The sequence below is a fragment of the Pseudomonas arabinosi genome (genome assembly GCF_047758675.1).
GTDB lineage: Bacteria > Pseudomonadota > Gammaproteobacteria > Pseudomonadales > Pseudomonadaceae > Aquipseudomonas > Aquipseudomonas arabinosi.
In genome coordinates, this window is sequence record NZ_CP180480.1 from 2,899,925 (window position 1) to 2,955,350 (window position 55,426).

Genomic DNA, 55,426 nt, shown 5'->3' on the forward strand with positions numbered 1-55,426 from the left:
TCGGCTCACAGACGGCTACGTTCGAGGTGATTGCCGACTACATCGCGGGCCACCTCAAACAAGACATCGACAGCGAAGAACTGGCACGCCAGGCGCGGATGAGTCTGCGCTCGTTGTACGGATTGTTTGAACGCAACGCCGGCACCACGCCGAAAAACTACATCCGGCAAAAACGCCTTGAACGCATCAACGCCTGCCTGAGCGACCCGACCTGCAACGTGCGCAACGTCACGGAAGTGGCGATGGATTACGGCTTCCTGCACTTGGGCCGGTTCTCCGACAGCTACCGCAAACAGTTTGGCGAGTTGCCGTCCGACACCCTCAAGCGCCGCCACTGAAACACCGCAAATCACCTGTTTGATCGTTCCCACGCTCCCGCGTGGGAATGCAGCCCGGGACGCTCTGCGTCCCAAAAGCGGACGCGGAGCGTCCGTTGAGGCATTCCCACGCAGAGCGTGGGAACGATCATAAAAAATCCCATTGCACAAAACGGATACAGGTCTGCACCCAGCGGATAGTCCGCCACTTCCCCCCGTCCTAGCATGGCCCTGCCTGAATAAAAACAATGGAGGCGGCGGCCATGTCCCTGCGACCCGAATACCTTCACTCCCTGCTCGAAGATGACAAAGAACAGGGCATCTATCGCTGCAAGCGCGAGATGTTCACCGACCCGCGGCTGTTCGATCTCGAGATGCAGCACATCTTCGAAGGGAACTGGCTGTACCTGGCCCACGAAAGCCAGATCCCCAACAAAAACGACTTCTACACCACCACCATGGGGCGCCAGTCGATCTTCATCGCGCGCAACAAGGACGGTGAGCTCAATGCGTTCCTCAACGCCTGCAGCCACCGTGGTGCGACGCTGTGCCGGCACAAGTCCGGCAACAAAAGTTCGTACACCTGCCCATTCCACGGCTGGACCTTCAACAACTCCGGCAAACTGCTCAAGGTCAAGGATCCGGCCGAAGCGGGCTACCCGGCGAGCTTCAACTGCGAAGGCTCCCACGACCTGACCAAAGTCGCGCGTTTCGAGTCTTATCGCGGCTTCCTGTTTGGCAGCCTCAAGGCCGATGTCGTGCCGCTGGTTGAACACCTGGGCGAGTCGGCAAAGATCATCGACATGATCGTCGACCAGTCCGCCGATGGCCTGGAAGTGCTGCGCGGTTCCTCCAGCTACATCTACGAAGGCAACTGGAAACTCACCGCCGAAAACGGCGCCGATGGCTATCACGTCAGCTCCGTGCACTGGAACTACGCCGCCACTCAGAACCAGCGCAAGCAGCGCGAGGCCGGCGATTGCAATCCGACCATGAGTGCCGGCAGCTGGGCCAAGCAGGGCGGCGGCTTCTATTCCTTCGACAAGGGCCACATGCTGCTCTGGACCCGTTGGTCCAACCCCGAAGACCGTCCGCTGTACGAGCGTCGCGATGAGCTGGCCCAGGACTTCGGCAAGGCTCGCGCCGACTGGATGATCGAGAACTCGCGCAACCTGTGCCTGTACCCGAACGTGTACCTGATGGACCAGTTCAGCTCGCAGATCCGTATCGCCCGGCCGATTTCGGTCGATCGCACGGAAATCACCATTTACTGCATCGCCCCCAAAGGCGAAAGCGACCACGCCCGTTCGAGCCGGATTCGTCAGTACGAAGACTTCTTCAACGTCAGCGGCATGGCCACCCCGGATGATCTGGAAGAGTTTCGTTCCTGCCAGACCAGTTATCAGGGCAGCGTGACCGCCTGGAACGACATGTCCCGTGGCGCCGAACACTGGATCGAAGGCGCCGATGACGCGGCCAAGGAAATCGACCTGCATCCGCTGCTCAGCGGCGTGCGCACCGAAGACGAAGGCCTGTTCGTGCTGCAACACAAGTATTGGCAGCAGACCATGCTCAAGGCCCTGGCCGCCGAGCAGTCCGACCTGATTCCTGTGGAGGCCGTGCAATGACCATCACCTATGACGCCGTGCGTGATTTTCTCTACCGCGAAGCGCGCTACCTCGACGACCGGCAGTGGGACGAATGGCTCGAGTTGTACGCCCCGGACTCGACGTTCTGGATGCCGTCCTGGGACGACAACGACGAGTTGACCGAAGACCCGCAGCGGGAAATCTCGCTGATCTGGTACGGCAACCGCACCGGTCTGGAAGACCGCGTTTTCCGCATCAAGACCGAGCGTTCCAGCGCCACCATGCCGGACACCCGCACCTCGCACAACATCAGCAACATCGAGCTGCTCGAACAGGCCGACGGGTTCTGCAAAGTGCGCTTCAATTGGCACACCCTGAGCTTTCGCTACAAGACCGTCGACAGCTATTTCGGCAGCAGTTTCTACACCCTCGATGTGCGCGGTAAAAACCCGCTGATCAAGGCCAAGAAAGTGATCCTGAAGAACGATTACGTTCGTCAGGTCATCGATGTCTACCACCTGTGAGGCAGCGGTCATGACTCATTCCATCGCATTCAATTTTGAAGACGGCGTCACCCGATTCATCGACGCCAATGTCGGCGAAACCGTGGCCGATGCCGCGTATCGCCAGGGCATCAATATTCCGCTGGATTGCCGCGACGGCGCCTGCGGTACCTGTAAATGCTTCGCCGAGGCCGGCCGTTATGATTTGGGCGAGGAGTACATCGAAGACGCACTCAGCGCTGAAGAAGCGGAGCAAGGTTTCGTCCTGACCTGCCAGATGCGCGCCCAGAGCGATTGCGTGGTGCGCGTGCCGACCTCTTCCGAGGTGTGCCGCACCCGTCAGGCCAGTTACGACGCGACCATCAGCGCCGTGCGCCAGTTGTCCGACAGCACCATCGCGCTGTCGATCAAGGGCGAAGCCCTGAGCAAACTGGCGTTCCTGCCGGGGCAATACGTGAACCTGGGGATTCCCGGCAGCGAGCAGACCCGCGCCTATTCGTTCAGCTCGTTGCAGCGCGACGGCGAAGTCAGTTTCCTGATCCGCAACGTGCCCGGCGGCTTGATGAGCAGCTTCCTCACTGGCATGGCCAAGGCGGGCGATAGCATGAGCCTGGCCGGACCGTTGGGCAGCTTCTATCTGCGCGACATTCGCCGTCCGTTGTTGCTGCTGGCCGGCGGTACGGGGCTGGCACCGTTCACGGCGATGCTGGAAAAAATCGCCGAACAGGGCAGTGAGCATCCGCTGCATTTGATCTACGGCGTGACCAACGATTTTGATCTGGTGGAAATGGATCGACTCGAAGCTCTCGCCGCACGAATCCCGAACTTCAGCTTCAGTGCTTGCGTGGCCAACCCGGACAGCCAGCACCCGCTCAAGGGCTACGTGACCCAACACATCGAGCCGCAGCATTTGAACGAAGGCGACGTCGATGTCTACCTGTGCGGCCCGCCGCCGATGGTCGAGGCGGTCAGCCAGTTCATCCGTGAAAAAGGCATCGCACCGACAAACTTTTACTACGAGAAATTTGCCGCTAGCGCGGCGTAAGTATTCTCTGCGGCATTGTCCCTGTAGGAGCTGTCGAGTGAAACGAGGCTGCGATCTTTTGATGTTGCCCTTATAAAGATCGCAGCCTCGTTTCACTCGACAGCTCCCACGGAGGGGTTGGCGCAAACACGAGGTATGTATGAACAGATTCCACGAGAAAGTCGCGCTGATCACCGGCGCTGCCCAAGGCATCGGTCGGCGTGTTGCCGAGCGCATGGCGGCGGAAGGGGCGCGGTTGATTCTGGTCGATCGCTCCGAGCTGGTGTTCGAGGTTCAGCAGCAATTGGGGCAGGGCAGCCAGGTGCTGGCGCTGACCGCCGATCTTGAGCAATACAGCGAATGCAGCCGTGTCATGCAAACCGCAGTCGAGCGTTTCGGGCGTCTGGATGTGCTGGTCAATAATGTGGGCGGGACGATCTGGACCAAGCCTTTTGAGCATTACGAAGCGTCGCAGATCGAGGCCGAAGTGCGCCGCTCGCTGTTCCCGACGCTGTGGTGCTGTCATGCCGCGCTGCCGTTCATGCTTGAGCAGGGGAGCGGCGCCATCGTCAACGTTTCGTCCATCGCCACGCGCAGTGTCAATCGCGTGCCGTACGGTGCGGCGAAGGGTGGGGTCAACACGCTGACCGCTTGCCTGGCCTTCGAAACCGCCGGTCGCGGGATTCGGGTCAATGCCACCGCGCCCGGTGGCACCGAAGCGCCGCCGCGGGTGATTCCGCGCAACAGCGCCGATCAGAGCGAGCAAGAGAAGGTCTGGTATCAGCAGATTGTCGACCAGACGCTCGACAGCAGTTTGATGAAGCGCTATGGCACGCTGGATGAACAGGCAAGCGCTATTCTGTTTCTGGCCAGCGACGAAGCGTCCTATATCACCGGCATGATCATGCCGGTCGGTGGCGGCGACCAGGGCTGACGCGACTCGCCAACACCCCATCCTCAATCGGAGTCATCGTGATGAGCGACAAACCCACGATCGTGCTGGTCCATGGTTTTTGGGGCGGTGCTGCCCACTGGAACAAGGTCATCGCCGAGCTGATTCACAAGGGCATTACGAACATCCGCGCGGTGGAGATGCCGCTGACTTCATTGGCAGACGATGCAGAGCGCACGCGCAAGATGGTCGCCCAAGTGTCGGGACCCGTGTTGTTGGTGGGGCATTCTTATGGCGGCGCGGTGATTACCGAGGCCGGCGATCAACCGAACGTGGTGGGGCTGGTGTACATCGCTGCCTTCGCGCCGGACGCCGGTGAAAGTCCCGGCGGCATCACGCAACGGCATCTACCCGCTGCGGCGGCCAACCTGGCGCCCGACAGCGACGGTTATCTGTGGGTCAAACCTGAGCTCTATCACGAAAGCTTCTGCCAGGACCTGCCCGAGACCGAAGGGTTGGTGATGGGCATCACCCAGAAAGCACCGCTGGCCAGCACCTTCGGCGACACCATTACCACGGTGGCGTGGAAGAAGAAGCCGTCGTGGTATCAGGTTTCTACGGATGACAGGATGATCTCGCCAGACAATCAGCAATGGATGGCAGAGCGGCTGAACGCCAGGGAGATCCTGACCCTGAACGCCAGTCATGCGTCCCTGGCGTCGATGCCGGTCGAGATTGCAGCGTTCATCGATAAGGCCGCGACGGCGTTGGCCGCAGGATAGAGAGCCTTACAGGCGACGCTGAAACGCTTTGATGATTCTGAGCGTGGCGTCGCTTGTATCGAGGTTCTGGACCGCGTCCAGCGGATACCACATACAGTCGAAAATTTCGTTTTGCGGGCGGGCCTCATCCGCATTCGCCACTGAGGCCTCGTACACATGGTGTCGGGTGCTGGCCGTTTGCAACTCCATCAGGTACAGCATCCCGTCGACCCCAAGCCCAGTCTCTTCCTGAAGCTCTCGCGCGGCGGCGTCGGCAATGGCTTCACCACGCTCAACCTTTCCGCCGGGCAGCATCCAGCGACTCCTTGGCTTGCGCACCAGGAGAATGTGCCGGTCCTGCTCGCAAATGACGGTCGCGCGTACTTTCATGTGTTACCTGGTTGCCGTTTGTCATAAATCAGTCATAAAAATGCAATATTCGAGCCGAGGTGTCTGTCTCAATGGTTGGAGTGATGGACGCGGTTGAAAGTGCAACCGGATGTCGGAATCCTGGCGCGACGTCTGGTCGGCACTTCATGGAAGGTCGGGTGTAAGGTATTCAAGTGAATCCAGGATCATCACTGCCGAAATGGAGGTGACTATGAGCGTTCCGATGCTGACCAAAATGCACATGAATGGTTATGACGTACTCAGCGTGAACAACGGCCCATGGCGGGTGTGCACCAAAGGTGACCGGCTTGGAGCCTTTGGCAGTAGAGAGGAAGCACTGGCCTTTGCGGCCGCTCTTCCCGGCTACAAGGCCAAAGCGAATCGGCCTGCACGCAGCCAGAAATCAGATAAATAGTGTGCTTGCAGCCCCGGTTCGCCGGGGCTTTTCTTTGCCAGGCGCTGAGGTCTTGGGCTAATAACCGCCACCGCCGGTGCTGCGGGAAGGTTCTCGGGCTTTTTGCTGCGCGTGACTCCATTCCGCGCAGGTCATGAAACTTTTATGGTCGACCTTGCCCCTGCCATCGAAACTGACGTTGTACGTTTGCTGATGGCCGGCCTGCGTCAGCTTGTAGTCAAAGCAAGTGCCAGGCTCAACGGTGCGATCCGTTATGGATAAAGGCTGGCCGCCAATCTGCTGGACTTGATCCTTGCTCATGCCGGTCTCGACCTTTGCGACCAGCGGTTGATCCCGGTAGACACGCGACTCGGTGCTGCAGCCACCCGACGCGGCCAGTACAACGACCAGCGCGCATAGAGGCTTGTGCATGGCAGTGCTCCTGCTATTGCGCTTTCGTTCGAGTAATAATCTTGGCTTTCACTTCCTCGGCATAACCCTTCAGTCGTTCTTCATCGCCCTGAAACAACTCGCACAGCTTCAGGGTTGCTTGTGCATCCACATCATTGCCGGCCAGGCGTAGCTGCTCTGCGATGCGCAAAAGCTCTACCGCTGACCATCTCAAATCCGACGCAACACCTTGCAGGTCACGCCGAAGTTCGTTTTCAGATTCGTTAAGCCACATGATGACCTCCTGCCAATCTCCGCTACGAAATTTTAGTCCCATTTCCCGGGTCAGGGCGTTTTGTTCGTCCGAGCCGCGGGTGCAGCCTTCTGTCGGGAAAATGAACGAGATCCCGCAGATCTGATGTCGTAGGGAGGTAGTGAATCTTTGCTAGGGCGAGGCAACTTCAAATGACGGCAACTGATGACTTTAGATTTCATGCCCATGAGCTGATCGTTGATCTGGACGCGGCCACCACGGAAATGATGAAACTGATTTCTGCACATCAGCTGAGTGGTCCGGAATGGGAGCGAGTCACTCAATGGCAGCATGAAGCGTATGAAAGATGGATGACTTATCTGAACGAGAGGTCGTATCCGGATCCCGGCGATCACACCGCCCCTTGCTGAGTTCAGTGCAACGGATGGATGTCTGGACAGCGACGCGCTACATTCCCTTTTTTCGGGATAAGGACGCGTCATGCGCAAATTGATTGGGGGAGTAGGGTTGGCGTTGCTGGCGGGCTGTACGTTGCCCGCGTCCCTGGTGCCAGGTGAGCCCAATGTCAGCAAGTACAGCGACAAGGCGCCGAAAGATTATGCCGCGTGCGTGTTGCCGGCGTGGCAGCGGGAGATACCCAACACGACCCAATCGGCGATTTCCAATGGCTACAGGGTCACGGCACCGAGCATCATCACGGCCGACGAGATTGTGGATATCGTGAAATCGAAGGATGGCAGTCACGTATCGCTTTATCAGGGGCCCCCCTGGGCGAAATCCGGGGCGTTACGTCAGGCCGTGCGTGATTGTCTGTAAGGTTTAGTCGGTGATATCGGTCACCTGGATGATCGGGTCGTCGCTTGCCGGAGTGCTCGCACTGGTTTTCTTTTCCCGACGATCGTTCATCCAGTTGTCCACCTGAGCATTGAATTGTGCCGGCGCTTTTCGTCCGACCTTCCTGGCGAGATCAAGAATGGTCTGCTGGGCGAGGGCGTCTTCCATGCGTTTCTGCGCGGTCATCATGGCGGCATTAACTGCGCAGGGACCTGCCAGCGCCCAGGCCGGCGCTGAACCTTCGAACAAGGCGCAACGCCCGCGAATCTCCCGGCAATCGAAGATGAGCTTCTGGCCGTCGATGGCATTGACGATATCCAGAATGCTGATTTCGTCAGAAGGCCGGGCCAGCTTGAACCCGCCGCGCACGCCTTCAGTGGCGACCACCAGTTTTGCCTTGGCCAGTTTGGTGAAAATTTTTGCCAGATAGTCCTGTGGTACGCCTTGCAGCTCAGCAAGGTCACGCACGCTCGCCTCACGGGTGTCGCCGCCATTACCCACCAAAAAAATCAGGCAATGAATGCCGTACTCAACGCCTGCGCTGTAAAGAGACATGTCGATCTCCGACTAAAGTTGTCGTAAATGTTAACAGCGGAAAGCGAGCAGAGCAACGCATCCGGTCGCGTATTTACTGCTAGTTGTGCGGCGTGAATGGTTGTTTATAAGCCTTTTTGGACTAATCAAAACTTTCGATACTAACCATCAGTAATTTCGTTTTGTGCCAAGTAACTAGGATCAATATAGTCGCCGTTGTCCGGTCAGCAGTGGTAAGCAGTCGCTACCGAAGAGCGTGACCTTTAACGAACTCATCACTTGGTCTTCTCCCCGGAGTTAAAAATGAAACAGCACATTCTGGTTATCGGCGCAGGTTTTGGTGGCATGTGGACGGCTTTGAGCGCCACACGTCTGTTCGACATTCATGGCCACAACGACGTTGAAGTGACCGTTCTGGCCCCTCAGGCCGAGCTGCGAGTCCGTCCGCGCTTCTACGAACCGAATGCTCACCAACTGGCCGCACCGATCGGCGAACTGTTCGATGCGGTTGGCGTCCATTTCATCAAAGGCTCTGCCGAAACCATCGACGTTGAGCAAAAACGTGTCGGCTACGTCGATGCATCCGGCAACCAGCAAGTGTGCAGCTACGACAAACTCGTTCTGGCGACCGGTAGCCGCCTGGCACTGCCGAACACGCCAGGCGTGGCGGAACACGCCTTCGACGTGGATCAGATCGAGCAGGCCGTACGCCTGGAAAATCACCTCAAGTCCCTGGTCAACCTGCCAGAAAGCCACGCTCGCAACACCGTAGTGGTGGCCGGCGGTGGCTTCACCGGGATTGAAACCGCGACTGAAATGCCTGCGCGTCTGCGTGCCATCCTGGGTGATCGTGCTGACATAGAAGTGATCATCGTTGATCGTGGCGAGAAAGTTGGCGGGTCCATGGGCGCCGAGATCGCCAAGTCGATCGCTGAAGCCAGTATTGAAACGGGCGTGAAATGGCGCTTGAAGTCGTCGGTCGTCGCCGTCGATGAAAATGGCGTGACACTGACCGATGGTCAGCGCATCGATGCCAAAACCGTGGTCTGGACCACCGGTGTACGCGCCAGCTCGTTGACCGAGCAGATTCCGGCCGAACGCGATCACCTGGGCCGTCTGCACGTCGACGCTCACCTGAAAGTCATTGGTCAGGAAGACATCTTCGCCACCGGCGACGTGGCCTACGCCGCCAGCGATGAGATCGGCAACTTCGCATTGATGACCTGTCAGCACGCTATCTCGCTGGGTCGTCATGCCGGCAACAACGTTGCCGCGCAGATCCTGGGCGTGGACCCGACTCCGTACAGCCAACCTAAATACGTGACCTGTCTGGATCTGGGCGCCTGGGGCGCGGTCTACACCGAGGGTTGGGACCGGCAAGTGAAGTTGGTCAAAGAGGAAGCCAAAGCGCTGAAAACCCAGATCAACACGATGTGGATCTACCCACCTGCGGCTGACCGTGTCACCGCGCTGGCTTCAGCGGATCCGATGATTCCTGTCGCCTGAAACGTCGGCAACGTTGCTTCGATAACGCTGCCTGCTTAGAAAAATCCCGCCCGGGTTCTCTTGGGCGGGATTTTTTTTGCGCCTTGAGCGGTTGCGGTCGTGAAATTTAGCGTGTACTTTTTCATGAAAATATAAGTATAAAAATTCACGAGGCCTGCATGTTTCAGCAATCTACCCGGCACGTCGCCAGCTATTACGCCCACACTTGCGCCGATCGTCTATTCGATCGAGCCGCGTTGGAGGGCGAGCAGGACACCGAGGTGTTGATCATCGGGGCCGGCTTCAGTGGGTTGCATACGGCGTTGCGCCTGGCCCTGGCCGGCAAGCGCGTGACGTTGCTGGAAGCCAGTCGGGTGGCCTGGGCTGCTTCGGGTCGCAATGGCGGTCAGGCCATTCTCGGTTGGTCGTGTGACATGCCGCCGTTGGAGGCTGCGCTGGGTTATGAGCGAGCGCGCCGGTTATGGGACAGCATGCGCTGGGCGGCACGGGAGTTGCGAGATTTGCCCGCGCGCCATGGTTTTGATTGTGACTATCGGCCCGGCCACCTCTGGACGTCGGTGATGCCGCGTCGGGTGAGTCTGCTGACAGAATGGCAACAGGAGGCCAGCCACAAGTGGGGCCACGATGGTTTGCAGTTCATTTCGCACGAGGCGTTGCCTGATTGGGTCGCCAGTGAGCGCTATCAGGCGGGCCTGTTCGATCCTGAAGGCGGGCATTTGAATCCGCTGAAACTGGCGCTCGGCCTGGCCACTGCGATTGAACAGGCCGGTGGACGCATTCATGAACAGAGCAAGGCGTTGAGTTATCGCGAAGATGGCGATCGTTACATGGTCACCACTGAACGCGGTCGCATTCGCGCCGACGTGCTGGTGCTGGCGTGCAACGCCTACCTTGATCGGCTTGATCCGCAACTGTCGAGTTGCGTGTTACCGGTCGGTACTTATCAGGTGGCCACCGCGCCACTTACAGAGCAACAGGCGACCGCGTTGCTACCCAGCAATGTGTGCGTCACTGACAACCAGTTTGTCCTCGATTATTTCCGCCGTACGCCGGACAACCGCTTGCTGTTCGGTGGTGGTTGCACTTACCTGGGCGGCATGCCGACGGACATCGCCGCTGCGACACGGCCCTATCTGGAGCGCGTGTTCCCCCAGCTCAAGGGCGTCGAACTGGACTTTGCCTGGGGAGGACACATTGATCTGACCCTCAAGCGCACGCCTGACATCGGCCGACGTGGCGATCTCTACTGGCTGCAGGGTTACTCCGGACATGGCGTGTTGCCGACATTGGCCGGGGCGCGTGCCGTGTCCGAGGCGATACTTGGCCAGCCGGATGAGCTGGCGTTGTACCAGGGTTTGATCAACGGCAGTTTTCCCGGTGGAAAGTATTTGGCCGCACCGCTGGAAGCCATCGGCAAGGCCTGGTATCGGCTGCGCGACAGTATTTGAAGCATCAATTTCTGGAAGCCTTTAGATGGACATGCAAGAAGAAATCTCGGCGCTGGCAATCCTGATCCAGGACCTGCGCAAACACAAAAAATACACGCTGAAGGAGCTGGCGGACAAAATCGGTCGTTCGGTCGGCTTTCTCTCGCAAGTCGAGCGGGGATTGTCACGTCCCACGGTGGCGGACTTGACCGCCATCAGCGAAACCCTCGGTGTGCCGACCACCTATTTCTACAGTTTGCCCAAGCCCATGGCATTGCCTTGGGTGACCCGTCCGGATGAGCGACGCACGCTGTATTACGCCGACGGGATTACCGACATCCTCGTCTCTCCGAAGATGAGGGCGTCCTTTTCAATGCTTGAAAGCCAACTGGAGCCCGGCGCCAGCAGTGGTGATCGGCACATGAACGACAGCTCGGAGCAGGGTGGCTATGTCCTCGAGGGTGAGCTGACGCTGTGGCTGGATGACGATAAGCCGGTGACATTGCGCACCGGCGACAGTTTTCAACTGGCCAGTCATACGCATTGTCGCTACGGCAACCTCTCGGATCAGCTCGCCCGGGTGCTTTGGGTTTACACCTGATAAAAACAACAAGGAACACTAACGATGGATGCTGTCTGCTCTGATCTGGTTGCTGAGGTTCGCGCGTTTCGCCAACGCTTCCCGCAGGTGCGTTACGTTGACCTGATTTCCCTGGATATCCCGGGGCATTTTTACGGCAAACGCTACCCGATAGAAATGCTCGAGAAGGTCGCTGCAGGCAGCGCGCTCAAGCTGCCGCAAAACTGTGTGTTGCTGGGTGCGCAGGGCGGCCTGTTCAAAATCGGCGACTACTGTTTCAACGACGGCGACCCGGATGCTCCCCGCCGCCTGGTGCCCGGTACGCTCAAGCTCGTGAGCTGGGAAAACCAACTGCTGGGGCAGATGCTGATTACCTCAAGCGGCACTGAAAAGCCTATCGTCTTCGAGCCACGCGAAGTGTTGGCGCAGGTGCTCGAGCGCCTCGGCCGAAAAGGGATTTTCCCCGTGGTCGCGTTCGAACTGGAGTTCTATCTGTTCGATCGTCAGCTACGTGACGGCTTGCCACAGTTCCCTCGCGATCAGCTGACCGACGATGCCGATGATCAGCCGAATATGCACATCGAACGGCTGTCGAGATTTTCACCGGTACTCGATGACATGGTCGAGACGGCGCGAGCGCAAGGCATCGATGCCACGGTGATCACTGCGGAGTTGGGCCCGGGCCAGTTCGAGATCAATTTCGGTCACCTTGACGATGGTCTGCGTGCGGCCGACTGGGCAGCCCTGTTCTGCCGCAGCACACGGGGCGTGGCACTCAAGCACAACCACCGCGCCAGCTTCATGTCAAAACCCTACTTGCAGCACCCCGGTAGCGGCATGCATGTGCATGTGAGCCTTTACGACGAGGCGGGAACCAACCTGTTGGCGGCTAACGATCAGCAGGCGCTGCGCCATGCAGTGGCCGGTTGCCTTGAAGTGTTGCCGCATTGCATGCCGATCTTTGCACCGAATCACAACGCAATGCGTCGTTTGAGCGGCACGGTGAATGTCGCGACGCGCGCCAGTTGGGGCTTTGAAGATCGTGACGCCTGCCTGCGGGTGCCTGAGTCGGACGCTAAAAATTTGCGCATCGAACATCGCCTGGCGGGCGCGGATGCCAATCCTTATCTCGTGTTGGCAGCGATTCTGGTAGGGCTGGAGCAAGGGCTGGAAGTGGGTCGTGAACCGATTGCATCCCTCAACGAAGATCGTGGCAGCGGAATCGACTTCCCGTTGGAGATGCTGGAGGCCGTGCGTTCGATGCAAAACAACGCGCAGCTGCGCGAGGGTTTGGGGGCGGAGTTTGTGGATGTCTACTGCGAAAACAAGCGCCAGGACCATTTGGCATTCCTGCAGGACATCAGTGCGCGGGAGTATCGCTGGTACCTCTAAATCGGCCCTTGTCGGTGCTCGCCAATAAAAAATGTGTGGATATTTAATGGGTTAGAAGATTTAGTAACTGGATGGTGAATCAAAATATATTGTTACAGACAGAAATATTAAGTAATATTCGCCCCGCGTTCACCACCACGGTTTATGCATTTTGAGTCCCAGGCGTCCATCAGCTGCCTGGGATTTTTTTTGCCTGAAATTCGGCTTTATTGATTCGAGCGACACAACACCGACCGTGGCCGGCGTTGTGCTCAGCGATTTACTGCGACGCTTGACCCACCAACGGAGCACGCTTGGCGAGTTTCATCAGCCAGTAGTAGCTCAGAGCGGGCACCAGCAACCCGACGATCCAGGCCAGGTCTACGCCATCCAGAGCGTTGGCCACCGGGCCGACATACAACGTGGTGTTCATGAAGGGAATTTCCAGGGCGATTGCCAGCACGAAACTGCCACAGGCGATCCAGTTGACGCGCCCGTAGATCCCGTCCTTGTCGAAGATGTCATCTATCCGGTACTGGCCTTTGCGCAGGCAGTAGTAGTCCACCAGATTGATCGCCGTCCAAGGGATCAGGAAATAGCTCATGAAGAAAATGAAGTTGAGGAAGAAGGTGATGAAGTCGTCCTGACTGATGGTGCACAAGGCCGTGGCCACCAAGCTGATCACCAGCATGAACAGGCCGCGTACCCGAGGCGTCACCTTGAGCCGGGCAAAGGGTTCGATCACGGTAATGGTCGACATGAAGGCACCGTACAGGTTAAACACATTGATCGACACCTGGCCATAGACGATGAAGGCGAACAGCAGCAGCGCGCCGCTCCCAAACAGCCCGGCGACATGGCTGCCGACGTTGCTTGAAAAGTCGCTGATGCCGACGCTGAGGATCGCCCCGAGAATCATCATCCAGGCACCGCCGCTGACCGTGCCGGCGTAGCTGTACCAGAACACTTTTGCGGTTGGCGTGCTGCTCGGCAGGTAACGCGAGTAGTCGGCTACATGCGGCGCGTAGGACAGTTGCCAGGTCACGGCAATGCTCACCGCCACCAGAAACTTCGACAACGAGAAACCCGTCGGCAGCCATTGTTCTGCCGGGATCGGCAGCTGCAAGGCGAGCACCGTAGCGGCGATGAACACCAACAACGAAAGCAGCGACAGCACTTTCTGCAAGCGATGGATCAGGCGATAACCATAGAGCGCGACGACAAAGCACAGCGCCCCGATTAGGTAGATGTTGCCGGTGGCCGGCAACGGGCTGACGGACTCCAATGCCTGGGCGGCGAGCAAGGTGTTGCTGACGAAAAACCCCAGGTAGATCAGCATCACGAACAGCAGCGGCAAGACCGCCCCCAGCACACCGAATTGCGCCCGGCTCTGGATCATTTGCGGGATGCCGAGTTTTGGGCCCTGGGCAGAATGGGAGGCCATGAAAATCGCCCCCAGCAGCGAACCGATGATGATCGCCAATGCGCTCCAGAACAGATTAAGCCCCATCACCACCGGCAACACGCCGGACGCGATGGTGGTGATGTTCATGTTGGCGCCGAACCAGATGAAGAACAGCGAGCCGGGTTGGCCATGACGTTCGGTTTCAGGGATGAAATCGATGCTTCTTTTTTCGACTTGCATGGCGATTACTCCTGAGTCCGGGCGAGGTGGGTTTGCAAACGGACGATGGTGCTTTCCAGCTCATGCGGTTGGTGGGCGAACAGGTCCGGGTGCTCGGGGATCAGGCTTAGATAATCGCGGTTCTCCAGGGCTCGCAGGCATTCGGCGCAGGTCAGGATCTCAAGGGCGTAGACCCAGTTGGCCATGATCAGCAGCGCCGAGTAGTGTCCCGCTAGCGTGGTCGTGGTGCAGGCGTCGCTGACCAGCCGAATGTGATAACCCAGGGCGAAAGCATCGAACACCGTGCAGAGTACGCAGACATCGGTCAGCACGCCGCAGACGATCAGGGTATCGACCTCGAGTGCCTTGAGTCGGGCATCCAGGTCGGTGCGGTGGAAGGCGCTGTAACGGCCCTTGTCGATAATGAGTTCATCAGGCTGCGGCGCCAGACGTTCGATGATTTCCACTTGCCGGGTTCCGGCACGGTAACTGCTGGGGCCGCCGTCGGCCGCTCGTGGTTCGCCGCGCGGCAAATCACTGCCGTCGGCCTGATTGATGTGGCGGGTATAGATGACAGGCACCCGCTGACGGCGGGCGGTGTCGAGCAGGGCGGCGATATGGGTTACCACCGTGTCGACGTTTTCGAGGACGAAACCGTCCTCCTGCTGCATGTCGATGATCAACAGCGCGTTTTTATTGTTCATTGAGCAAACCTGATCATGGGCCGAAGCACAAAGCACCGGGCACGCCTCGCGATGACGAGACGTGGGTGCGTGAATTCAGTTCGGGTGGGCTCAGTGACCGAGTTGCCAGAAGCCGTTCTGCTTGGCAGTAACGCTGGCGCGCAGGCGCTTGAAATGCAGGTGCGAAGCGGTCCATTCGCCGCGCAGGTAAACCTGCTCGGCGCCGGAGGGAAGGGCGAGTGATGGGCGGCGATCATTGATCATTGGAATCGACCCTACACGTCAGTCAGCCCCCCGGCTTCGCGTCCGAGGGGCAGGGTGGTGGACTCAGCGGAACGCTGGGACCACGTGTTTGATGAACAGCTCCAGGGATTTTTTCTTCTCCGCGTGGGGCAGGCTGTTATCGCACCAGAAGCTGAATTCGTCGACCCCCAGTTCCTGGTAGTACTTGATGCGCGGGATGATTTCTTCCGCTGTGCCGATCATGGCGGTCTTGTGCAGGCTCTCCAGCTTGAACTCCGGGCGCTCGGCGAACTTCTCTTCCGGGCTCGGCGCCAGGAAGCCGTTGACCGGCACTTCCTTGTTGCCGAACCAGGCATCGAAGGTGCGATAGAACCTGGAGATCGCCTTGGCCCCGACTTTCCAGCCTTCGGGATCATCTGTCGCGTGGACGTGGGTGTGACGCAGCACCATCAGTTGCGGACGTGGTACGTCCGGGTTGTTGTCCAGGGCCGCCTGGAATTTGTTCTTCAGGTCGAGGACTTCTTCGTCACCCTTCATCAGCGGCGTGACCATGACGTTGCAGCCGTTGGCCACGGCGAAGTTGTGCGAGTCCGGGTCGCGAGCGGCGATCCACATTGGCGGATTAGGCTTCTGGATCGGCTTCGGCACGCTGGTGGACGTCGGGAATTTCCAGATATCGCCATCGTGAGCGTAATCGCCTTGCCACAGGGCGCGCACCACCGGAACCATCTCGCGCAGCGCTTGACCGCCGGAGGAGGCGGGCATGCCGCCGGCCATGCGGTCGAACTCCACCTGATAGGCGCCACGGGCCAGACCGACTTCCATGCGGCCGTTACTGATCACGTCCAGCAGCGCGCATTCGCCGGCGACCCGCAACGGGTGCCAGAACGGCGCAATGATGGTGCCGGCGCCGAGGTGAATCGTGGTGGTCTTGGCGGCGAGGTAGGCCAACAGCGGCATCGGGCTCGGCGAGATGGTGTATTCCATGGCGTGGTGTTCGCCGATCCAGACGGTGCTGAAACCGCCGGCTTCGGCCATCAGGGTCAGTTCGGTCAAGTCTTCGAATAGCTGACGGTGGCTGACGCTCTCGTCCCAACGTTCCATGTGCACGAACAGGGAAAACTTCATGACGCTTACCTCGGATCTTTTGTTGTTGGCCGGTCGATCGAGAGTCGACCGGGCTGATTATTGGAGTCTGGATATTTGCAATGTACGCAAGCTATCTCTGAGTATTGTCGAATCAGGCGAGCACGGGCAGGGCGCCCATTTTGCCGTGGCAATACACCAGTGGCCCGGCGTTTTGCTGGGGCACGATCAGGTTCTTCACCGCGCCGACCATGATCGCGTGGTCGCCCCCTTCGTATTCGCGCCACAGCTCACATTCGATCACCGCCGTGGCGTTGGCCAGAATCGGGTTGCCCAGCTCGCTCAAGGTCCATTCGATGCCTTGCGCCTTGTCCTTGCCTTTGCGCGCGAAGGCATAGGCTTCGCTCTGCTGGCCGCCGGACAGGACGTGAATGGCAAAGCGTTTATTCTTGATCAGTACCGGATAGGAATCAGAGCTGTAGTTGGGGCAGAACAGCACCAGGGCCGGGTCCATGGACAGCGAGCTGAAGGCGCTGGCGGTCAGGCCGACGATTTGGCCATCGTCATCCAGCGTGGTGATCACAGTCACCCCGGAAGGAAACGAACCCATCACTTGTTTGTAGATGGCGGCATCGATCATGGGACGGTCCTCTGGCGGTGTAATGCGGGTTTTTATGTGTTTGTAGGTCTGATGGTATACCGTAATACATAGTTTGCAAGGGCTTTTTTTTTGACCCGATAAACGTAGGTCTTTGGTCTTGCAGCCAATGTTTACGGGGCCTGTAGCCCGTTTGAACGGACGCTGATGCTTGAGGATTGCGGCTAAGATGGGCGCTAATAGACCGGATCAGTCTTGTTAAAAAGATGGAATACCATAATATGACCGGCATCTGAGGGGCGGCCAAAGAGCTCCCCCGGTTTGGCTTCGTACAACTATAAGATCAGACAAACTAGAGTTCATGCACATGTCCCAGATGTCCCGGCAAGACCCCCTGATCGAGAATCACACGGTCGATTACGTCCCACTCGCGGAACGCCACGGGAAGGCCCGCGACCTTTTCACTTTATGGTTCAGTACCAACATCGCGCCGTTGCCCATCGTGACCGGCGCCATGGTGGTCCAAGTGTTCCACCTCGACCTGTTTTGGGGGCTGCTGGCGATTGCGCTCGGGCATATGGTCGGCGGTCTGGTGATTGCCCTGGCGTCGGCTCAAGGGCCGCGCATGGGAATTCCGCAGATGGTGCAGAGCCGGGGCCAGTTCGGCCGTTACGGTGCGCTGCTGATCGTGTTCTTTGCGGCGATCATCTACATCGGCTTTTTCATCTCCAATATCGTGCTGGCCGGAAAGTCCATTGTCGGCATCGCGCCTTCGGTTCCGGTGCCAGCGAGCATCCTCATCGGCGCCTTGAGCGCCACCGCGATCGGGGTGATCGGTTACCGCTTCATTCACACCCTCAATCGCATCGGGACCTGGGTCATGGGCAGTGCCTTGCTCGCCGGTTTCCTTTACATCTTCGCCCATGACCTGCCGGCGGACTTCTTCACCCGCGGCGGTTTCAACCTGTCGGGCTGGCTGGCAACGGTGTCGTTGGGGATCATCTGGCAGATCAGCTTCTCGCCTTATGTGTCGGACTACTCGCGTTACCTGCCGGCGGATATCGGGATTGCCCGGCCGTTTTTCGCCACATATCTGGGCGCGACGCTGGGCACCATTCTGTCGTTCACTTTCGGCGCAGTGGCGGTGTTGGCCACTCCGGAAGGCACCGAAGCGATGGTTGCAGTGAAGCAGTCCACCGGCTGGCTGGGACCGATTTTGATGGTGCTGTTCCTGCTCAACATCATCAGCCACAACGCCTTGAATCTGTATGGCGCGGTGCTGTCGATCATCACCTCGATCCAGACCTTTGCCAGTCAGTGGACGCCGAGCATCAAAGTACGCGTGGTGTTGTCGAGTGTCGTGCTGGCGGGTTGCTGTTTTGTCGCATTGGGCGCTTCGGCGGATTTCATCTCGCAGTTCATCGGGTTGATTTTGGCGCTGTTGCTGGTGCTGGTGCCTTGGGCGTCGATCAACCTGATTGATTTCTATCTGATCAAGCGTGGCAGCTATGACATTGCCTCGATCTTCCGTGCGGATGGCGGGATTTACGGGCGTTTCAACCTGCATGCGATCGTTGCGTATTTCATCGGGATTATCGTGCAGCTGCCATTTGCCAATACGTCGTTGTATGTCGGGCCGTATGCCAATCTGGTGGAAGGGGCTGATCTGTCGTGGCTGGTGGGGTTGGTGGTGACTTGTCCGTTGTATTACTGCCTGGCTACGCGTGGGCAGGGGCAAGAGAGCAAGGCAGCGAAACTGGGTTACACAAGCTAGCGCCCGACTTGAGTTCGTCTGGAATGCCCGGCCTTTGCCGGGCATTTTTATTTGCGCTAGGTTGTGTGTATATCCGTTTCTTCGGTAACGGCTGATTACGGTTTCGCTCTTACAGCGACTCCCTTTTGCAGACGCCCAAAAGGAAGCAAAACGCTTTGCCCCTCCATTCGGTGCCTCGCTTAGGCTCGGCATGCCGTAACGAAGGCATTGCTCCGGGGGCCCGCCGCCATCGGCCATCCATGGCCGGGGGCGGCTACCGCGGCATCCTTGCCGCGGTGCCCCCTGCGCAACGCCTGCGTTCGGCCTCTGGGAAAGGGGCAAGCAGATCAAGATCAAAAGCCACAGCCACAGCAAGATCAAAAGATCGCAGCCTCGTTCCACTCGACAGCTCCTACCGGGGAGAGGGGATGCACGCACGCTCCTCACCACTCAACAGGCCGAGCGTTAGCTCGCCTGCAGCTTTTGATCTTGATGCACCGCCCCCTCGAGAGGCCGAGTGGAGGTTCTGCGCAGTGGGCAACCCGGCATGGATGCCGGGTTAGCCGCCCCCGGCCATGGATGGCCGATGGCGGCGGGCCCACGGAGCAGGACCGGAGCGAGGGCATGCCGAGCCTAGGCGAGGCACCGAACGACAGGGGCATGAGCGCTTTGGTTACTTTCGCGCTTTTCGAAAGTGACTCGCTGTAAAAGCGAAACCGCTAGCCGCCGTGACCGCAAAAACGGATATGTACCCCAACCAAAAAGCAAAAAAAAGGCCGCCACAACCCGACGTTGCGGCGACCCGAGGGTGACAGATAAATCACGGCCCACTGGCATGGGCCGGCGCCAAATCAATGAGCCCCGGCAGCCTTGTTCAGATCACTCTCAGCCCATTCGGTATAAACACAAGCATCCGCAGTCGCCCAACGCACCCGAACCGGATCGCCAGTCTTCATCGGCATGCCAGCGGCAGAGAGCGCCTTGACGGTCATCGAGGTACCGCCGGAAGTCATCACCGTGCAAGTCTGGCTTTCACCAAGAAACAGCACCTCACCTACAATCGCCGACACTTCATTCCAGCCTGCCGCCAGCGGTTCCTGAGCCGCTTGCTCAACGCTCAGTGCCAAGGCTTTTTCGGGGCGCACCATCAGCAGCACATCCTGATTGGTTTGCAATCCTGCGGTCAGTCGAATCGACAACGATTGCCCTTCAAACGTAGCGACCGCATTGCCCTGAGCCTTGAGCTTGAGGAAGTTCGAGTTACCAAGGAACGAAGCAACAAAGGCATTCGGCGGATTCTGGTACAGGTCGTAACCGCTGCCCAACCCGACGATCTTGCCGTGGCTGAAAATCGCGATGCGCTGGGACAGGCGCATGGCTTCTTCCTGATCGTGGGTCACGTAAACGATGGTGATGCCCAGACGCCGATGCAGCTGGCGCAGTTCATCCTGCAAGTCTTCACGCAGTTTCTTGTCGAGGGCGCCGAGCGGTTCGTCCATCAGCAGGATGCGTGGTTCATAAACCAGCGCCCGAGCAATCGCCACACGTTGCTGCTGGCCGCCGGACAGTTGCGATGGGCGACGATGAGCGAATTGTTCCAGTTGTACCAGTTTGAGCATCGCATCGACCCGGCGCTCGCGCTCGGCGGTGGCCAGTTTGCGAATGGCCAATGGGAACGCGATGTTGTCGCGCACCGACAGGTGCGGGAACAGCGAATAACGCTGAAACACCATGCCGATGTCGCGCTTGTGTGGCGGCACGTTGACCAGCGATTGGCCATTGACCAGGATCTCGCCGCTGCTCGGGGTTTCGAAGCCGGCGAGCATCGACAGCGTTGTACTTTTGCCCGAGCCGCTGGAGCCGAGGAACGTGAGGAATTCACCGTCCTTGATGTCCAGCGAGATGTCGTCCACGGCGGCAAAGTCACCGTAGTACTTGTTCAGGTTGCGCAGGCTTACCAACGGTTGGTCGCCCTGTTGCGCGGAATCTTTGATCACTGCACTCATGTCGTACTCCTGGGCGCTCAGGCGCTGATTTGATTGCGCCGGCGAAGGGCGGCGGCGATCACCATGACCAATACCGAGAGGCCGATCAGCAGCGTCGAGGCGACGGCGATCACGGGCGTCAGGTCCTGGCGCAGGGTGGTCCACATTTTCACGGGAAGGGTTTGCAGGGTCGGGCTGGCCATCATCACGCTCAGCACCACTTCATCCCATGACACCAGGAACGCAAACAGGGCGCCGGCCACCATGCCCGGACGAATCGCCGGAAAGGTCACCTTGAACACCGCTTGCAGACGCGAGGCGCCGCAGATCACCGCGGCATCCTCGATCGACTGATCGAACAGCTTCAGCGAGTTGATGATCGAGATGATGGTGAACGGCAACGCAACAATCACGTGGCTGACCACGAAAGCGAACATCGTCCCGGTGTATCCGAGTTTGAGGAACAGTGCGTACACCGCCACCGCAATGATCACCAGCGGCACGATCATCGGCAGGGTGAACAGACCGTAGAGCATTTCACGGCCCGGGAAGCGCCCGCGCACCAGTGCAAAAGCGGTTGGCAGGCCCAGCGCCACGGCGAAGAACGTGGTCAGTACCGCGACCTTGAGGCTGGCCACGGCCGCGTTCATCCAGTCGGCGTTGGAGAAGAACTGGCCGTACCATTTCAGCGTCCAGCCCGGCGGCGGGAACACCAGCCACTGGGAGGAACCGAAGGACAGCAGCACGATGAATACGATCGGCAGCAACAGGAACAACGCGATCAATCCGGTCGTGAAGTACAGGCCGAAGCGCATGCGCCGGCTCATGGCATTGGGGGTCAGGAGCATGACGGCTTACCTCGCGTTGCTGGCGCCAACCGGGGATTCCGGCTGGAGCTTCAGGTAGAAGTAGAACAACACCAGCGTAATGACGATCAGCAACGCGGCGCCGGCGCTGGCCAGGCCCCAGTTGAGGAACGACTGCACCTGCTGAATGATGAACTCGGGCAGCATCATGTTCTGCGCTCCACCCAGCAGCGCCGGGGTGACGTAGTACCCAAGCGACATCACGAACACCATCAGGCCACCGGAGAACAATCCCGGCCGGCACAGCGGCAGGAACACCCGGAAGAAGTTGGTCCAGGGGCTCGCGCCGCAGATCGAACCGGCCTGCAGGATCATCGGGTCGATGGCCTGCATGGTCGCCTGCAACGGCAGCACGATGAACGGGATCATGATGTAGCTCATGCCGATCACCACGCCGGTGAGGTTATGCACCATCTCCAGCGGCTGATCGATGATGCCCATCGCCATCAACGCCTTGTTGATCACCCCGGACGCTTGCAACAGCACGAGCCAGGAGTAGGTCCGGGCGAGGAGGCTGGTCCACATCGACAACAGCACGATGTTGAGGATCCAGCGCCCCCAGCCACGGGGCACCAAGGTGATGGCCCAGGCCAATGGAAAGCCGAGCAGCAGGCTGAACAGGGTCACCAGTCCGGCCACCGAAAAGGTGTTGAGCAAGACCCGTGCATACGCCGAGTTGGCAAACAACTGCTCGTAGTTGCCCAGCCCCGGTACCGGCTCCAGCACGCCACGCAGTAGTAGCCCGATCAGCGGCGCCAGAAAAAACAGGCCGAGGAACAGCAGGGCGGGGATCAGGTTGCTTGCGCCGCGCCAGCGCTGTGCCAGGGAAGGGGATTGGTTCATCGCAGCCGCCTTGCCGAGTGCCGAGCCGGCAGCGCCAGTGGCGCTCCCGACCTGCGTGGGTTGACGGGACGCGGTTACCGTCATTTTCATTTGACCAGCCATTCGTTCCACCGTGTCGCGATGGCCGGACCGTTTTTGGCCCAGTACGCGAAATCAAGAGTGATCTGATCCTTAGCGTAGGCAGTCGGCAGGTTAGGGGCCAGCACCGAGTCCAGGCGCGCCACGCTGTCGACGTTGACCGGCGCATAGGCGGTCAGGTTGGAGAAGTCAGCTTGTCCTTTGGCGCTGCTGGCATTGGCCAGGAACTTCATGGCCGCGGCCTTGTTTTTTGTCCCTTTGGGCACGACCAGAATGTCGGCCATGACCAGGTTCTGTTTCCAGCTCACGCCCACCGGTGCGCCATCTTCTTGCAGGGCGTGGATCCGGCCGTTCCAGAACTGCCCCATGCTGGCTTCGCCAGAGGCCAGCAACTGTTGCGACTGGGCACCGCCGCCCCACCAGACGATATCTTTCTTGATGGTGTCGAGTTTTTTGAAGGCGCGATCCAGGTCCAGCGGGTAGAGCTTGTCGGCGGCTACGCCATCGGCCAGCAGCGCCAGTTCAAGCACGCCTGGGCTTGGCCATTTGTAGAGGGCGCGTTTGCCGGGATAGGTCTTGGTGTCGAACAGCGCGGACCAGTCCTGAGGTTTGCTGGCGCCGAGCTTTCCTTCGTTGTAGCCGAGGACGAAGGAGAAGAAGAACGAGCCAACGCCGTGATCGGAGACAAACCGCGGGTCGATTTTATCGCGCTGAATGACCGTGAAATCGAGGGGCTCGAGCAGGCCTTCGGCGGCGGCGCGCAGGGCGAAATCGGCTTCGACATCAACTACGTCCCACTGCACATTGCCGCTTTCGACCATGGCTTTGAGTTTGCCGTAGTCGGTCGGGCCATCCTGAACCACGGTGATGCCACTGGCTTTGCTGAACGGATCGGCCCAGGCCTGCTTCTGCGCATCCTGGGTGCTACCGCCCCAGCTGACGAAGTTGACGCTTTCGGCTGCCATCAATGCCTGGCTGGTTACGCTCAGCAGTCCCGCAAAAAGTATTGCGGTTGCACGTTTGTTCAACACCATTTTCACGCCCTCATTGTTGTGTTTATGAGCGGGGCTTTTAGTGCCCGCCTATCGGGAGCAGTAGGTCCATCTGGCCTGTTACGGTCGTCCGGTCTATGGAATATCATATTATGGTATTCCAAACTTTGTGCAAGCACTTTGCCTTACCGGCTATCAGCCAAAACGAGTTTTTTGTGGTGAAGCATTTGCCTTGATGAGCGCTTTCCGTAGGAGCAAGGCTTGCCCGCGATGGCGGTCTCGAAGGCGCCATCGCGGGCAAGCCTTGCTCCTACGAATCGGGTTTGTCCTTGAGGCCTTGGGATCACTGGGTGAACGGGATGCTTTCCACCACTTCCAGGTTGTAACCGGTCAAGCCCGCGTATTTCAGCGGAGGGCCAAGATGACGCAGCTTGCCCACGCCAAGGTCCTGCAGAATCTGCGCCCCGGTACCGACTTCAGAATAGATGCGCGACTGCGAACGGCTGAACTGCCGCGGCGGCTGGGTCAGCTGCGGCACACGCTCAAGCAGCGCTTGCGACGACTCATGATTGGCCAGAACCACCACCACGCCACGACCTTCCTCGGCGACTCGCTGCAGCGCTGCCCACAACGTCCAGTTGGACGGGCCGCTGTATTCAGCGCCGACCAGGTCGCGCAGCGGATCGATCACATGCACGCGGACCAGCGTTGGTTCGTCCCGGTGCAACTTGCCCATGACCATTGCCATGTGGACGCCGCCTTCGATACGGTCTTCAAAGGTAATCAGCCGGAAAGTGCCGTGCACCGTGGGCAGTTCACGTTCACCGATACGCACCACGGTGTGTTCAGTGCTGAGGCGATAGTGGATCAGGTCGGCGATGGTGCCGATCTTGATCCCGTGCTTGCGCGCGAACACTTCCAGGTCCGGGCGGCGGGCCATGGTGCCGTCATCGTTCATCACTTCGACGATCACCGAGGCCGGGGTGAAGCCGGCCAGGCGTGCCAGGTCGCAACCGGCCTCGGTATGACCGGCGCGAGTCAGTACGGCGCCTTCCTTGGCGCGCAGCGGGAAAATATGACCGGGTTGCACGAGGTCGGCGGGCCCGGCATTAACGGCGACGGCGGCTGCCACGGTACGCGCCCGGTCGGCGGCGGAGATGCCGGTGGTCACGCCCACGGCGGCCTCGATGGAAACGGTAAACGCCGTGCTGAACACACTGCCGTTGCTCGGCACCATCTGCTCCAGCCCGAGGCGCTGGCAGTGGTCGTCGGTCAGCGTCAGGCAGATCAGACCGCGCGCTTCCCGGGCCATGAAGCTGATCGCTTCGGCCGTGCAGCAATCGGCGGCCAGCAGCAGGTCGCCTTCGTTTTCCCGATCCTCGTCATCGACCAGGAGCACCATCTTGCCTTGTCGATAGTCTTCGATGATTTCTTCGATGCTGTTGAAGGCCATGCTGGGATTCTCAGTGTTTGATGGAATTATTTATTGGTATACCATAATACAAAATAAACCGAGAGGTCACTATGAAGGCGTACTGGATTGCTCATGTAGATGTCACCGACCCCGATCAATACAGCCAATACACCCAGCGGGCGCCGGCGGCCTTCGCGTTGTATGGCGGACGGATGTTGGCCCGGGGCGGGCGCAGCCAAGCACTGGAAGGCGGGCCCACGCCGCAACGCAACGTGGTGATTGAATTCGACTCGTACGAACAGGCGCTGGCCTGCTACCAGTCGGAGGAATATCAGGAGGCGAAACGGCACCGCGAGGGCGTGGCCCGGGCTCAGATAATCATTGTCGAGGGCGTGGCGCCCTAAGGGCTGTCAGCGAATAAAGTGGATCTTGCCGGTATCGTCGTTGCCGATGTAGATGCCGTAAACCCCGGCCTGGCGTTCCTCGATATAGCGTTCGAGGATTTGTCGGATTGCCGGGTAGTAGATGCTGTCCCAAGGGATGTCCTCGGGTGCGAAGAATTTGTAGTCGAGGGTTTCCGGCCCGTACTGGCCGGTGATCTCCAGGGCGATGGCGCGGAAGATGATGTACACCTCGCTGATCTTCGGCACGCTGAAGATCGAGTAGGGCGAGAGAATTTCCGCGCGCACGCCGCTCTCTTCCCAGACTTCGCGCAGCGCTGCTTGTTCGGTGGTCTCGCCGCCTTCCATGAAGCCGGCCGGTAGCGTCCAGGTACCAGGACGCGGCGGAATGGCGCGCTGACACAGCAAATATTTGCCGTCCTGCTCGATGATGCAGCCGGCAATGATTTTCGGATTGACGTAATGGATGTAGCCGCAACCGCGGCACATCAGGCGCTCGTGCGTATCGCCCGGCGGTAGCTGGTGACCGAGGTCACTGCCGCCGCACTTTGGACAAAAGCTCGGGCTGAACATCTTTAGCGACCTATGCGCGGTTCTTTAAGCGCGATCGGCAGGGTGATCTCAGGAATTTTCCCGGTCTCTTCCTGTTTGCGCTTGAGGTAATCGAGGGCAACCGTTGCGGCGGCGCGCACGTGGTCGACGCAAGCCTGGTGGGCGGCGAGGGGATCGCCACTCTTGATCGCCTCGACCATACGTTCCATTTCCTGATTGCTCGCGCCGCGACGGTTTTCCTGGGACACCGACGTCGCCCGCAGGTAGCTGATTCGTGCCTGCAACTGACGCAGCTGAGTGGCCGCGACATGGTTGCCGGAGCCTTCGAGCAGCACATCGTAGAAGCCCTGAACCGAGTCGATGACCTGTTGCAGCTCGCCGTCCTTGAGGGCCTTGCGGTTTTCCTCGAGGGCTTTTTCCAGGGCCTTGATGTCCTTGGCCTTGGCGCGCAGGGTGAACAGCTGGACGATCAGGCCTTCGAGCACGCAACGCAGCTCGTAGATATCACCGGCGTCAGAGAGGGTAATGATGGCGACCCGTGGGCCCTTGGCGTCGGCGAATTCCACCAGGCCTTCGGATTCCAGGTGACGCAAGGCTTCGCGTACGGACGTGCGGCTGACGCCCAGGCGATCGCACAGATCGCGCTCGACCAGACGGTCTCCCGGCAGGAGCTGGAAGTTCATGATGGCGCTTCGCAGTTTATCCAGCACGATTTCGCGCAGGGTAACGGGGTTGCGATTGACCTTGAAGCTGTCGTCGAGTGGCAGGCGTTTCATGGGGTCCGCTCTGGGTGTGGCTGTCCATGCAAAAAGAGCACTTCGATCGCAAGAATCTCCGTGCTCGGTCAGATCAAACAGCCAAGGGTTAACTGGAGGCCTCGGCATCGGCTTCGGCGAACGCTTCACGGGCGAGCCGGAAACTGTCTACGGCAGCGGGGACACCGCAATAAATACCGACCTGAAGCAGAATTTCGCGTATTTGTTCACGAGTCAGTCCGTTACGCAAGGCGCCGCGTACATGAAGCTTGAGTTCGTGAGGCCGGTTGAGGGCCGAAATCATCGCCAAGTTTATCATGCTGCGCTCTTTAAGCGACAAACCCTCACGACCCCAGACGTGGCCCCAGCAGTACTCGGTGACCATTTCCTGCAGCGGCCGAGTGAAGTCGTCGGCGTTCTCGATGGAGCGTTTCACGTAGGCTTCGCCCAGCACCTGGGTGCGGATTTTCAGGCCCTGTTTATATTTCTCGTTGCTCATCATTGTTCTCCAACGCAATCCCTATGAGAGCGAGTAAACCCGTCAGGCCAGAGCGGGCAAAGGGCCCAGCTTGCCTTTGTGATAGATCATCGGCGTCATTGGTTGCTCGGGCAGAATCAGGTTCTTCACCGCACCGACGATGATCGCGTGGTCACCGCCGTCGTATTCGCGCCACAGTTCGCACTCGATGATCGCCGTGGCATTACCCAGCAGCGGATTGCCCAGCGCGCTCAAGTGCCAGTCGATGCCATTGGCCTTGTCCTTGCCTTTACCGGCAAACGCATAGGCTTCGGCGGTCTGGTCGGCGGACAGCAAGTGAATCGCGAACTGCTTGCTGTCGCGCAGGATCGGGTACGTGTCAGAGGCATAGTTGGGGCAAAACAGCACCAGTGCCGGATCGATCGACAGCGCACTGAAGGCGCTGGCGGTAATGCCGACAATGCCGCCGTCCGGGTCCAGGGTGGTGACCACCGTGACCCCGGATGGGAACGAGCTCATGACGTCTTTGTAAATGCCGGGTTCGATCATTTCGTCAATCTCCTAGCGCATCACGAAGGGGTCAGGCATCGGTGCCTGGGAGAGGTTGATCCACACCGTTTTCAGCTCGGTGTAGGCCAGCACCGAATCGATGCCGCTCTCGCGTCCATAGCCGCTGTTCTTGAAACCGCCGATCGGCGCCATGGCCGAGACAGCACGGTAGGTGTTGACCCAGATAATCCCCGAGCGAACGTCCCGGGCCAGGCGATGGGCTCGCCCCAGGTCGCGGGTCCAGATGCCGGCGGCGAGGCCGAACTGCGAGTCGTTGGCAATCGCCAAAGCTTCGGCTTCATCCTTGAAACGAATCACCGAGGCCACCGGACCGAACACTTCTTCCTGCATGATCTTCATCGAGTTGCGGTCGCATTCGAACAAGGTCGGCTCGTAGAACCAGCCATCGCCCAGATTCTGCGGACGCTTGCCGCCCAGGCGCAGGCGCGCCCCTTCGGCGATGGCATCGGCGACCAGGCCTTCGACCACGGCCAGTTGCTGCGCGGTGGCCATGGGGCCCATTTCGCTGCTGTCTTCCTGCGGGTTACCGATGCGGATGCGTTTGGCGCGTTCGACCAAACGATCGACAAACTCATCGTAGATTTCGTCCTGCACCAACAATCGCGAACCGGAGACGCAACTCTGACCGGAGGCCGCGTAGATCCCGGCAATCGCGCCGTTGATCGCGCTGTCGAGGTCGGCGTCGGCGAAGATAATGTTCGGCGATTTGCCGCCCAGTTCCAGCGACAGCTTGGCGAAGTTCTCGGCGCTGCTGCGCACCACATGCCGCGCCGTCGCAGCGCCACCGGTGAAGGCGATTTTGCGGATCAGCGGATGGCGGGTCAGGGCCGCGCCAGTGCTTGGGCCGTAGCCGGTGACTACGTTGACCACACCCGGCGGGATGCCGGCTTCCAGCGCCAGACGCGCCAGTTCGAGAATGGTTGCGGAGGCGTGCTCCGACGGTTTGATCACGATGGTGTTGCCCGCCGCCAGGGCCGGGGCGAGTTTGATCGCGGTCAGGTACAGCGGACTGTTCCAGGGAATGATCGCCGCGACCACGCCCATGGCTTCGTGCACGGTGTAAGCAAACAGGTCCGGCTTGTCGAGGGGCAGGGTGCCACCTTCGAGTTTGTCGGCCAGGCCCGCGGTGTAGTGGAAGAACTCCGGCAAGTAGCTGACCTGTCCGCGGGTTTCGCGGATCAGCTTGCCGTTGTCACGGCTTTCCAGCTGCGCCAGGTGTTCCTTGTTTTCGGCGATCAGATCGCCCAGGCGCCGCAGCAGTTTGCCGCGGGCGGTGGCGGTCAGACCGCGCCAGGCCGGGCTGTCGAAAGCCGTTTGCGCCGCTTGTACGGCGCGCTCGACGTCGGCTTCGTCGGCATCGGGCAGTTCAGCCCAGGCTTGGGCCAGGGCCGGGTTCAGGCTTTCAAAGGTCTTGCCGGACAGGGCATCGACCCATTCACCGCCGATGCACATCTGGAAGCGTGCGAGTGTCATGCAACGATCCCCTTTATTTGGTTTTGTCGGGAGTGCGCGGTGTCGAGAAACTCCAGCAGCAGCTGGTTGACCAGGCGCGGTGATTCTACGGGCATCATATGCCGCTGCTCGGCGAGCACGGCAACTGTCGCGCCGGGAATACGTGCGGCCAATTGCTCGGCCATTTCCGGTGTCGAGCCCGGGTCCAGTTCACCGGTGGCGATCAGTGTCGGCACCTGAATACTGCCCAAGTCGTCAGCGCGGTACATGTCCTGGGTCGCGAACAGTTCATAGGTGGTCAGGTAACCCTGCGGGTCATTGTCTGCCAGGGTTTGGCGCAAGGCCGCAATCTGCGCCGGATTGGCCGCCTGATATTCGCGGCTGAACCAGCGCGACAGGGCGGCTTCGGCGTTGGCATCCGGTCCGTGCTCGGCCGCTTGAGCGGTGCGGGCGATGACGCCGGCACGCTGTTCGGGGCTGCGATTGAACACGCTGTTGAGCACCACCAGGCCTTGCAGGCATTGCGGGTAATGCAAGGCAAAAGCCCGCGCCACCAGCCCACCCATGGAAAAACCGATCACTGTCGCCTGGGGCAATTGCAGGTGATCGAGCAGCTCCAGCAACTGGTCGGCATAGCCGAGCAGGGGGGTGCCGCTTTCCGGACGCGGGCTGGCGCCATGGCCCAGCATGTCGTAGGCAATCACGCGGTACTTCGTGGCCAGGCCAACGACCTGGCCGCCCCACATTTCTTTGTTCAGGCCCACGCCGTGGATCAAAACCACGGGCTGGCCTTGGCCGGTCGCCAGGTAACTGGTGCCAGCCGGGGTGAGTTCAGCGGTGAGCCGAATCATGGAGCGCTCCTGCATGCCTTTTTGTTGTTCTTGCCGACCTTGATTACTGGGCGTTTTCAGCGGCCAGCTCTTCCAGATCGATGTAACGGTTGCCGATGCGTGGGTGCAGGCGGCCGCCATCGGCGCAACCCAGTACCACCACGATTTCGTCGGCACGCGGTGCATCTTCAATTTTCATTTCAAGGGTGATGTAGTGCGAACGCAGGCCTTCGTCGTCCTTGTGCATCATCGGAATCTGGATCGAAGTACCTGGGCCGCCGCGCTTGTTGGTGAAGCTCAGGTAGCTCTTGGCTTTCACCGCTTCGCGGTAATGGTTACCGAAGCGCAGGGTGTGGATGACAGCGGAGGCGTGTTCGATTTCACCGTCGGCGCCCACGACAGCGGCTTTGCCGTAAGCCTCGATCTTCTCGGCGCCGCCGATGATGCCGACCAGTCGCTCGACCATTAGCGCACCGAGGTCGGAGCAGTTGGCACGAATTTCCGGTTTCAGGTCTTCGACAAAGCCGCGACCCAGCCAAGGGTTTTTCATCACGACGGCCAAGCCGACCATGGTCACTGGCTTATCAGTGGCCTTGCCGCCTTCGATAAAGGTTTCTTCGACATAGCTGACGATCTTGCGGATTTCGAAACTCATGAGCTGCTCCGTGTAGGGTGAAAGTGTCTGTGCGTCTGATGGTATACCATAATACCGGCAGCGCAAGTCCCTGAAATGAGTTTCTGGTCGGACGGTGGTGAAAAGGGAGGAGGGAATGGCTGTTGCCAATAAAAAGCCAAAAAAAACCCGGCTGATGAGGCCGGGTTTTCCATTGAGTATTAATGTCTGCTACCGCGAGATGATCCCGTGATCGATCGCGTATTTGACCAGGGCCGCCGGTTTGTCGATGTTGAGTTTGCGGCGGATGCTCAAGCGATGGGTTTCTACCGTGCGAACGCTGATGTCCAGTTCGCGGGCCATCTCCTTGTTGTTCAGCCCTTGGGCCATCTTGTACAACACCTGGCTCTCGCGCGGTGTCAGCTCGTTGTCGGTGTTTTTATCGGCGATGAGCCGCTGGGCGATCTCGGCACTGTAGAACGTGCCGCCACTGGCGATGGCTTCGATCGCCGCGATGATTTCCCGCGACGGTGAGTTTTTCAGTACATAGCCGCTGGCCCCCGCGCGAACGGACTCACTCACGTATTCATTATTGTCGTACATGCTGAGCACCAGCACCTTGAGCGACGGATACTGGCTGCGCAACACCCGGGTCAGCTCGAGCCCGTTCATGTCCCGCAGGCTGATGTCGACCAGCAACAGGTCCGGCTGGCAGCGTCCGACCATTTCAATGGCATCTGCGCCACTCTCGGCTTCGCCCACCACTTCCAGGGGGGGCATGACTGCCAGCAGCGCTTTGATCCCGTCGCGGACCAGGGCGTGATCGTCGACCAGGGCGACGCGGATCGGGTAGGGCAGGTTCATCGCGGGTATTCACTCTTGTTGTCAGGGGGGCGAGTCAGCGTGTTGTACCGGGTATTTTCATTGGCAGCCAAACGTCCAGCTCACTTCGTCCCGGCATCGAGATCAGGTCGAATCGTCCACCAAAATGCTCGACACGCTCACGGATATTACGCAGGCCAATGCCCGCGTGACGACGTTCGACCTGGGCGACATTGAAACCGATACCGTCATCGACCACCGTCAACCGTATGGAATCTTCGGACCCGTGCAGGGTAATGGAGACGTTTTTTGCCTGGGCGTGTCGTTCAATATTAGTCAGGCCTTCTTGCACGATGCGAAACAGCGAGACCGCTGCGCCATCGACCAAGTGACAGTCGAATTCGTTGTCGTTAAAAGTCACCACCAGGCCGCTGCGTTGCTCGAATTCTGCGGCGAGTTGACCGATCGCCGCCGGCAGGCCCAGGGTGTCGAGCAGCGAGGAACGCAGGTCATGGGAGAGGCTGCGAACCTCGCCAATCGCTTCCCCCAGGCGTTCCGTGGCGTCTCTCAGCGTACTCAAACCCTTGTCGTGTGCTTGCCCATTCTCGAGCAGATGGCTGGCCAGTTCGAACTGAAACTTGATGGAGACCAGTAGTTGGCTGATGCCGTCGTGCAGTTCACGGGAAACCCGTGAGCGCTCTTCCTCTTGCAAGCTGACGATACGCTGAGTCAGGCGCTGAAGTTTTTTGTCGGCCAGACGATGCTCGCTGACGTTCAGTGTCATGCCGCTGGCGAAGACAAACAGCACCGCCACGAGGGCCACCGCGGCAATCGCCAGCATGGTTTTACGAATGCCCTGGGCCACTTCGTCACGCGCTTGCTGGGTCGCGCGCTCCACGTCTTCAAGGTAGATGCCGGTGCCGAGCATCCAGCCCCAACGATCCAGCATCACCACATAGGCGAGCTTGTCGGTTACTTGGCCGGAAGAGGGTTTGTTCCAGGCGTAGCGTTGAAAGCCTTCGCCCGATTGCGCACTTTTGAGCAACGCCTGGATGACAGGCAAACCGTGAGGGTCCTTCATGTCCCACAGGTATTTGCCCACCAGCTCGGACTGGCGCGCGTGCATCAGGCTGCGACCTTCGTGGTCGTAGACGAAGAAGTAGCCATTGATGCCAAAGCTGAGTTTGCGCAGTTCTTCCAGCACTTTTTGCTGTGCGTGTTCGTCACCGTGGCCGTCGTCGTACAGCGGCTCGATCAGGCTTTGCGCCATTTCGACGTAGTTCTTAAGTTCGGCGCGCTTGCTGGCCAGAATGCTGTCTTCGATCAGTTGCGCCTGTTGCTCACCCAGTTGCCGGTTCATGGAAATCACCAGCGCGCAGATGACCGCGATGGCCAATACCAGCGGCAGAATCCCGAGCGCGACGATTTTGTGTTTGAGCTGCATCTTGGCTCCTGACCGGGCTGAGGGGAGGCTAAGGCCCGGCATCATATGCCAAAGATACGCGCGTCCAGTAGCGGTGCTGGACGGAATGACCTGTGGCCGGGATGTCAGTTAGTTGAAACACAAGATCCTGTGGGAGCGAGCAAGCTCGTTCCCACAGGATCTTGCGTTTCGAATGATGGAGCGGCGTCATCTACGTAGAACTACGTAGACACCACGTACGTAGTAACGCGGATTTATTTGTAGACGGCATGCGGGGATATTGGGCCAGCTCCGCACAGCGGACACAATTATAAAAATTACCGCCGCAGTCCACTGGCTGTCGGCAGGAGACACGCTATGCCCCGTCTGGCTAAACACCTCGCCTGGTTTGCCGTGGCTGTCCTGGGAGCGTTTGCGCTAAGTGTCGTGGCCCTGCGCCGCGGCGAAGCGATCAACGCACTCTGGATCGTAGTCGCAGCAGTCGCTATCTATCTCGTCGCTTATCGTTACTACAGCCTGTTCATCGCTACCAAAGTGATGCAACTCGACCCCAATCGTGCCACGCCGGCTGTCGTTAATAACGATGGCCTGGACTACGTGCCGACCAACAAACACGTACTCTTCGGTCACCACTTCGCCGCCATCGCTGGCGCGGGGCCGCTGGTCGGTCCGGTCCTGGCGGCGCAAATGGGCTATTTGCCGGGTACGCTGTGGCTGATTGCCGGCGTGGTGCTGGCCGGTGCCGTTCAGGACTTCATGGTCCTGTTCATGTCCACCCGCCGCAACGGCCGTTCCCTCGGCGACATGGTTCGTGAGGAAATGGGCCGCATCCCCGGCACCATCGCGCTGTTTGGCTGTTTCCTGATCATGATCATCATCCTCGCGGTGCTGGCGCTGATCGTGGTCAAAGCCCTGGCCGAAAGCCCGTGGGGTATGTTCACGGTGATGGCGACCATCCCGATCGCGATGTTCATGGGCATTTACATGCGCTACATCCGCCCGGGTCGCATCGGTGAAATCTCGGTGATCGGCGTGGCGTTGCTGCTGGGTTCGATCTGGCTGGGCGGGCAGATTGCTGCTGATCCAGTCTGGGCCAAGGCCTTTACCTTCACCGGGATCCAGATCACCTGGATGTTGATCGGCTACGGTTTTGTCGCCGCAGTATTGCCGGTGTGGCTGATTCTGGCGCCGCGCGACTACCTCTCTACGTTCCTGAAAATCGGCACCATCGTGGCCTTGGCGATCGGCATTCTGATCACCATGCCCGACCTGAAAATGCCGGCACTCACCCAGTTCATCGATGGCACCGGCCCGGTGTGGAAGGGCGGTCTGTTCCCGTTCCTGTTCATCACCATCGCCTGTGGCGCGGTCTCCGGTTTCCACGCGCTGATTGCTTCCGGCACTACGCCGAAGTTGTTGGCCAGCGAAGGCCATGCCCGTTACATCGGTTACGGCGGCATGCTGATGGAATCCTTCGTCGCCATCATGGCGATGGTGGCGGCTTCGGTGATCGAACCGGGTGTGTATTTCGCCATGAACAGCCCGGCGGCGCTTGTCGGCTCTGACGCAGTTACGGTTGCTCAGACCGTCAGCAGTTGGGGCTTTGCAATTACCCCGGAAGCGCTGCAAGCAGTGGCCAAGGACATCGGTGAAACCACCATCCTGGCCCGTGCCGGCGGTGCGCCTACCCTGGCAGTCGGTATCGCGCAGATCCTGCACCAGCTTCTGCCGGGTGAAAACACCATGGCGTTCTGGTACCACTTCGCGATCCTGTTCGAAGCGCTGTTCATCCTGACGGCAGTGGATGCCGGTACCCGTGCCGGACGCTTCATGCTGCAGGATTTGCTGGGTTCCTTCGTACCGGCGCTGAAACGCACCGAATCCTGGACCGCCAACCTGATCGCAACCGCCGGTTGTGTGGCGATGTGGGGTTACTTGTTGTACCAGGGCGTGATCGATCCGCTGGGTGGCATCAACACCTTGTGGCCGTTGTTCGGTATCTCCAACCAGATGCTGGCCGGTATCGCGCTGATGCTGGCGACCGTTGTGCTGATCAAAATGAAACGCCAGCGCTACGTCTGGGTGACCATGCTGCCCGCTGTGTGGCTGCTGATCTGCACCACCACCGCCGGCTTCATCAAGCTGTTCGATGCCAACCCGGCGATCGGTTTCCTGGCCTTGGCCAAGAAGTACAGCGATGCCCTGGCCAACGGGCAGATCCTCGCCCCGGCGAAGAGCATCGACCAGATGCAGCACGTGATCTACAACGCTTACACCAACGCAACGCTGACCGCGCTGTTCTTGCTGGTGGTCTTCAGCATCCTGTTCTTTGCACTCAAGGTCGGTATCGCCGCCTGGGGCACCAAAGAACGTACGGATAAAGAAGCGCCATTCCAGGCACTGCCGGACGCTTGATCGAGGAGTGCAGCATGTTCAATGACCTGAGTCGCCTCGGTAAATACCTCGGTCAGGCCGCGCGCCTGATGGTCGGGATGCCCGACTACGACACCTACGTCGAGCACATGCAAACCAAGCACCCGGACAAACCGGTGATGAGTTATGAGGTGTTCTTTCGGGAACGCCAGGAAGCTCGTTACGGAAGCAAGGCTGGGCCGAAGTGCTGTTGATGGTGGGGGGCAGTGATGCCACCTGAGTAGCTAATAAAGAACCCGGCTGATGAGGCCGGGTTTTTTTTGCGTGAATGGTGTGGGTCGATCCGTGTTGAGTCAGCTTGCGGGAATGGTTTCGAGCGTTTCGAGATCCAGCAGGGTGAAATAACCACGGTCCGGCCTCCAGCCACCCGTATCGATGTGAATCACGTTGCCCAGGCTGACGGGCATATAAAGCGGCGTATGCCCTACGACCAGTGCGCGCAGGCCTTCAACGCCATGCGTCTCCTGCTGATCGAGCCGCCTTCGTGACCACATGCAGAAGTGCTGCACCTCCTGCAGACGCCTGTGGCTTTCCGGCGACTCCAGTTCCTTTCGCAGTTGCTGCCATGATGGAAATGGACAATCGGCGTGCACGATGCCGATCAGGCCGAAGGCTGTTTCGACTTCGATCGCGATAGGGAGCCTGGCGAACTGCGCCGCGAATGCTTGCTTCTCAAACAGCGGCAGGTCCACGAACCATGAACCACCGTTATCGATCCAGCTGTCGACATCGCAGGTATCGAAGCACACCACGTAGTCGTCATGGTTGCCTCGCACCGGGTGGAACCATGCCTTGTCCAGCCAATCGAGCGCATCAAGGCACTCGGGCCCACGGTCAATCAGGTCGCCAACACTGAACAGGCGATCTACCAATTGGTTGAACCCGGCTGCATTCAGGGCGTCCTGCAACCGAGTGAAATGGCCATGAATGTCACCGACCGCGAAATCTCGACCGGCAACGTTTGCGGCGAAGCGCTTGACGCGCGGCATCTCTAAAGTTTCGAGCATGGGAATGCCACTCCGGCAGCTCCCCAACGGGCTAGTCAGTTGAGTTTAGGCCAAGAAGTGGTACTCGACCTTACCGCACCGGCAGGCAGACCTTTACCGCCTGCCCAACGGCTGCCCGGATCAAACACCGTCAGAGCAAGTAGGCCGGTGCTTGCCCGAAATGGTTGTCCTGCACTCCGGCGATAAGGTGCAGAGGCATGCGTTGCGCATCCATGGATGGAACTTCGAAACTATCCACAATCTGGGGGTGGCGCTCACTCAGCCTGGTCGACTCTTCGACAAGAGCCTTAGCCATTCTCGCGTGGTTCGCTGCGATTTCGTTGAGAGTTGACACGTTACATCTCCCGGTGACTGACCAAGCGCATCGCTGGCGTCCTAAGCGTTAATTAAAGTGCTGCCGCGTCAGAATTACGTCGTTCTGGGGCAGCTACGAGCGTCTTCTGCAAACCTTAAGCCAGGAATAGTCAAAAAATTTGCGCAGTGTTTTTGATGCGACGAATGGTGGTGCCGATATTTCCGGAGCGTATAAGGCCAGGGAAAAAGGTGATTAGACGGGCCGAAGTTGTTTTGTTAAAAAAATAGTGCATGGCCGGTAATGACGCGCCAATGCATCTCCATTCGGTTAGATGGAAATCGCCCAACATTGAGCTGGGCAACGATCAATGAGTCTGATGCCGATACAGGGATAAGTAACTGCGACTTTGGCCAACTGCTCGCGCACAGAGGCATTGGGCTCATTGATCCCCTTTCTCTTCCACAGGTTGATCCTTTCGAACGAACCACATTGCACAGCGTTCTGCTGGTTGCTCGGGTGACGTCGCGCTACAGTTACCCCTTTTTGGACAAGGAAGAACCATGTGGATTTTGAAAGTAGCGGTGACTCGGCCGATTTTCCGCCAATGGCTGGTCGCTGCTTCTATTGGCCTTTTTGCAGTGGCGGGCGGTGCACAGGCTCAAACCTCGCCACAGGCTAACCAGGAGATAAAGGGCTTGCTGGATTTTGTGGAGCGCAGTGAGTGCAAGTTCGTGCGCAACGGCAGTGAATACCCTGGACCCCAGGCTCGGGCACATCTTGAAAAGAAGCTGAATTATCTCGAAGGCAAGAACCTGGTGAGCAGCGCAGAAGACTTCATCGATCTCGCTGCCACTAAAAGCAGCATGAATGACAAAGCCTATGAAGTGCGTTGCTCAACAGGCGTCCAGCCGACGAGCACCTGGCTGAAGACAGAGCTACAGAGACAGCGTCAGCACCATTGAGCCTACCCCGGAAACCAGGGTACATATCCGTTTCTGCGGTGATGGCTGCTGGCGGTTTCGCTTTTACAGCGAGTCCCTTTTTCAAACGCCAAAAAGGAACCAAAAGGCTTTGCCCCTCCATTCGGTGCCTCGCCTAGGCTCGGCATGTCCTCACTCCGGCATTGCTCCGGGGGCCCGCCGCCATCGGCCATCCATGGCCGGGGGCGGCTACCGCGGCATCCTTGCCGCGGTGCCCCCTGCGCAATGCCTGCGTTCGGCCTCTGGGAAAGGGGCAACAGATCAAAATCAAAAGCAACGGCAACGGCAAGATCAAACGCTTCGCGAGCAAGTCGAATCGTCGCACCGCCGCTCCCACATAAAGCAGATCGGCGTATAGCTTTTGCTTCTCACCACTCAACAGGCCGAGCGTTAGCTCGCCTGCAGCTTTTGATCTCGATGCACCGCGCCCACGGAGCAGGACCGGAGCGAGGGCATGCCGAGCCTAAGCGAGGCACCGAACGACAGGGGCAAGAGCCCTTGGTTACTTGGGGCTTTTCCAAGTGACTCGCTGTAAAAGCGAAACCGCCAGCAGCCGTGGCCGCAAAAACGGATATGTACCCCAACCTCAAGTGAACAGCATCAGGCCCGCCTGCCGGGCTTCTTCGTTTCCGGGATTTGTACAGGCACGCAGTTGTCATGAAATGAAAAGCCATTGTCGTCTGATGAGAAGCGACTCGCCAGACGGCGTCCTACAGTCCAATCAGCGCAATTCGACGCAGCACGCCCAACTTGCAGACTGGAGAATAAGAAAAAATGGCCAAAGCCGTACGCTTCTACGAAACCGGTGGTCCCGAAGTCCTCCGTTATGAGGAGGTCGAAGTGGGCGATCCCGGTCCAGGCCAGGTTCGTCTTCGCCATGTGGCGGTCGGCCTGAACTATGCCGACACCTACTTTCGCAATGGCACTTACCCGATCCCGATGCCCAATGGCATGGGGGTTGAAGCCTCCGGTGTGGTCCAGGCCATCGGCGAGGGGGTAACCAATGTTCGCGTAGGTGATCGCGTCACCTACACCGGTTTTCTCAATACATTGGGCGCCTACAGCACCGAGCGTCTGATCCCGGCCGCGCCGCTGATCAAACTGCCGGAAACCATCAGTTTCGAGACCGCCGCGGCCATGACCATGCGCGGCCTGACGTCGTCGTACCTGATGCGGCGCATTTACGATTTCAAGGCCGGCGACAGCATTCTGCTGCACGCCGCCGCCGGTGGTGTAGGCCTGATCGTTTCGCAGTGGGCCAAGCTGCTCGGCCTGAACGTCATCGGCACCGTGTCCACTGAGGCCAAGGGTGAAATCGCTCGGGCCCATGGCTGCGACCATGTCATCAATTACAGCCATGAAGACGTCGCCCAGCGCGTTCGCGAGCTGACTGATGGCGTGGGGGTCAACGTGGTGTTCGACAGCGTCGGCAAGAACACCTTCATGGGTTCGCTGGATTCGCTCAAGCGTCGCGGCCTGATGGTGTGCGTCGGCACGGCATCCGGTCCGATCCCGGCCTTCGACCCGGTGATGCTGGCGATGAAAGGCTCGCTGTTCATGACCCGGCCGGCCCTGGCCGACTACATCGCCGACCCGGCGGAAAAAGCCGCCCTGGCCGGCGAATTGTTCGACCACGTTGGCAGCGGTCGGATCAAGATCGAGATCAACCAGCACTACGCTTTGCAGGATGCCGTGCAGGCCCATCGCGACCTGGAATCACGCAAGACCACGGGCTCGTCGATTTTCGTCATTTAAGGGAGTCGTCTGCCATGAAAGTCGAACAATTGACCTGCAACATTGGCGCCGAACTGATTGGCGTCAACCTTGCCGACGCGGTGCATGACGATGGCCTGTTTGCCGAGATTCGTGCGCAATTGCTCAAGCATCGGGTGGTGTTCCTGCGCGACCAGGACATCACCCGCGCCGAGCACGTGGCCTTCGCCCGTCGCTTCGGCGAGCTGGAAGATCACCCGGTGGCGGGCAGCGACCCGGATCATCCGGGGCTGGTGCGCATCTACAAGAACCCGGACCAGCCGGCGGACCGCTACGAAAACGCCTGGCACACCGATGCGACCTGGCGCGAGGCACCGCCGATGGGCTGCGTGCTGCGCTGCGTGGAGTGCCCGCCGGTGGGCGGCGACACCATGTGGGCCAACATGGTCGAAGCCTATGCGCGCTTGCCGGAAGACGTGAAGGTGAAGATTGCCGACCTGCGCGCGCGCCACAGCATCGAAGCGAGCTTCGGTGCGGCCATGCCGATCGAAAAACGTCTGGCACTCAGGGAGAGATTCCCGGATGCCGAGCACCCGGTGGTGCGCACCCACCCGGAAACCGGGGAAAAGGTGCTGTTCGTCAACGCCTTCACGACGCACTTGAGCAACTACCACACCCCTGAGCGGGTGCGTTTTGGCCAGGACGCCAACCCGGGCGCGAGCGAGTTGCTGCGCTACCTGATCAGCCAGGCGTACATCCCCGAGTATCAAGTGCGCTGGCGCTGGAAACCCAACAGCATCGCCATCTGGGATAACCGCAGCACCCAGCACTACGCCGTCATGGATTACCCGCCGTGCCATCGCAAGATGGATCGCGCCGGAATCATCGGCGACAAGACTTACTGATCGACCCCTTCTGCATTCGCACTCGTAAAGACGTCTGCCCGGCACGCTCCCGGGTGGGCGCGACAATCATAAAAAGAGGAGTAACTCATGCAATTCTTCGACGATTCCCTGCACCCGGAAAACATGGAAAAGGTGGTCATCACCGTGGCCCCGTACGGCCCGGAATGGATGCCGGAAGACTTCCCCGAAGACATCCCGCTGACCATGGACGAACAGGTGCAAAAAGCGGTCGAGTGTTATGAAGCCGGTGCCACAGTCTTGCACTTGCACGTGCGTGAACTGGACGGCAAGGGCTCCAAGCGCCTGTCCAAGTTCAACGAATTGATCGCCGGTGTGCGTGAAGCGGTGCCGGACATGATCATCCAGGTCGGTGGTTCGATTTCCTTCGCGCCGGAAAGCGATGGCGAAGCCGCCAAGTGGCTGTCTGACGATACGCGCCACATGCTGGCCGAGCTGACGCCAAAACCGGATCAGGTCACGGTGGCGATCAACACCACCCAGATGAACATCATGGAACTGCTGTATCCGCAATACCTGGAAGGCACGTCCCTGGCCAATCCCCTGTATCAGGCCGCCTACAGCGAAATGACCGTACCGGCGGGCCCGGCCTGGGTCGCCGAACACCTCAAGCGTCTGATGGATAACGGCATCCAGCCGCACTTCCAGCTGACCGGCATGCACGCCATGGAAACCCTTGAGCGCCTGGTGCGCAAGGGCGTCTACAAGGGCCCGTTGAACCTGACCTGGATCGGCATCGGCGGCGGTTTCGATGGCCCCAATCCCTTCAACTTCTTCAACTTCATCCACCGTGCGCCAGACGGTTGCACCCTGACCTCCGAGTCGCTGCTCAAGAACGTCATGCCGTTCAACACCATGTCGATGGCCATGGGTATGCACCCGCGTGTGGGCAATGAAGACACTATCATTGATCACAAGGGCGATCGTTTCGGCTCAGTTGCACAGATCAAGCAGACCGTGCGCATCGCTCATGAACTGGGTCGCGAAATCGCCACCGGTAAAGAAGCGCGTGAGATCTACCGCATTGGCGTGAAGTACCAGAGCATCGAAGAAACGCTGCTGGCCAATGGCATGGCCCCCAACCGCAAGGCCGGGCAGAAAGGTGTGCCGCAACGCGGCTGATCGGCAGACGAAGCGGGAGATCAATGGCCTCCCGCTCGCTGCACTGCAACACGCTTGATAACAACAATAAAACAAAGCTTTGAGGAGGCTGCATGGCCTTTCACCCAATCGCCGCAGACGATGACGACTGTGCTGTCGGTGTCGCGCGTCCGTATGCCTGGATCGTCTTCGCACTGACGTTCGGGCTGTTGATTTCCGATTACATGTCGCGCCAGGTGCTGAACGCAGTGTTCCCGATGCTCAAGGGCGAATGGGCCCTGAGCGACGGCCAGCTCGGCCTGCTCAGTGGCATTGTCGCGCTGATGGTGGGGCTGCTGACATTTCCCCTGTCATTGCTGGCGGATCGCTTCGGGCGGGTCAAGAGCCTGGCGCTGATGGCTTTGCTGTGGAGTCTGGCGACGCTGGGTTGCGCCGTGGCGCAGGACTATCAGCAGATGTTCATTGCGCGATTCATGGTCGGCGTCGGCGAAGCGGCGTACGGCAGCGTCGGCATCGCGGTGGTGATTTCGGTGTTTCCCAAGCACCTGCGTGCAACGCTGGCCAGTGCCTTCATGGCGGGCGGCATGTTCGGTTCGGTATTAGGGATGGCGCTGGGCGGTGCAATCGCCGCCAAGCTTGGCTGGCGCTGGTCGTTTGCCGGCATGGCGCTGTTCGGCTTGCTACTGGCAGTGCTTTACCCGGTCATCGTCAAGGAAGCGCGCATTGCGCCGCAACGTGCCTCCCGGGCGGCGAACAAGGCGGCGGCAGCGGTCAAGCGTCCGTTGCGTACGCTGTTTTCCAGCCGCTCGGTGATCGCTGCCTACATCGGCAGTGGCTTGCAACTGTTCGTCGGCGGCACCGTGATTGTGTGGATGCCCAGTTACCTCAATCGTTATTACGACATGGCCACGGACAAGGCGGGCGGCGTCGCGGCGATCATCGTGCTGTGCAGCGGTGCGGGGATGATCCTGTGCGGCATGCTCAGCGATCGACTGTCGCGCCATTCGCCAGAGCACAAAGTCTCCTTGGCCATCGCCTATTGCCTGGGCAGTTGCCTGTTGTTGTCGGCGGCGTTCGCCCTGCCGGCAGGGCCTGTGCAATTGGCGCTGATCTGCCTGGGCATGTTGATTGCCGCCGGCACGACCGGCCCTTGCGGAGCGATGGTTGCCAACCTGACCCATTACTCGGTCCACGGCACGGCCTTCGCCACGCTGACCTTGGCCAACAACATGTTGGGGCTGGCGCCTGGGCCGTTCATCACTGGCAAGGTGTCTGACCTCATTGGCTTGCAGGCCGCCTTTCAGTGGGTGCCGCTGGTCAGCATCGCGGCTGCGGCCGTGTTCTTTTATGCCAAGTGTCATTACCACAAGGACATTGCCCGGCTTAAGGGCGAGCACGTCCACGATTCGATGAGCAAAGCGGTGTTAGAGGTGAAGTTGTGAGTAGTCGTTTACGTATTGATGTGTTCTTCGATTTCATCTGCCCCTGGTGCCTGATCGGCAAGCGTCAACTGGAGCATGCGCAGGTGCAGTTTCGCAGTCGGCACCCGGATGTGCAGATCACCACGGTGTGGCATGGCGTGCAGTTGCTGCCTCAGTTGCCCGTAGAAGGTGAGCCCTTCGCCGATTTCTACCGCAAACGTCTGGGCAATGCCGACGCTATGACCATGCGCCAGGCCCAGGTACAGCAGGCTGCCGCGGCGGTTGGACTGACCATCGACCTCAGCCACATCGAGACGATGCCCAACACCGCAGACGCCCACCGTTTGTTCGAACGAGTCAGCGTACTGGGTAATGCTACTCAGCGTGAAATGTTGCTCGAACGGCTGTTCACCGCTTATTTCCGCAGACGCGAAAACCTGGGGTGCCGCGAGACCTTGCTCGCCATTGCCCGCTCCTGCGGCGTCGATACGGACGTGGTGCTCGATTGCCTGAAGGGCGACGCCACGCCATTCGATGGCTTCCCCGGCGCGACCAGTGGCGTGCCGAGCTTTCAGTTCGACCGCCGCATGACGGTGATCGGTGCACAACCTGCTCAGGCGCTGCTCGGGGCCATGAACGAATCACTCAAGAAAAGTGATTACGAGCGGCAACCGGCATGAGCGTTCGTATCCCCGTGCCTGCCGGAAAACTCCCGCAGGCGGGCGGTCGTGCGCTGTTCGAATTCGATGACAAAAGCCTGGCGTTATTCAACGTCGAAGGTGACGTGTTCGCCATCGACGACAGTTGCCCGCACCAGGGCGCCTCGCTGTGTGGCGGGCGCCTTGAGGGGCGGGTGATTCAGTGTTGCGCCCATGGCCTGCGTTTCGATCTGCGCAGCGGTTACTTGCTCAATTCCACTGCTGTCAAAGTCGCCAACTACCCGGTCGAGATCATCGACGGCCAGGCATTCATCGTCATCGTTCCCGAGGAGGCCGCGCCATGAGCGCCATCGCTCTCACCCGTATCCACAGCCGAACGCGCGAACTGGCGCCAGGTTTTGTCGTCAGCTTGATCGTTGCTGCCGCAGCGTCCTTTTTGTCCGAGCATTACGGCGCGCCGGTGATGTTGTTCGCTTTGTTGCTGGGCATGGCGCTGAACTTTCTGGCCGGTGACGGCGCCTGCAAGGCCGGCATCGAGTTCACGGCGCGCACGGTGTTGCGCATTGGCGTGGCGTTGCTGGGCATGCGCATCACCCTCGAACAGATTGCCGCGCTGGGCTGGAAGCCTGTGGCGCTGGTGGTGATTGTGGTGGTGGTGACCATCGGTGTCTCGGTGATCGCGGCCAAGGCCATGGGATTTCAGCGTTTGTTCGGCATGCTCACCGGTGGCGCCACCGCAATTTGTGGTGCGTCGGCGGCGTTGGCACTGGCGGCGGCATTGCCCAATCATCCGCAGAAAGAGCGCGCGACGTTATTCACGGTGATCGGGGTGTCGGCGCTGTCGACCCTGGCGATGATCGTGTACCCGATGATTGCCAACTGGCTATCGTTGTCGCCACAAGTGGCGGGCGTGTTCCTGGGGGCGACCATCCACGATGTCGCTCAGGTCGTCGGTGCCGGTTACAGCATGTCGACCGAGACCGGCGATACGGCGACGGTGGTCAAGCTGATGCGGGTCGCCATGCTGCTGCCGGTGATCGTGTGTGCGGCCATGATTACCCGCATGCAGGGCGCCGACCCGACCGGCAAACGACCGCCGCTGCTGCCTTGGTTCGCCGTCGGGTTTCTGATTCTGGCCTGTATCAACAGCACCGGATGGGTGGCCCCGGTGGTGCAGGGATCGGTCAATGAATTGTCGCGCTGGTGCCTGGTGGTTTCCATCAGCGCCCTAGGCATGAAAACCCAGCTCAAGGAGCTGGCGGCGGTGGGCATCAAGCCGATCCTGCTGATGGTGGGGGAGACGGTGTTCCTTGTCGTGCTGGTGCTGTTGTTGCTGCGTTGGGGGCTTTAGATCCTCACGCAATACGCTTTATGGCAGGGCTGCACTGCGGTCGACTCCTAGTCGCAGTGGGGCTCCCGACCGGTGTCACAAACATCGGTTTTTTGCGGCGACTGTACCAGCAGTCGCCGTTTTTTTTGCGTCCCGTTCAGTCGATTCAGGGGGCCGAGGAGCCGGGCAGGGTGCTTGGCTCGCTGGGTGCCTTGGGTTGTTTTTGCGCGCTGCGCCAAGCGGCCGGCGGCATGCCGAACTGGGTGATGAACCAGCGTGTGAAGGAACTCGCCATGGAGTAGCCGAGCATGTCGGCGATCCGGCCCAACGAGTAATTCGGGTTTTCCAGGTAGCGCAATACCAGGTCACGGCGCACGTCGTTGATCAGGTCGTTGAAGGCGCAGCCGTCGTCTTTGAGGCGGCGTTGCAGGGTCCGAACGTTCATGCCCTGAGTCTGGGCGATCTGCTCGATGGTGGCGCGTCCCATCGGCAGCAACAGGTAGATGGCTTTGCGCACCTCGAACAGCATCGAAGGGCCTTCGTGGCTCAGCAGCGAGTCGAGGTAACTCTGCGCGTAGCGCGCCATGGCCGGGTCGGCATGGGGGTTGGTCATGTCGAGGCTGGCATTGGGACAGACAATGCCATTGAACTCGCTGCCGAATTCCAGCTTGCAGCCGAACAGACGGCGATGCAGTTGCAGGTTGTCGGGAGGCTGGTGCGTGAAGTTGACACTGTAGGGATGCCAGTGTGCGCCGAGCAGGGCGGCGCACAGGCGGAACATCACCCCGATGGCCAGTTCATTGGCCTGTCGGCAGGGCATCGGCGATTCGGTGACCACCTCTTCGCGAATGATCACCATCTTGCCAGCCTCCTCGATGAAGAGGGCCAGCGAATCGTTCATCAGATGCCGGTAGTGCACCAACACTTGCAACGTATCACGCAGCGTCCGCTGGTGGCTGAGCAGCAGACTGACCACGCCGAAGTCCGAGAGCTGGCGCGACTCGGCCATGCTCAGGCCGAAGCTCTGGCAGCCACTGGCGACGGCCGAATCCTCCAGCAGACGCACGGCGGCATCGATGGGGATGCGATGTTCAGGGGCTTGCAGCTTGGCTTTGGTCAAGCCGACGCCGGCCAGTACATCGCGCGGGTTGAACCCCAGGTACTGAGTGACTTCCAGGTAGTTGGTCAAGACGGCGGCGCGAACAAGCTTGGGCATGCGAAGGTCTTTCCTGGGCCGGTTGCGATTCAAATTTGCGTGGCGACTATATCCAGCACATCAACAATTGAACAGTTGCGACGTTGTCGAGGGCGCTCGCCCAATGCTGTCCAAAATCACACCGCCGTTGTGCAGCAATCGACGCTCACCCATTGATTACAGTGAGCTGCAGAGAACTTGCGGGGATATTCGACCAGTGGTCGCCGTGCGCCAACACCTGGAAATTTGTCATGAAAAGAAAAGTGCCTGACGTCCAATGAAAAGCGCCTCGGGCGGGCGCTCTTTAATGTCAGTCCTACAAAAAGCCCCTGGCGCATAGAGCCAGTCGAGTCATCGAGAAAGCGAAGGTGTTGAAGTGGACAAACTGCAAACTGCCGCAACTGTTCTGATCGTACCGGGTCTGCGCGAGCACGTTGCCGAACATTGGCAAACGCTGCTTGAAGCCAGGCTGTGCAAGGTACGCAGTGTGCCGCCGCTGGACACCGACAAGCTTGATTGCAGCAAGCGGGTCGAAGCGATTCAGCATGAATTGGAGCAGATCGACGGGCCGGTGATTCTGGTCGCTCACAGCGCCGGCGTGTTGATGGTTGCGCACTGGGCTGCGCGGCACAGTCGGCCGATCAAAGGCGCGTTGCTGGCCGCTCCGCCGGACCTCGATGCCCAATGGCCGCAAGGCTACCCATCCGCTGAAACCCTGCGCACCCAGGGTTGGGACCCTCTACCCAAAGGCCGGTTGCCGTTCCGCAGTCTGGTGGCCGCCAGTACCAACGACCACCTCGCCAGCCTGGATGCCGCCACGCGCATGGCCGAAGGCTGGGGCAGCGAACTGCTCAATCTCGGCGAAGTCGGTCATCTCAATCCTGCTGCCGGGTATGGGCGCTGGCCACACGCCGAAGCACTCATCCTCGAGCTGGACCGCTAGTTCAGGCGCCGGTTGGCCCGCGCCATCCGGCATTTGCCCTCACTCCTGAAGAACGTAAACCCCTGGAACAAGGGGTTGCGCGAGGGCGGCGGCGCTTAAAACAAATACAAAAAGGCGGAGACAACGCAATGCACAACAATAAGAGTCACGGGTTCGCACCCTCGCGTTACACCTTGCTGGCCTCGGCCATTCTGGCCGCCGCCGTGCCGGTCGCGCAGGCGGTCGAGCTCGACACCGGTAACCCGGACTGGACCGTGCGCCTTGATAACACCGTGAAGTACAACTACGGCGTACGCACCGAAAGCGCTGACAAACGCATGCTGGCAACGCCGAACAACAACGACGGCGACTACAACTTCCGCAAGGCCGGGACCAACATCACCAACCGTGTTGACCTGTTGACCGAGATGGATGTGGTCTACCAGAACCACATGGGTTTTCGTGTCAGCGCCGCCAGTTGGTACGACAAGGCCTACGAGAACACCGGTTCCAATTCCAACCCGTTCGTCAACGGCAACGACGCAAGGTCGGGGCTGGTCGCCAACGACCCACGTCTGGCCGGGGTCACCGGTGACAACGTCGGCAACGGCAGCCCGCACCTGAGCAACTATGCCCAGCGTTACTACACCGGTCCGTCCGGTGAAATCCTCGATGCCTTCGTGTTCTACAGCACCGAAGTGGGCGAGGAGTCGCTGCTGAGCGTCAAGGCCGGACAGCACAACGTGTTCTGGGGCGAGACCATTCTCAACCCGGTGCACTCGATCAGTTACGGCCAATCGGGCCTGGACCTGGCCAAACTGGCCGCCTCGCCGGGCACTGAAGCGAAGGAACTGTTCGTTCCGCGTAACCAGCTGTCGATGTCATTCACGGTCAATCCCGAACTGACCGTGGGCGCCCAGTATTTCCTCGATTGGGACGCCGCGCGCCTGCCGGAAGCAGGCACTTATTACGGTGGTTCCGATCTGGTCGGTTTCGGTGCGCAGTCGTTCCTGCTGGGCAACACCAATGGCGTGGTGCCGGGCAGTCCGCTGGGGTGTGGTCTGGCGCCCTGCAACGGGCTGACCAATGTGCGTCGCGGTCACGACCTAACGCCGGACAAGCGCGGTGACTGGGGCGTTATGGCCAAGTGGTCTCCGGCCTGGCTGGATGGCACCCTCGGCGTTTACTACCGCGAAACCTCGGAAATCCTGCCGCAAGCCTGGCTGGATGCCAGGGGCCTGAGTTCGGCCAACCCCAACGGCACCCGGCCGGCAGGGCAAGTGCCTGCGGTGGTCAACACGCTCAACTCGCTGAGCACCGCCACCTATCAAATGGCCTATGCCGACAACATCAAGATCGTTGGCCTGAGCCTGTCCAAGGATGTGGGCGGGGTGAGTGTGGGGTCGGACCTGAACATTCGTCACAACATGCCGCTGGCCAGTATTCCGGCGATTGTCAGCACGAACAGTCCGCTAGGCCTGGGCGCGGGTCTTGGCCTGTTGCCGGCGCGTACGGCTGCCACCGGTGTGGTGTATGACACCCCGGAGAAAGGCGACAGCATGGCCGCCACCGGCGACACCTTGCACTGGACGCTCAACGGTCTGATGACCATTGCTAAAACGCCTGTGTTCGATTCGGCCACCCTGCTGGGCGAGCTGTATTACAGCAACCTGCTCAAGCTCGATAGCAAGAACGATGCGCTCTACAAGGGCAAGGACACCTATCGCGGCATAGACCAGCCGACCCGGGACAACTGGGGCATCGCGGTCAACTTCACACCAACCTGGTACCAGGTGTTTCCCGGCGTCGACCTCAATGCACCGATGTCCGTCAACGTGGGCCTTGCCGGAGTGTCGCCAGTGTCCGGTGGCGGTGCCAAAGACACCGGTAACTACGCCATCGGCCTCGGCGCCGTTGTGTACAACAAATACTTCGTTGATCTGAAGTACGTGGACTCCTTCGGCAAGACCGACAAGTGCAACGCCAGCGGTCTGAGTACCGGCGCGGCCAATGCCGGCAGCGGCGACGGCTCCACACCCAATGCCTTTAGCGGCAATGAAAACTACGCCTGTTACGCCGGTGGCTACTCAGCCTTCTCCGGTGGAGGGGCCACGACTGAGGACCGTGGCGCCGTGTACCTGACGATGAAAACCACTTTTTGATTCACCACTGATTTGCTCAATGCAAGCAGGAGAATAACAAGATGAAATTCGCCAAAACCGTGTTGGCCGCTTCGCTGGCCATGGTCCTTGCCGCCCAGGCACAGGCCGTTGTTTCACCTCAGGACGTTGCCAAATTGGGCAGCAGCCTGACCCTGGTGGGCGCCGAAAAGGCCGGGAACGCTGATGGTTCCATCCCCGCTTATGACGGTGGCCTCACCACGCCGCCGGCCAGTTTCAGATCCGGTGACAGCATGCGCCCGGATCCCTTCGCCAACGAGAAACCGTTGCTGGTGATCGATGGCAAAAACGTCGATCAGTACAAGGGCTTGCTCAGTGCAACCACGGCGGAACTGGCCAAACGTTTCCCGAGCTTCCACGTCAATGTCTACCCGACCCACCGCACCGTTTCGCTGCCCAAAGCCATCCTCGATAACGGCGTGAAGAATGCCAGCGGCGCCAAGTCCCTCGAAGGCGGTTTGGCCATCGATAACGTGCTGCCGGGCGTGCCGTTCCCGATCCCGCAGTCGGGCAACGAAGCGATGTGGAACTTCCTGCTGCGCTATCAAGGCGTGAGCATCAACTCCAAGTACGACTCCTGGAACGTCGATTCCGCCGGCGTGCCGAGCCTGGCGACCACCGGGCAGGCGTTCATTTCCTATCCGATCTACGAAAACCTGACACAGCCGATCAGCAGCGCCGACGTGTACTACCAGATGAAGCTGTCCTACACCGGCCCTGCGCGCCGGGCCGGTGAAGCGGTGATGCTCAAGGACGCCGCCAACCCGTTGCAACAGCCGCGTCGCGCCTGGCAATACCTGCCTGGCCAGCGTCGGGTCAAGCTGGCACCGAACCTGGCTTACGACACGCCTAACCCCGGCACCGCCGGCGCGGGTACCTACGACGATGTTTTCGTGTTCAACGGTGCACTGGATCGCTACGACTGGAAGCTGGTGGGCAAGCAGGAAATGATCGTGCCGTACAACACCTACAAGCTGACTTACGCCCAGGATCCCAAGTCGCTGACCACCGCCAATCACCTGGCTCCCGACTACGTGCGTTGGGAAAAACACCGCGTCTGGGTGGTGGAAGGCAACCTCAAGGCCGGCGCCCGACACATCTATCAGAAGCGCCGCTTCTACCTCGATGAAGACAGCTGGACCGCTCTGGCCTCTGACCAATACGACGCCCGTGGTCAGCTCTATCGTGGTTCTTTCGCGTTCCTCAGCCAGAGCTACGACAAGCAGATCCCGGATTCCACGCCCTTCATGATCTACGACCTGGTAGGTGGTTCTTACAACATCAACGGCGTGGTCGGGCCTTACGGCGGCATCAAGTACATCGATCCGCTCTCCAAGGCGCAGTGGTCGTCGGAGTCCCTGGCCGGCGCCGGTATTCGCTGAGCCAACCGCAAAAAACGCCCGCTCGACTCACTGCTCACGAGGCGGTGGGAGCGAGCGGGCGCCAGGTTTCAACGTCAGGCACACGGACGTGTGTCCCGGCGCGGTTTTCCGAAGAGGACGCGGTATGTGTTCGTATAAGAACTATTTGCAGGTGGCGTTTGGCGTTGTGCTCGGCCTGTTGCAGGGCGTCACCCACGCGGCCGATTACGTCGATGTGCTGGACCTGCCCGCCAGGGTCAGTGCCTTGGCCATCAACAGTCCGTTGTCCGGCATGGCCCGCGCCGGTGAGCGCGTGATCGCCGTCGGCCAGCGTGGCCATATTCTGTTTTCCGATGATTCCGGCCAGCACTGGCAGCAGGCCGCGGTGCCGGTCAGTGCCGACCTCAATGCCGTGAGTTTTCCTTCCGCCACACAGGGCTGGGCGGTGGGCGGCGACGGCGTGGTGTTGCACAGCAACGACGCGGGGGCGACCTGGCGCAAGCAACTGGATGGCCGCGAGATCGGGGCCTTGCTGGTCAAGCATTACAGCGCGTTGGCCGGTGCAGAACCCAGCAACGAACAATGGCCACAGCTGGTCGCCGAAGGTGAGCGCCTGGTGGCGCAGGGCGCCGACAAACCCTTGCTCGATGTCTGGTTCGCCAACGATCGCCTCGGCTATGTGGTCGGGGTGTTCAACCTGATCCTGCGCACCGAGGATGGCGGCCAGAGCTGGACCCCGTTCCAGGACCGCACCGACAACCCGCAGGGTTTTCACCTCAACGCCATCGCCTCCACTGGCGATGCGCTGTACATCGCCGGCGAGCAGGGCTTGTTGCTGAAATGGAATGACGCCCAACAGCGCTTCGCCGTCGTGCAGACACCTTATCAAGGCAGTTTTTTCGGTGTGCTCGGCAAACCCGGGGAAGCGCTCGTCTACGGCTTGCGCGGCAATGTGCTGCGCAGCACCGATGGCGGTCGCAGCTGGACCCCGCAGGACAGTGGCCTGCACGTCAGCATCACCGCTGGCATCGTTGATGCGCAGGGTGATTACCGCTTGTTTACTCAGGGCGGGCAGATGCTGGTGAGCCAGGGCGCCGGTGCGCAAATGCACTGGGTGCAGCAAGCGGAGCCGGTCCCGGTGACGGGCGTCACGCGCGCCGCCGACGGTGCGCTGGTGGTGGTTGGCAGCCGTGGTGCACGGACGTTGTCCGTTGAATAAGCCCTCGAACCCTTAGAGCGAGAACCCAGACATGGGCCATACCAAACAAGAAACCATGCCGGTGATCCGCGATCTGCGGGACTTCGACCGCCAATCCGGCAATCGGCTGGAGCGGCTGGTGTTCAACTACCGTCCGCTGTTCATGCTGCTGATGGCGCTGGCCACCGTGGTGCTGGGCTACATGGCCGCGACTCGCCTGGAGCTGCGTCCCAGCTTCGAGAAAATGATTCCGCAGAGTCAACCGTACATCCAGAACTTCCTGGAAAACCGCCAGTCGCTGCGCGGTTTGGGTAACTCGGTGCGGGTGGTGGTGGAGAACACTCAGGGCGATATCTTCGACCCCGGTTACCTGGACGTGCTCAAGCAGGTCAATGACAAATTGTTCCTCACCGAAGGCGTCGACCGCGCCTGGATGAAGTCGTTGTGGAGCCCGGCAGTGCGCTGGACTGAAGTCACCGAGGAAGGTTTCCAGGGTGGCCCAGTGATGCCCGATACTTACGAGGGCAAGCCTGAGCAAATAGAACAACTGCGCCAGAACATTTCCCGCGCCGGGATCGTCGGCAGTCTGGTGGCCAGCGACTACAAATCGAGCATGCTGATCGTGCCGCTGTTGGACAAGGCCACGGCCAGCGGTCAACGCATCGACTACCACGCCTTTTCGCAGATGCTCGAAGAGCAGTTGCGCGACAAGATCGAATTCGCCGGCGACAGCGCTGCACGCAAGGCCGGGGAGGAGGGCAAGGGCCAGTACAAAGTCCGGGTGATCGGTTTCGCCAAACTGATGGGCGACCTGATCGACGGGCTGATTCAGGTGATGATGTTCTTCGGCCTGGCCGTCGTCACTTCGCTGATCATCATTTACGCCTACACCCGATGCGTTCGAAGCACCTTGCTGGTGGTCGGCTGCTCGTTGATCGCGGTGGTCTGGCAACTCGGCATCGTCGCCTGGCTCGGCTATGCCATCGATCCGTACTCGGTGCTGGTGCCTTTTCTGATTTTCGCCATCGGGGTGTCCCACGCGGCGCAGAAGATGAACGGGATCATGCAAGACATCGCCCGTGGCACCCACAGACTGATCGCCGCACGCTACACCTTCCGCCGCCTGTTCATTGCCGGCGTCACGGCGCTGCTGGCCGACGCCGTTGGATTCGCGGTGCTGATGCTGATCGATATTCCGGTGATCCGAGACCTGGCGATCACCGCCAGTATCGGTGTGGCGGTGCTGATTTTCACCTCGCTATTGCTGATGCCGGTGGCGCTGTCTTATGTCGGCGTCGGGGCCAAGGCTGCCGAGCGTGCGCTGAAAATCGACACGCGCGCAGAAGGGCACAAAGGCTTCGGCAAACTGTGGGACTTGCTCGACCGCTTCACCACGCGCAAGTGGGCCACGGGGGCGGTATTGGTCGCGGTGCTGATGGGCATTGGCGGCTTCATAGTCAGCCTGCAACTGAAGATCGGCGATCTGGAAAGTGGCGCACCGGAATTGCGTGCCGACTCGCGCTATAACCGTGACAACGCCTACATCACCAGCCACTACGCGCTGTCCAGCGACCTGTTCGCGGTGATGATCAAGACCGCGCCGGAAGGCTGCTTGAACTACAAGGCGCTGGTCCTCGCCGACCGTTTGGCCTGGGAGCTGCAGCAGTATCCGGGCGTGCAGGCGACGGCTTCGCTGGTCAACGCGGTGCGCCAAATCACCGCCGGCACTTATGAAGGTAACCCCAAGCTCAACAGCATCCAGCGCAATCAGGACGTGCTGAACTACGCTGCGCAACAAGCCTCGGTCAACTCCCCGGAGTTGTTCAACACCGATTGTTCGCTGATGCCGGTGATCACTTTCCTCAAGGACCACAAGGCCGAGACGCTGGATGCCGTGGTGGGCATCGCCGAGAAATTTGCCCGGGAGAACAACAGCGAAGATCGACAGTTTCTGCTGGCGGCCGGGTCGGCCGGGATTGAGGCGGCGACCAACATTGTGGTGCGCGAGGCCAATCGCACCATGCTGTTGTACGTCTATGCGGCGGTGACGTTGTTCTGCCTGATCACCTTCCGCAGTTGGCGCGCGACGCTGGTCGCCCTGCTGCCACTGGTGCTGACGTCGATCCTCTGCGAAGCGTTGATGGTGGTCATGGGCATTGGCGTGAAGGTCGCGACCCTGCCGGTGATCGCATTGGGCGTGGGCATCGGCGTGGATTACGCGTTGTACCTGCTCAGCGTGCAGTTGCACTACCAGCGTCAGGGCCTGCCGCTGTCTCAGGCTTACCGCAACGCCGTGTCGTTTACCGGCCGGGTCGTGGGCCTGGTGGGCATCACCCTGGCGGCCGGCGTGGTGTGCTGGGTCTGGTCGCCGATCAAGTTCCAGGCTGACATGGGCATCCTGCTGACCTTCATGTTCCTGTGGAACATGCTCGGTGCGCTGGTGCTGATTCCTGCCCTGTCTTACTTCCTGCTGCGTCACCCCGTTCCGCAAGCCCAAGTGGCACAAGCCGGTGCAACCGGCACATCCCAACGCCAGGGCATGCCGCATGCCCTGACCACTTCCGAGTAAGCCAACGATGTCTGATTACAAAGCTCCTTTGCGCGATATGCGCTTCGTACTCAACGAAGTCTTCCAGGTGTCCCGGCTGTGGGCCCAATTGCCTGGCCTGGCCGAAGTGATCGATGAAGAAACGGCCGCCGCGATCCTTGAAGAGGCTGGCAAAATCAGTGGCGAAGTTATCGCACCGTTGAACCGCAGCAGTGATGAACAAGGCTGCACCTGGAGCAACGGCGCGGTCCAGGCGCCGGACGGTTTTGTCGCGGCCTACCAGGCATTCGCCGACGGCGGTTGGGTGGGTGTCGGCGGTGATCCGCAGTTCGGTGGCATGGGCATGCCCAAGGCCATTTCGGCTCAGGTCGAGGAGATGGTCAACTCGGCCAGTCTGTCGTTCGGCCTGTACCCGATGCTGACCGCCGGTGCGTGCCTGTCGATCAATGCCCACGCCAGTCAGGAACTCAAGGAACGCTATTTGCCAAACATGTACGCCGGCACCTGGACCGGTTCGATGTGCCTGACCGAGGCGCATGCCGGCACGGACCTGGGCCTGATTCGCACCCGGGCCGAACCTCAGGCCGACGGCAGTTTCAAGATCAGCGGCAGCAAGATTTTCATCACCGGCGGTGAGCACGACCTGACCGAAAACATCATTCATCTGGTACTGGCCCGGTTACCGGATGCGCCCGCCGGTCCCAAGGGCATTTCGCTGTTTCTGGTGCCCAAGGTGCTGGTCAATGCCGATGGCTCGCTGGGCGAACACAACGCGCTGTCCTGCGGTTCCATCGAGCACAAGATGGGCATCAAGGCCTCCGCCACGTGCGTGATGAACTTTGACGGCGCGACCGGCTGGATCATCGATGCGCCGAACAAGGGCCTGGCGGCGATGTTCACCATGATGAATTACGAACGCCTGGGCGTGGGCATCCAGGGCCTGGCGTTGGGTGAGCGTTCGTACCAGAACGCCGTCGAATACGCCCGTGACCGTCTGCAAAGCCGTTCGCCGACGGGCGCGCAGAACAAGGACAAAGCCGCCGATCCGATCATCGTTCACCCGGATGTGCGGCGCATGCTGTTGACCATGAAAGCCTTGAACGAAGGCGGGCGGGCGTTCTCCAGCTACGTGGCCCTGCAACTGGATACCGCCAAGTACAGCGATGACGCGGCAACCCGCACCCGCGCCCAGGAACTGGTGTCGCTGCTGACCCCGGTGGCCAAGGCGTTCCTCACCGACATGGGGCTGGAAACCACGGTGCATGGCCAGCAGATCTTCGGCGGCCATGGTTACATCCGTGAATGGGGCCAGG

General features: G+C 59.9%; 57 protein-coding genes (2 of these 57 cut by a window edge). 31 read left to right on the forward strand and 26 right to left on the reverse strand.

Annotation, left to right across the window (positions count from 1 at the left end):
* The 6 genes from ACMXYJ_RS13555 to ACMXYJ_RS13580 all read left to right on the forward strand — a co-directional run.
* On the forward strand, positions 1-338 hold the 3' portion of the coding sequence (locus tag ACMXYJ_RS13555; protein ID WP_056740468.1) for an AraC family transcriptional regulator. The gene continues 622 nt to the left of window position 1, outside the view; the window shows 338 of its 960 coding nt (coding positions 623-960); the start codon falls outside the window, past its left edge; the stop codon is at positions 336-338.
* A gap of 242 nt (positions 339-580) precedes the next feature.
* Positions 581-1,945, forward strand: coding sequence for a benzoate 1,2-dioxygenase large subunit (gene benA, locus ACMXYJ_RS13560; protein ID WP_415760215.1), 1,365 nt, complete (start codon positions 581-583; stop codon positions 1,943-1,945).
* Positions 1,942-2,430 (forward strand): benzoate 1,2-dioxygenase small subunit, encoded by a 489-nt coding sequence (gene benB / locus ACMXYJ_RS13565; RefSeq protein WP_415760216.1) that lies wholly within the window; start codon positions 1,942-1,944, stop codon positions 2,428-2,430. The genes benA and benB overlap by 4 nt, the downstream gene beginning before the upstream one ends.
* Positions 2,431-2,440: 10 nt before the next feature.
* Positions 2,441-3,454, forward strand: a complete 1,014-nt coding sequence (gene benC / locus ACMXYJ_RS13570; RefSeq protein ID WP_415760217.1) for a benzoate 1,2-dioxygenase electron transfer component BenC — start codon at positions 2,441-2,443, stop codon at positions 3,452-3,454.
* 139 nt (positions 3,455-3,593) lie between these two features.
* Positions 3,594-4,367 carry a 1,6-dihydroxycyclohexa-2,4-diene-1-carboxylate dehydrogenase gene (locus tag ACMXYJ_RS13575; protein ID WP_415760218.1) on the forward strand — a complete coding sequence of 258 codons (774 nt, stop codon included), beginning with the start codon at positions 3,594-3,596 and terminating at the stop codon, positions 4,365-4,367.
* A gap of 41 nt (positions 4,368-4,408) precedes the next feature.
* Positions 4,409-5,107, forward strand: a complete 699-nt coding sequence (locus tag ACMXYJ_RS13580; RefSeq protein ID WP_415760219.1) for an alpha/beta hydrolase — start codon at positions 4,409-4,411, stop codon at positions 5,105-5,107.
* Positions 5,108-5,113: 6 nt separating this feature from the next.
* On the opposite strand, the gene ACMXYJ_RS13585 is transcribed toward ACMXYJ_RS13580, so the two are convergent.
* On the reverse strand, positions 5,114-5,476 hold the full coding sequence (locus tag ACMXYJ_RS13585) for an NUDIX hydrolase (protein WP_415760220.1): 363 nt from the start codon (positions 5,474-5,476) through the stop codon (positions 5,114-5,116).
* A gap of 211 nt (positions 5,477-5,687) precedes the next feature.
* Here ACMXYJ_RS13585 and ACMXYJ_RS13590 point away from each other — a divergent pair, with 211 nt between their 5' ends.
* Positions 5,688-5,891, forward strand: coding sequence for a DUF2188 domain-containing protein (locus tag ACMXYJ_RS13590; protein WP_415760221.1), 204 nt, complete (start codon positions 5,688-5,690; stop codon positions 5,889-5,891).
* A gap of 57 nt (positions 5,892-5,948) precedes the next feature.
* Here ACMXYJ_RS13590 and osmE read toward each other — a convergent pair whose 3' ends face one another.
* Positions 5,949-6,302, reverse strand: a complete 354-nt coding sequence (gene osmE / locus ACMXYJ_RS13595) for an osmotically-inducible lipoprotein OsmE (protein WP_415760222.1) — start codon at positions 6,300-6,302, stop codon at positions 5,949-5,951.
* Between the two features lie 13 nt (positions 6,303-6,315).
* Positions 6,316-6,555: a hypothetical protein gene (locus tag ACMXYJ_RS13600; protein WP_095129729.1), complete on the reverse strand. Its 240-nt coding sequence runs from the start codon at positions 6,553-6,555 to the stop codon at positions 6,316-6,318.
* Positions 6,556-6,725: 170 nt separating this feature from the next.
* On the opposite strand from ACMXYJ_RS13600, the gene ACMXYJ_RS13605 reads away from it, so the two are divergent.
* Entirely contained in the window at positions 6,726-6,944 is a 219-nt protein-coding gene (locus ACMXYJ_RS13605; RefSeq protein ID WP_415760223.1) for a hypothetical protein, read from the forward strand.
* Positions 6,945-7,014: 70 nt separating this feature from the next.
* On the forward strand, positions 7,015-7,350 hold the full coding sequence (locus tag ACMXYJ_RS13610; protein WP_415760224.1) for a hypothetical protein: 336 nt from the start codon (positions 7,015-7,017) through the stop codon (positions 7,348-7,350).
* Positions 7,351-7,353: 3 nt separating this feature from the next.
* Here ACMXYJ_RS13610 and ACMXYJ_RS13615 read toward each other — a convergent pair whose 3' ends face one another.
* A complete protein-coding gene (locus tag ACMXYJ_RS13615; protein ID WP_415760225.1) occupies positions 7,354-7,923 on the reverse strand; it encodes an RrF2 family transcriptional regulator in 570 nt (189 codons plus the stop codon).
* Between the two features lie 282 nt (positions 7,924-8,205).
* Between ACMXYJ_RS13615 and ACMXYJ_RS13620 the strand changes: the two genes are divergently transcribed.
* From ACMXYJ_RS13620 to ACMXYJ_RS13635, 4 genes are all read left to right on the forward strand, one after another.
* Positions 8,206-9,408, forward strand: a complete 1,203-nt coding sequence (locus tag ACMXYJ_RS13620; RefSeq protein WP_415760226.1) for an NAD(P)/FAD-dependent oxidoreductase — start codon at positions 8,206-8,208, stop codon at positions 9,406-9,408.
* 158 nt (positions 9,409-9,566) lie between these two features.
* On the forward strand, positions 9,567-10,856 hold the full coding sequence (locus ACMXYJ_RS13625; protein ID WP_415760227.1) for an NAD(P)/FAD-dependent oxidoreductase: 1,290 nt from the start codon (positions 9,567-9,569) through the stop codon (positions 10,854-10,856).
* Between the two features lie 25 nt (positions 10,857-10,881).
* Positions 10,882-11,436, forward strand: coding sequence for a helix-turn-helix domain-containing protein (locus ACMXYJ_RS13630; RefSeq protein ID WP_008154577.1), 555 nt, complete (start codon positions 10,882-10,884; stop codon positions 11,434-11,436).
* 24 nt (positions 11,437-11,460) lie between these two features.
* On the forward strand, positions 11,461-12,807 hold the full coding sequence (locus ACMXYJ_RS13635) for a glutamine synthetase family protein (RefSeq protein ID WP_415760228.1): 1,347 nt from the start codon (positions 11,461-11,463) through the stop codon (positions 12,805-12,807).
* Between the two features lie 259 nt (positions 12,808-13,066).
* Here ACMXYJ_RS13635 and ACMXYJ_RS13640 read toward each other — a convergent pair whose 3' ends face one another.
* The 5 genes from ACMXYJ_RS13640 to ACMXYJ_RS13660 all read right to left on the reverse strand — a co-directional run bounded on the left by ACMXYJ_RS13640 (position 13,067) and on the right by ACMXYJ_RS13660 (position 17,062).
* Positions 13,067-14,431 carry a purine-cytosine permease family protein gene (locus tag ACMXYJ_RS13640; protein WP_415760229.1) on the reverse strand — a complete coding sequence of 455 codons (1,365 nt, stop codon included), beginning with the start codon at positions 14,429-14,431 and terminating at the stop codon, positions 13,067-13,069.
* 5 nt (positions 14,432-14,436) lie between these two features.
* Positions 14,437-15,114: an isochorismatase family cysteine hydrolase gene (locus tag ACMXYJ_RS13645; RefSeq protein WP_415760230.1), complete on the reverse strand. Its 678-nt coding sequence runs from the start codon at positions 15,112-15,114 to the stop codon at positions 14,437-14,439.
* A gap of 90 nt (positions 15,115-15,204) precedes the next feature.
* A complete protein-coding gene (locus ACMXYJ_RS13650; RefSeq protein WP_415760231.1) occupies positions 15,205-15,357 on the reverse strand; it encodes a hypothetical protein in 153 nt (50 codons plus the stop codon).
* A 63-nt stretch (positions 15,358-15,420) separates the two neighbouring features.
* The gene (locus ACMXYJ_RS13655; RefSeq protein WP_223473615.1) at positions 15,421-16,464 is read right to left on the reverse strand and encodes an LLM class flavin-dependent oxidoreductase; all 1,044 of its coding nucleotides are present in this window, start codon (positions 16,462-16,464) and stop codon (positions 15,421-15,423) included.
* Between the two features lie 112 nt (positions 16,465-16,576).
* Entirely contained in the window at positions 16,577-17,062 is a 486-nt protein-coding gene (locus ACMXYJ_RS13660; RefSeq protein ID WP_056740501.1) for a flavin reductase family protein, read from the reverse strand.
* Between the two features lie 325 nt (positions 17,063-17,387).
* Here ACMXYJ_RS13660 and ACMXYJ_RS13665 point away from each other — a divergent pair, with 325 nt between their 5' ends.
* Positions 17,388-18,794 carry a purine-cytosine permease family protein gene (locus ACMXYJ_RS13665; protein ID WP_415760232.1) on the forward strand — a complete coding sequence of 469 codons (1,407 nt, stop codon included), beginning with the start codon at positions 17,388-17,390 and terminating at the stop codon, positions 18,792-18,794.
* Positions 18,795-19,624: 830 nt separating this feature from the next.
* Here ACMXYJ_RS13665 and ACMXYJ_RS13670 read toward each other — a convergent pair.
* The 5 genes from ACMXYJ_RS13670 to ribBA all read right to left on the reverse strand — a co-directional run bounded on the left by ACMXYJ_RS13670 (position 19,625) and on the right by ribBA (position 24,990).
* Complete coding sequence (locus ACMXYJ_RS13670; RefSeq protein WP_415760233.1) at positions 19,625-20,779, reverse strand: ABC transporter ATP-binding protein; 1,155 nt, start codon at positions 20,777-20,779, stop codon at positions 19,625-19,627.
* A gap of 17 nt (positions 20,780-20,796) precedes the next feature.
* Positions 20,797-21,606, reverse strand: coding sequence for an ABC transporter permease (locus ACMXYJ_RS13675; RefSeq protein ID WP_415760234.1), 810 nt, complete (start codon positions 21,604-21,606; stop codon positions 20,797-20,799).
* Positions 21,607-21,612: 6 nt separating this feature from the next.
* Positions 21,613-22,557: an ABC transporter permease gene (locus ACMXYJ_RS13680; protein WP_415760235.1), complete on the reverse strand. Its 945-nt coding sequence runs from the start codon at positions 22,555-22,557 to the stop codon at positions 21,613-21,615.
* Entirely contained in the window at positions 22,554-23,579 is a 1,026-nt protein-coding gene (locus ACMXYJ_RS13685) for an ABC transporter substrate-binding protein (RefSeq protein ID WP_046049778.1), read from the reverse strand. Before ACMXYJ_RS13685 ends, ACMXYJ_RS13680 begins: the two co-directional genes overlap by 4 nt.
* Before the next feature lie 301 nt (positions 23,580-23,880).
* The gene (gene ribBA / locus ACMXYJ_RS13690) at positions 23,881-24,990 is read right to left on the reverse strand and encodes a bifunctional 3,4-dihydroxy-2-butanone-4-phosphate synthase/GTP cyclohydrolase II (protein WP_415760236.1); all 1,110 of its coding nucleotides are present in this window, start codon (positions 24,988-24,990) and stop codon (positions 23,881-23,883) included.
* A 71-nt stretch (positions 24,991-25,061) separates the two neighbouring features.
* Between ribBA and ACMXYJ_RS13695 the strand changes: the two genes are divergently transcribed.
* Entirely contained in the window at positions 25,062-25,355 is a 294-nt protein-coding gene (locus tag ACMXYJ_RS13695) for a DUF1330 domain-containing protein (RefSeq protein ID WP_415760237.1), read from the forward strand.
* Between the two features lie 6 nt (positions 25,356-25,361).
* On the opposite strand, the gene ACMXYJ_RS13700 is transcribed toward ACMXYJ_RS13695, so the two are convergent.
* The 9 genes from ACMXYJ_RS13700 to ACMXYJ_RS13740 all read right to left on the reverse strand — a co-directional run bounded on the left by ACMXYJ_RS13700 (position 25,362) and on the right by ACMXYJ_RS13740 (position 32,868).
* Complete coding sequence (locus ACMXYJ_RS13700) at positions 25,362-25,925, reverse strand: NUDIX hydrolase (RefSeq protein WP_145016755.1); 564 nt, start codon at positions 25,923-25,925, stop codon at positions 25,362-25,364.
* Positions 25,926-25,927: 2 nt separating this feature from the next.
* Complete coding sequence (locus tag ACMXYJ_RS13705) at positions 25,928-26,680, reverse strand: GntR family transcriptional regulator (protein ID WP_046049782.1); 753 nt, start codon at positions 26,678-26,680, stop codon at positions 25,928-25,930.
* A gap of 88 nt (positions 26,681-26,768) precedes the next feature.
* Positions 26,769-27,158 carry a carboxymuconolactone decarboxylase family protein gene (locus ACMXYJ_RS13710; RefSeq protein WP_033057758.1) on the reverse strand — a complete coding sequence of 130 codons (390 nt, stop codon included), beginning with the start codon at positions 27,156-27,158 and terminating at the stop codon, positions 26,769-26,771.
* Between the two features lie 42 nt (positions 27,159-27,200).
* A complete protein-coding gene (locus tag ACMXYJ_RS13715) occupies positions 27,201-27,686 on the reverse strand; it encodes a flavin reductase family protein (protein WP_415760238.1) in 486 nt (161 codons plus the stop codon).
* A gap of 12 nt (positions 27,687-27,698) precedes the next feature.
* Entirely contained in the window at positions 27,699-29,180 is a 1,482-nt protein-coding gene (locus tag ACMXYJ_RS13720) for an aldehyde dehydrogenase (protein ID WP_033057762.1), read from the reverse strand.
* A complete protein-coding gene (locus ACMXYJ_RS13725; protein WP_415760239.1) occupies positions 29,177-30,010 on the reverse strand; it encodes an alpha/beta fold hydrolase in 834 nt (277 codons plus the stop codon). The genes ACMXYJ_RS13720 and ACMXYJ_RS13725 overlap by 4 nt, the downstream gene beginning before the upstream one ends.
* 43 nt (positions 30,011-30,053) lie before the next feature.
* Entirely contained in the window at positions 30,054-30,644 is a 591-nt protein-coding gene (locus tag ACMXYJ_RS13730; RefSeq protein ID WP_223431485.1) for an amino acid synthesis family protein, read from the reverse strand.
* Between the two features lie 189 nt (positions 30,645-30,833).
* Positions 30,834-31,466 carry a response regulator gene (locus ACMXYJ_RS13735; RefSeq protein WP_008154581.1) on the reverse strand — a complete coding sequence of 211 codons (633 nt, stop codon included), beginning with the start codon at positions 31,464-31,466 and terminating at the stop codon, positions 30,834-30,836.
* Between the two features lie 34 nt (positions 31,467-31,500).
* The gene (locus ACMXYJ_RS13740) at positions 31,501-32,868 is read right to left on the reverse strand and encodes a cache domain-containing protein (protein WP_415760240.1); all 1,368 of its coding nucleotides are present in this window, start codon (positions 32,866-32,868) and stop codon (positions 31,501-31,503) included.
* A gap of 336 nt (positions 32,869-33,204) precedes the next feature.
* Here ACMXYJ_RS13740 and ACMXYJ_RS13745 point away from each other — a divergent pair, with 336 nt between their 5' ends.
* Together ACMXYJ_RS13745 and ACMXYJ_RS13750 are read left to right on the forward strand one after the other, a co-directional pair.
* Positions 33,205-35,262, forward strand: coding sequence for a carbon starvation CstA family protein (locus ACMXYJ_RS13745; protein ID WP_415760241.1), 2,058 nt, complete (start codon positions 33,205-33,207; stop codon positions 35,260-35,262).
* Positions 35,263-35,276: 14 nt separating this feature from the next.
* Positions 35,277-35,474: a YbdD/YjiX family protein gene (locus ACMXYJ_RS13750; RefSeq protein WP_007900300.1), complete on the forward strand. Its 198-nt coding sequence runs from the start codon at positions 35,277-35,279 to the stop codon at positions 35,472-35,474.
* A gap of 99 nt (positions 35,475-35,573) precedes the next feature.
* Here ACMXYJ_RS13750 and ACMXYJ_RS13755 read toward each other — a convergent pair whose 3' ends face one another.
* Entirely contained in the window at positions 35,574-36,287 is a 714-nt protein-coding gene (locus tag ACMXYJ_RS13755) for a metallophosphoesterase (protein ID WP_415760242.1), read from the reverse strand.
* Positions 36,288-36,417: 130 nt separating this feature from the next.
* Positions 36,418-36,621: a hypothetical protein gene (locus tag ACMXYJ_RS13760; RefSeq protein ID WP_415760243.1), complete on the reverse strand. Its 204-nt coding sequence runs from the start codon at positions 36,619-36,621 to the stop codon at positions 36,418-36,420.
* Between the two features lie 521 nt (positions 36,622-37,142).
* Between ACMXYJ_RS13760 and ACMXYJ_RS13765 the strand changes: the two genes are divergently transcribed.
* The 8 genes from ACMXYJ_RS13765 to ACMXYJ_RS13800 all read left to right on the forward strand — a co-directional run bounded on the left by ACMXYJ_RS13765 (position 37,143) and on the right by ACMXYJ_RS13800 (position 44,730).
* Positions 37,143-37,544: a DUF5329 domain-containing protein gene (locus tag ACMXYJ_RS13765; RefSeq protein ID WP_415760244.1), complete on the forward strand. Its 402-nt coding sequence runs from the start codon at positions 37,143-37,145 to the stop codon at positions 37,542-37,544.
* 792 nt (positions 37,545-38,336) lie between these two features.
* Positions 38,337-39,317 (forward strand): quinone oxidoreductase family protein, encoded by a 981-nt coding sequence (locus ACMXYJ_RS13770; protein WP_415760245.1) that lies wholly within the window; start codon positions 38,337-38,339, stop codon positions 39,315-39,317.
* A gap of 14 nt (positions 39,318-39,331) precedes the next feature.
* Positions 39,332-40,180 carry a TauD/TfdA dioxygenase family protein gene (locus tag ACMXYJ_RS13775; RefSeq protein WP_415760246.1) on the forward strand — a complete coding sequence of 283 codons (849 nt, stop codon included), beginning with the start codon at positions 39,332-39,334 and terminating at the stop codon, positions 40,178-40,180.
* Between the two features lie 87 nt (positions 40,181-40,267).
* The gene (locus ACMXYJ_RS13780; protein WP_415760247.1) at positions 40,268-41,320 is read left to right on the forward strand and encodes a 3-keto-5-aminohexanoate cleavage protein; all 1,053 of its coding nucleotides are present in this window, start codon (positions 40,268-40,270) and stop codon (positions 41,318-41,320) included.
* A gap of 92 nt (positions 41,321-41,412) precedes the next feature.
* Positions 41,413-42,741 (forward strand): MFS transporter, encoded by a 1,329-nt coding sequence (locus ACMXYJ_RS13785; protein ID WP_415760248.1) that lies wholly within the window; start codon positions 41,413-41,415, stop codon positions 42,739-42,741.
* Positions 42,738-43,400, forward strand: coding sequence for a DsbA family oxidoreductase (locus tag ACMXYJ_RS13790; RefSeq protein ID WP_415760249.1), 663 nt, complete (start codon positions 42,738-42,740; stop codon positions 43,398-43,400). The genes ACMXYJ_RS13785 and ACMXYJ_RS13790 overlap by 4 nt, the downstream gene beginning before the upstream one ends.
* Positions 43,397-43,723: a Rieske (2Fe-2S) protein gene (locus tag ACMXYJ_RS13795; protein WP_415760250.1), complete on the forward strand. Its 327-nt coding sequence runs from the start codon at positions 43,397-43,399 to the stop codon at positions 43,721-43,723. Before ACMXYJ_RS13790 ends, ACMXYJ_RS13795 begins: the two co-directional genes overlap by 4 nt.
* Complete coding sequence (locus ACMXYJ_RS13800; RefSeq protein WP_415760251.1) at positions 43,720-44,730, forward strand: YeiH family protein; 1,011 nt, start codon at positions 43,720-43,722, stop codon at positions 44,728-44,730. Before ACMXYJ_RS13795 ends, ACMXYJ_RS13800 begins: the two co-directional genes overlap by 4 nt.
* A gap of 145 nt (positions 44,731-44,875) precedes the next feature.
* Here ACMXYJ_RS13800 and ACMXYJ_RS13805 read toward each other — a convergent pair whose 3' ends face one another.
* Positions 44,876-45,925 (reverse strand): AraC family transcriptional regulator, encoded by a 1,050-nt coding sequence (locus ACMXYJ_RS13805; protein WP_415760252.1) that lies wholly within the window; start codon positions 45,923-45,925, stop codon positions 44,876-44,878.
* A 355-nt stretch (positions 45,926-46,280) separates the two neighbouring features.
* Between ACMXYJ_RS13805 and ACMXYJ_RS13810 the strand changes: the two genes are divergently transcribed.
* From ACMXYJ_RS13810 to ACMXYJ_RS13835, 6 genes are all read left to right on the forward strand, one after another.
* Positions 46,281-46,847, forward strand: a complete 567-nt coding sequence (locus ACMXYJ_RS13810) for an RBBP9/YdeN family alpha/beta hydrolase (protein WP_415760253.1) — start codon at positions 46,281-46,283, stop codon at positions 46,845-46,847.
* A 128-nt stretch (positions 46,848-46,975) separates the two neighbouring features.
* Positions 46,976-48,988, forward strand: a complete 2,013-nt coding sequence (locus tag ACMXYJ_RS13815) for a DUF1302 domain-containing protein (protein WP_415760254.1) — start codon at positions 46,976-46,978, stop codon at positions 48,986-48,988.
* A 41-nt stretch (positions 48,989-49,029) separates the two neighbouring features.
* Entirely contained in the window at positions 49,030-50,388 is a 1,359-nt protein-coding gene (locus ACMXYJ_RS13820) for a DUF1329 domain-containing protein (RefSeq protein ID WP_415760255.1), read from the forward strand.
* Between the two features lie 124 nt (positions 50,389-50,512).
* Positions 50,513-51,586 carry a WD40/YVTN/BNR-like repeat-containing protein gene (locus tag ACMXYJ_RS13825; protein ID WP_415760256.1) on the forward strand — a complete coding sequence of 358 codons (1,074 nt, stop codon included), beginning with the start codon at positions 50,513-50,515 and terminating at the stop codon, positions 51,584-51,586.
* 31 nt (positions 51,587-51,617) lie between these two features.
* The gene (locus tag ACMXYJ_RS13830; protein ID WP_415760257.1) at positions 51,618-54,134 is read left to right on the forward strand and encodes an efflux RND transporter permease subunit; all 2,517 of its coding nucleotides are present in this window, start codon (positions 51,618-51,620) and stop codon (positions 54,132-54,134) included.
* Between the two features lie 7 nt (positions 54,135-54,141).
* Positions 54,142-55,426 carry the 5' portion of an acyl-CoA dehydrogenase C-terminal domain-containing protein gene (locus ACMXYJ_RS13835; RefSeq protein WP_415760258.1) on the forward strand. The gene runs 494 nt beyond the window's last position, so only the first 1,285 of its 1,779 coding nucleotides appear in the window; the start codon lies at positions 54,142-54,144; the stop codon falls past the right edge of the window.

Excerpts from the sequence above, each read along its gene's own strand:
- benA (WP_415760215.1), top strand. The coding sequence starts at position 581 with ATGTCCCTGCGACCCGAATACCTTCACTCCCTGCTCGAAGATGACAAA.
- benB (WP_415760216.1), top strand. The coding sequence starts at position 1,942 with ATGACCATCACCTATGACGCCGTGCGTGATTTTCTCTACCGCGAAGCG.
- benC (WP_415760217.1), top strand. The coding sequence starts at position 2,441 with ATGACTCATTCCATCGCATTCAATTTTGAAGACGGCGTCACCCGATTC.
- ACMXYJ_RS13575 (WP_415760218.1), top strand. The coding sequence starts at position 3,594 with ATGAACAGATTCCACGAGAAAGTCGCGCTGATCACCGGCGCTGCCCAA.
- ACMXYJ_RS13580 (WP_415760219.1), top strand. The coding sequence starts at position 4,409 with ATGAGCGACAAACCCACGATCGTGCTGGTCCATGGTTTTTGGGGCGGT.
- ACMXYJ_RS13585 (WP_415760220.1), bottom strand. The coding sequence starts at position 5,476 with ATGAAAGTACGCGCGACCGTCATTTGCGAGCAGGACCGGCACATTCTC.
- ACMXYJ_RS13590 (WP_415760221.1), top strand. The coding sequence starts at position 5,688 with ATGAGCGTTCCGATGCTGACCAAAATGCACATGAATGGTTATGACGTA.
- osmE (WP_415760222.1), bottom strand. The coding sequence starts at position 6,302 with ATGCACAAGCCTCTATGCGCGCTGGTCGTTGTACTGGCCGCGTCGGGT.
- ACMXYJ_RS13600 (WP_095129729.1), bottom strand. The coding sequence starts at position 6,555 with ATGTGGCTTAACGAATCTGAAAACGAACTTCGGCGTGACCTGCAAGGT.
- ACMXYJ_RS13605 (WP_415760223.1), top strand. The coding sequence starts at position 6,726 with ATGACGGCAACTGATGACTTTAGATTTCATGCCCATGAGCTGATCGTT.
- ACMXYJ_RS13610 (WP_415760224.1), top strand. The coding sequence starts at position 7,015 with ATGCGCAAATTGATTGGGGGAGTAGGGTTGGCGTTGCTGGCGGGCTGT.
- ACMXYJ_RS13615 (WP_415760225.1), bottom strand. The coding sequence starts at position 7,923 with ATGTCTCTTTACAGCGCAGGCGTTGAGTACGGCATTCATTGCCTGATT.
- ACMXYJ_RS13620 (WP_415760226.1), top strand. The coding sequence starts at position 8,206 with ATGAAACAGCACATTCTGGTTATCGGCGCAGGTTTTGGTGGCATGTGG.
- ACMXYJ_RS13625 (WP_415760227.1), top strand. The coding sequence starts at position 9,567 with ATGTTTCAGCAATCTACCCGGCACGTCGCCAGCTATTACGCCCACACT.
- ACMXYJ_RS13630 (WP_008154577.1), top strand. The coding sequence starts at position 10,882 with ATGGACATGCAAGAAGAAATCTCGGCGCTGGCAATCCTGATCCAGGAC.
- ACMXYJ_RS13635 (WP_415760228.1), top strand. The coding sequence starts at position 11,461 with ATGGATGCTGTCTGCTCTGATCTGGTTGCTGAGGTTCGCGCGTTTCGC.
- ACMXYJ_RS13640 (WP_415760229.1), bottom strand. The coding sequence starts at position 14,431 with ATGCAAGTCGAAAAAAGAAGCATCGATTTCATCCCTGAAACCGAACGT.
- ACMXYJ_RS13645 (WP_415760230.1), bottom strand. The coding sequence starts at position 15,114 with ATGAACAATAAAAACGCGCTGTTGATCATCGACATGCAGCAGGAGGAC.
- ACMXYJ_RS13650 (WP_415760231.1), bottom strand. The coding sequence starts at position 15,357 with ATGATCAATGATCGCCGCCCATCACTCGCCCTTCCCTCCGGCGCCGAG.
- ACMXYJ_RS13655 (WP_223473615.1), bottom strand. The coding sequence starts at position 16,464 with ATGAAGTTTTCCCTGTTCGTGCACATGGAACGTTGGGACGAGAGCGTC.
- ACMXYJ_RS13660 (WP_056740501.1), bottom strand. The coding sequence starts at position 17,062 with ATGATCGATGCCGCCATCTACAAACAAGTGATGGGTTCGTTTCCTTCC.
- ACMXYJ_RS13665 (WP_415760232.1), top strand. The coding sequence starts at position 17,388 with ATGTCCCAGATGTCCCGGCAAGACCCCCTGATCGAGAATCACACGGTC.
- ACMXYJ_RS13670 (WP_415760233.1), bottom strand. The coding sequence starts at position 20,779 with ATGAGTGCAGTGATCAAAGATTCCGCGCAACAGGGCGACCAACCGTTG.
- ACMXYJ_RS13675 (WP_415760234.1), bottom strand. The coding sequence starts at position 21,606 with ATGCTCCTGACCCCCAATGCCATGAGCCGGCGCATGCGCTTCGGCCTG.
- ACMXYJ_RS13680 (WP_415760235.1), bottom strand. The coding sequence starts at position 22,557 with ATGAAAATGACGGTAACCGCGTCCCGTCAACCCACGCAGGTCGGGAGC.
- ACMXYJ_RS13685 (WP_046049778.1), bottom strand. The coding sequence starts at position 23,579 with ATGGTGTTGAACAAACGTGCAACCGCAATACTTTTTGCGGGACTGCTG.
- ribBA (WP_415760236.1), bottom strand. The coding sequence starts at position 24,990 with ATGGCCTTCAACAGCATCGAAGAAATCATCGAAGACTATCGACAAGGC.
- ACMXYJ_RS13695 (WP_415760237.1), top strand. The coding sequence starts at position 25,062 with ATGAAGGCGTACTGGATTGCTCATGTAGATGTCACCGACCCCGATCAA.
- ACMXYJ_RS13700 (WP_145016755.1), bottom strand. The coding sequence starts at position 25,925 with ATGTTCAGCCCGAGCTTTTGTCCAAAGTGCGGCGGCAGTGACCTCGGT.
- ACMXYJ_RS13705 (WP_046049782.1), bottom strand. The coding sequence starts at position 26,680 with ATGAAACGCCTGCCACTCGACGACAGCTTCAAGGTCAATCGCAACCCC.
- ACMXYJ_RS13710 (WP_033057758.1), bottom strand. The coding sequence starts at position 27,158 with ATGAGCAACGAGAAATATAAACAGGGCCTGAAAATCCGCACCCAGGTG.
- ACMXYJ_RS13715 (WP_415760238.1), bottom strand. The coding sequence starts at position 27,686 with ATGATCGAACCCGGCATTTACAAAGACGTCATGAGCTCGTTCCCATCC.
- ACMXYJ_RS13720 (WP_033057762.1), bottom strand. The coding sequence starts at position 29,180 with ATGACACTCGCACGCTTCCAGATGTGCATCGGCGGTGAATGGGTCGAT.
- ACMXYJ_RS13725 (WP_415760239.1), bottom strand. The coding sequence starts at position 30,010 with ATGATTCGGCTCACCGCTGAACTCACCCCGGCTGGCACCAGTTACCTG.
- ACMXYJ_RS13730 (WP_223431485.1), bottom strand. The coding sequence starts at position 30,644 with ATGAGTTTCGAAATCCGCAAGATCGTCAGCTATGTCGAAGAAACCTTT.
- ACMXYJ_RS13735 (WP_008154581.1), bottom strand. The coding sequence starts at position 31,466 with ATGAACCTGCCCTACCCGATCCGCGTCGCCCTGGTCGACGATCACGCC.
- ACMXYJ_RS13740 (WP_415760240.1), bottom strand. The coding sequence starts at position 32,868 with ATGCAGCTCAAACACAAAATCGTCGCGCTCGGGATTCTGCCGCTGGTA.
- ACMXYJ_RS13745 (WP_415760241.1), top strand. The coding sequence starts at position 33,205 with ATGCCCCGTCTGGCTAAACACCTCGCCTGGTTTGCCGTGGCTGTCCTG.
- ACMXYJ_RS13750 (WP_007900300.1), top strand. The coding sequence starts at position 35,277 with ATGTTCAATGACCTGAGTCGCCTCGGTAAATACCTCGGTCAGGCCGCG.
- ACMXYJ_RS13755 (WP_415760242.1), bottom strand. The coding sequence starts at position 36,287 with ATGCTCGAAACTTTAGAGATGCCGCGCGTCAAGCGCTTCGCCGCAAAC.
- ACMXYJ_RS13765 (WP_415760244.1), top strand. The coding sequence starts at position 37,143 with ATGTGGATTTTGAAAGTAGCGGTGACTCGGCCGATTTTCCGCCAATGG.
- ACMXYJ_RS13770 (WP_415760245.1), top strand. The coding sequence starts at position 38,337 with ATGGCCAAAGCCGTACGCTTCTACGAAACCGGTGGTCCCGAAGTCCTC.
- ACMXYJ_RS13775 (WP_415760246.1), top strand. The coding sequence starts at position 39,332 with ATGAAAGTCGAACAATTGACCTGCAACATTGGCGCCGAACTGATTGGC.
- ACMXYJ_RS13780 (WP_415760247.1), top strand. The coding sequence starts at position 40,268 with ATGCAATTCTTCGACGATTCCCTGCACCCGGAAAACATGGAAAAGGTG.
- ACMXYJ_RS13785 (WP_415760248.1), top strand. The coding sequence starts at position 41,413 with ATGGCCTTTCACCCAATCGCCGCAGACGATGACGACTGTGCTGTCGGT.
- ACMXYJ_RS13795 (WP_415760250.1), top strand. The coding sequence starts at position 43,397 with ATGAGCGTTCGTATCCCCGTGCCTGCCGGAAAACTCCCGCAGGCGGGC.
- ACMXYJ_RS13800 (WP_415760251.1), top strand. The coding sequence starts at position 43,720 with ATGAGCGCCATCGCTCTCACCCGTATCCACAGCCGAACGCGCGAACTG.
- ACMXYJ_RS13805 (WP_415760252.1), bottom strand. The coding sequence starts at position 45,925 with ATGCCCAAGCTTGTTCGCGCCGCCGTCTTGACCAACTACCTGGAAGTC.
- ACMXYJ_RS13815 (WP_415760254.1), top strand. The coding sequence starts at position 46,976 with ATGCACAACAATAAGAGTCACGGGTTCGCACCCTCGCGTTACACCTTG.
- ACMXYJ_RS13820 (WP_415760255.1), top strand. The coding sequence starts at position 49,030 with ATGAAATTCGCCAAAACCGTGTTGGCCGCTTCGCTGGCCATGGTCCTT.
- ACMXYJ_RS13825 (WP_415760256.1), top strand. The coding sequence starts at position 50,513 with ATGTGTTCGTATAAGAACTATTTGCAGGTGGCGTTTGGCGTTGTGCTC.
- ACMXYJ_RS13830 (WP_415760257.1), top strand. The coding sequence starts at position 51,618 with ATGGGCCATACCAAACAAGAAACCATGCCGGTGATCCGCGATCTGCGG.